51 protein-coding genes and 1 pseudogene (1 of these 52 cut by a window edge) are annotated in these 55279 nt (G+C 73.4%); 25 read left to right on the plus strand and 27 right to left on the minus strand.

Translation table 11 applies throughout. The annotated features are described in order from the left end of the window. Positions 1 to 313: 313 nt before the first annotated feature. Positions 314 to 790, minus strand: a complete 477-nt coding sequence (soxR, locus tag ACIQR3_RS32655) for a redox-sensitive transcriptional activator SoxR (protein WP_403544413.1) — start codon at positions 788 to 790, stop codon at positions 314 to 316. A 115-nt stretch (positions 791 to 905) separates the two neighbouring features. Here soxR and ACIQR3_RS32660 point away from each other — a divergent pair, with 115 nt between their 5' ends. Continuing rightward, complete coding sequence (locus tag ACIQR3_RS32660) at positions 906 to 1367, plus strand: MaoC family dehydratase (protein ID WP_403544415.1); 462 nt, start codon at positions 906 to 908, stop codon at positions 1365 to 1367. 12 nt (positions 1368 to 1379) lie between these two features. Here the strand turns inward: ACIQR3_RS32660 and ACIQR3_RS32665 are convergent, their stop codons facing one another. The 3 genes from ACIQR3_RS32665 to ACIQR3_RS32675 form a co-directional block, all read right to left on the minus strand. Further along, complete coding sequence (locus tag ACIQR3_RS32665) at positions 1380 to 2027, minus strand: TetR/AcrR family transcriptional regulator (RefSeq protein WP_403544417.1); 648 nt, start codon at positions 2025 to 2027, stop codon at positions 1380 to 1382. Between the two features lie 74 nt (positions 2028 to 2101). Beyond that, positions 2102 to 2389, minus strand: coding sequence for a YiaA/YiaB family inner membrane protein (locus ACIQR3_RS32670; protein WP_403544418.1), 288 nt, complete (start codon positions 2387 to 2389; stop codon positions 2102 to 2104). A 61-nt stretch (positions 2390 to 2450) separates the two neighbouring features. Then, positions 2451 to 3602, minus strand: a complete 1152-nt coding sequence (locus ACIQR3_RS32675) for an acyl-CoA dehydrogenase family protein (RefSeq protein ID WP_403544420.1) — start codon at positions 3600 to 3602, stop codon at positions 2451 to 2453. A gap of 74 nt (positions 3603 to 3676) precedes the next feature. Here ACIQR3_RS32675 and ACIQR3_RS32680 point away from each other — a divergent pair, with 74 nt between their 5' ends. The 3 genes from ACIQR3_RS32680 to ACIQR3_RS32690 all read left to right on the plus strand — a co-directional run bounded on the left by ACIQR3_RS32680 (position 3677) and on the right by ACIQR3_RS32690 (position 6125). Further along, complete coding sequence (locus tag ACIQR3_RS32680) at positions 3677 to 4318, plus strand: TetR/AcrR family transcriptional regulator (protein WP_403544422.1); 642 nt, start codon at positions 3677 to 3679, stop codon at positions 4316 to 4318. Positions 4319 to 4420: 102 nt separating this feature from the next. After that, positions 4421 to 5134, plus strand: coding sequence for an ArsR/SmtB family transcription factor (locus ACIQR3_RS32685; RefSeq protein ID WP_403544424.1), 714 nt, complete (start codon positions 4421 to 4423; stop codon positions 5132 to 5134). A 79-nt stretch (positions 5135 to 5213) separates the two neighbouring features. Continuing rightward, complete coding sequence (locus ACIQR3_RS32690) at positions 5214 to 6125, plus strand: DMT family transporter (protein ID WP_403544426.1); 912 nt, start codon at positions 5214 to 5216, stop codon at positions 6123 to 6125. Positions 6126 to 6224: 99 nt separating this feature from the next. Here the strand turns inward: ACIQR3_RS32690 and ACIQR3_RS32695 are convergent, their stop codons facing one another. From ACIQR3_RS32695 to ACIQR3_RS32725, 7 genes are all read right to left on the minus strand, one after another. Further along, complete coding sequence (locus ACIQR3_RS32695) at positions 6225 to 7310, minus strand: Zn-dependent alcohol dehydrogenase (RefSeq protein WP_403544428.1); 1086 nt, start codon at positions 7308 to 7310, stop codon at positions 6225 to 6227. 80 nt (positions 7311 to 7390) lie between these two features. Then, positions 7391 to 8779, minus strand: coding sequence for an aldehyde dehydrogenase family protein (locus ACIQR3_RS32700; RefSeq protein WP_403544429.1), 1389 nt, complete (start codon positions 8777 to 8779; stop codon positions 7391 to 7393). 129 nt (positions 8780 to 8908) lie between these two features. Further along, entirely contained in the window at positions 8909 to 9427 is a 519-nt protein-coding gene (locus ACIQR3_RS32705; RefSeq protein WP_403544430.1) for a DUF3574 domain-containing protein, read from the minus strand. A gap of 21 nt (positions 9428 to 9448) precedes the next feature. Next, positions 9449 to 10705 carry an MFS transporter gene (locus tag ACIQR3_RS32710; RefSeq protein WP_403544432.1) on the minus strand — a complete coding sequence of 419 codons (1257 nt, stop codon included), beginning with the start codon at positions 10703 to 10705 and terminating at the stop codon, positions 9449 to 9451. A 133-nt stretch (positions 10706 to 10838) separates the two neighbouring features. Then, the gene (locus tag ACIQR3_RS32715) at positions 10839 to 12230 is read right to left on the minus strand and encodes a CitMHS family transporter (protein WP_403544434.1); all 1392 of its coding nucleotides are present in this window, start codon (positions 12228 to 12230) and stop codon (positions 10839 to 10841) included. A 123-nt stretch (positions 12231 to 12353) separates the two neighbouring features. After that, the gene (locus ACIQR3_RS32720; protein WP_403544435.1) at positions 12354 to 14717 is read right to left on the minus strand and encodes a molybdopterin oxidoreductase family protein; all 2364 of its coding nucleotides are present in this window, start codon (positions 14715 to 14717) and stop codon (positions 12354 to 12356) included. A gap of 203 nt (positions 14718 to 14920) precedes the next feature. After that, complete coding sequence (locus tag ACIQR3_RS32725) at positions 14921 to 15538, minus strand: TetR/AcrR family transcriptional regulator (RefSeq protein WP_403544437.1); 618 nt, start codon at positions 15536 to 15538, stop codon at positions 14921 to 14923. 276 nt (positions 15539 to 15814) lie between these two features. Here ACIQR3_RS32725 and hmgA point away from each other — a divergent pair, with 276 nt between their 5' ends. From hmgA to ACIQR3_RS32740, 3 genes are read left to right on the plus strand one after another with little or no spacing between them, the layout of a single operon-like run. Next, positions 15815 to 17134, plus strand: a complete 1320-nt coding sequence (gene hmgA / locus ACIQR3_RS32730) for a homogentisate 1,2-dioxygenase (protein WP_403544439.1) — start codon at positions 15815 to 15817, stop codon at positions 17132 to 17134. 41 nt (positions 17135 to 17175) lie between these two features. Further along, positions 17176 to 17946 (plus strand): GntR family transcriptional regulator, encoded by a 771-nt coding sequence (locus tag ACIQR3_RS32735; RefSeq protein ID WP_403544548.1) that lies wholly within the window; start codon positions 17176 to 17178, stop codon positions 17944 to 17946. A gap of 22 nt (positions 17947 to 17968) precedes the next feature. After that, complete coding sequence (locus tag ACIQR3_RS32740; RefSeq protein ID WP_403544441.1) at positions 17969 to 19132, plus strand: type ISP restriction/modification enzyme; 1164 nt, start codon at positions 17969 to 17971, stop codon at positions 19130 to 19132. Between the two features lie 13 nt (positions 19133 to 19145). Here the strand turns inward: ACIQR3_RS32740 and ACIQR3_RS32745 are convergent, their stop codons facing one another. Continuing rightward, positions 19146 to 19850, minus strand: a complete 705-nt coding sequence (locus ACIQR3_RS32745; RefSeq protein WP_403544443.1) for a TetR/AcrR family transcriptional regulator — start codon at positions 19848 to 19850, stop codon at positions 19146 to 19148. Positions 19851 to 19911: 61 nt separating this feature from the next. Here ACIQR3_RS32745 and ACIQR3_RS32750 point away from each other — a divergent pair. Continuing rightward, positions 19912 to 20235 (plus strand): annotated as a pseudogene (locus ACIQR3_RS32750) (ABC transporter permease); the annotation flags it as partial. A 206-nt stretch (positions 20236 to 20441) separates the two neighbouring features. Here ACIQR3_RS32750 and ACIQR3_RS32755 read toward each other — a convergent pair. Continuing rightward, complete coding sequence (locus tag ACIQR3_RS32755; protein ID WP_403544445.1) at positions 20442 to 20711, minus strand: hypothetical protein; 270 nt, start codon at positions 20709 to 20711, stop codon at positions 20442 to 20444. Between the two features lie 492 nt (positions 20712 to 21203). Between ACIQR3_RS32755 and ACIQR3_RS32760 the strand changes: the two genes are divergently transcribed. Next, positions 21204 to 22829, plus strand: coding sequence for a serine/threonine-protein kinase (locus tag ACIQR3_RS32760; RefSeq protein WP_403544447.1), 1626 nt, complete (start codon positions 21204 to 21206; stop codon positions 22827 to 22829). A 12-nt stretch (positions 22830 to 22841) separates the two neighbouring features. Here the strand turns inward: ACIQR3_RS32760 and ACIQR3_RS32765 are convergent, their stop codons facing one another. After that, entirely contained in the window at positions 22842 to 23648 is an 807-nt protein-coding gene (locus ACIQR3_RS32765; RefSeq protein WP_403544449.1) for an SGNH/GDSL hydrolase family protein, read from the minus strand. A gap of 536 nt (positions 23649 to 24184) precedes the next feature. Here ACIQR3_RS32765 and ACIQR3_RS32770 point away from each other — a divergent pair. From ACIQR3_RS32770 to ACIQR3_RS32790, 5 genes are all read left to right on the plus strand, one after another. Beyond that, positions 24185 to 25003: a glycosyltransferase family 2 protein gene (locus tag ACIQR3_RS32770; protein ID WP_403544451.1), complete on the plus strand. Its 819-nt coding sequence runs from the start codon at positions 24185 to 24187 to the stop codon at positions 25001 to 25003. Then, positions 25000 to 26052, plus strand: a complete 1053-nt coding sequence (locus tag ACIQR3_RS32775) for a glycosyltransferase family 2 protein (protein ID WP_403544453.1) — start codon at positions 25000 to 25002, stop codon at positions 26050 to 26052. The genes ACIQR3_RS32770 and ACIQR3_RS32775 overlap by 4 nt, the downstream gene beginning before the upstream one ends. Further along, positions 26045 to 26851 carry a polysaccharide deacetylase family protein gene (locus ACIQR3_RS32780; RefSeq protein WP_403544454.1) on the plus strand — a complete coding sequence of 269 codons (807 nt, stop codon included), beginning with the start codon at positions 26045 to 26047 and terminating at the stop codon, positions 26849 to 26851. The genes ACIQR3_RS32775 and ACIQR3_RS32780 overlap by 8 nt, the downstream gene beginning before the upstream one ends. A gap of 67 nt (positions 26852 to 26918) precedes the next feature. Then, positions 26919 to 28013, plus strand: coding sequence for a DUF5925 domain-containing protein (locus tag ACIQR3_RS32785; RefSeq protein WP_403544456.1), 1095 nt, complete (start codon positions 26919 to 26921; stop codon positions 28011 to 28013). A gap of 37 nt (positions 28014 to 28050) precedes the next feature. Beyond that, positions 28051 to 28821 (plus strand): DUF72 domain-containing protein, encoded by a 771-nt coding sequence (locus ACIQR3_RS32790; RefSeq protein WP_403544550.1) that lies wholly within the window; start codon positions 28051 to 28053, stop codon positions 28819 to 28821. Between the two features lie 134 nt (positions 28822 to 28955). On the opposite strand, the gene ACIQR3_RS32795 is transcribed toward ACIQR3_RS32790, so the two are convergent. After that, entirely contained in the window at positions 28956 to 29324 is a 369-nt protein-coding gene (locus ACIQR3_RS32795; RefSeq protein WP_403544457.1) for a GntR family transcriptional regulator, read from the minus strand. Positions 29325 to 29395: 71 nt separating this feature from the next. Here ACIQR3_RS32795 and ACIQR3_RS32800 point away from each other — a divergent pair, with 71 nt between their 5' ends. Continuing rightward, a complete protein-coding gene (locus ACIQR3_RS32800) occupies positions 29396 to 30325 on the plus strand; it encodes a GNAT family N-acetyltransferase (RefSeq protein WP_403544458.1) in 930 nt (309 codons plus the stop codon). Continuing rightward, positions 30306 to 30818 carry a DUF402 domain-containing protein gene (locus ACIQR3_RS32805; RefSeq protein ID WP_403544460.1) on the plus strand — a complete coding sequence of 171 codons (513 nt, stop codon included), beginning with the start codon at positions 30306 to 30308 and terminating at the stop codon, positions 30816 to 30818. Before ACIQR3_RS32800 ends, ACIQR3_RS32805 begins: the two co-directional genes overlap by 20 nt. Here the strand turns inward: ACIQR3_RS32805 and ACIQR3_RS32810 are convergent. Then, complete coding sequence (locus tag ACIQR3_RS32810) at positions 30815 to 31429, minus strand: class I SAM-dependent methyltransferase (RefSeq protein WP_403544462.1); 615 nt, start codon at positions 31427 to 31429, stop codon at positions 30815 to 30817. The genes ACIQR3_RS32805 and ACIQR3_RS32810 overlap by 4 nt on opposite strands. Before the next feature lie 138 nt (positions 31430 to 31567). On the opposite strand from ACIQR3_RS32810, the gene ACIQR3_RS32815 reads away from it, so the two are divergent. Next, a complete protein-coding gene (locus ACIQR3_RS32815) occupies positions 31568 to 31711 on the plus strand; it encodes a hypothetical protein (protein WP_403544464.1) in 144 nt (47 codons plus the stop codon). 11 nt (positions 31712 to 31722) lie between these two features. On the opposite strand, the gene ACIQR3_RS32820 is transcribed toward ACIQR3_RS32815, so the two are convergent. Beyond that, entirely contained in the window at positions 31723 to 32184 is a 462-nt protein-coding gene (locus ACIQR3_RS32820; RefSeq protein ID WP_403544552.1) for a GNAT family N-acetyltransferase, read from the minus strand. Between the two features lie 181 nt (positions 32185 to 32365). Here ACIQR3_RS32820 and ACIQR3_RS32825 point away from each other — a divergent pair, with 181 nt between their 5' ends. Beyond that, the gene (locus ACIQR3_RS32825) at positions 32366 to 33391 is read left to right on the plus strand and encodes a lytic polysaccharide monooxygenase (protein WP_403544465.1); all 1026 of its coding nucleotides are present in this window, start codon (positions 32366 to 32368) and stop codon (positions 33389 to 33391) included. 13 nt (positions 33392 to 33404) lie between these two features. Here ACIQR3_RS32825 and ACIQR3_RS32830 read toward each other — a convergent pair whose 3' ends face one another. Together ACIQR3_RS32830 and ACIQR3_RS32835 are read right to left on the minus strand one after the other, a co-directional pair. Beyond that, positions 33405 to 34373: a DNA polymerase thumb domain-containing protein gene (locus tag ACIQR3_RS32830; protein ID WP_403544467.1), complete on the minus strand. Its 969-nt coding sequence runs from the start codon at positions 34371 to 34373 to the stop codon at positions 33405 to 33407. Beyond that, positions 34370 to 37879: a DNA polymerase III subunit alpha gene (locus ACIQR3_RS32835; RefSeq protein ID WP_403544469.1), complete on the minus strand. Its 3510-nt coding sequence runs from the start codon at positions 37877 to 37879 to the stop codon at positions 34370 to 34372. Before ACIQR3_RS32835 ends, ACIQR3_RS32830 begins: the two co-directional genes overlap by 4 nt. A 154-nt stretch (positions 37880 to 38033) precedes the next feature. Between ACIQR3_RS32835 and ACIQR3_RS32840 the strand changes: the two genes are divergently transcribed. Next, positions 38034 to 39095 (plus strand): DUF3533 domain-containing protein, encoded by a 1062-nt coding sequence (locus tag ACIQR3_RS32840; RefSeq protein WP_403544471.1) that lies wholly within the window; start codon positions 38034 to 38036, stop codon positions 39093 to 39095. Between the two features lie 67 nt (positions 39096 to 39162). On the opposite strand, the gene ACIQR3_RS32845 is transcribed toward ACIQR3_RS32840, so the two are convergent. The 4 genes from ACIQR3_RS32845 to ACIQR3_RS32860 form a co-directional block, all read right to left on the minus strand. Beyond that, positions 39163 to 40245 (minus strand): S1 family peptidase, encoded by a 1083-nt coding sequence (locus tag ACIQR3_RS32845; protein ID WP_403544473.1) that lies wholly within the window; start codon positions 40243 to 40245, stop codon positions 39163 to 39165. 235 nt (positions 40246 to 40480) lie between these two features. Beyond that, positions 40481 to 41332: a slipin family protein gene (locus ACIQR3_RS32850; RefSeq protein WP_403544553.1), complete on the minus strand. Its 852-nt coding sequence runs from the start codon at positions 41330 to 41332 to the stop codon at positions 40481 to 40483. Between the two features lie 158 nt (positions 41333 to 41490). Continuing rightward, entirely contained in the window at positions 41491 to 42396 is a 906-nt protein-coding gene (locus tag ACIQR3_RS32855; RefSeq protein WP_403544475.1) for a S1 family peptidase, read from the minus strand. Between the two features lie 205 nt (positions 42397 to 42601). Beyond that, entirely contained in the window at positions 42602 to 43408 is an 807-nt protein-coding gene (locus ACIQR3_RS32860; protein WP_403544477.1) for a DUF1684 domain-containing protein, read from the minus strand. 513 nt (positions 43409 to 43921) lie between these two features. Between ACIQR3_RS32860 and ACIQR3_RS32865 the strand changes: the two genes are divergently transcribed. After that, on the plus strand, positions 43922 to 44359 hold the full coding sequence (locus ACIQR3_RS32865; RefSeq protein WP_403544479.1) for a cell division protein SepF: 438 nt from the start codon (positions 43922 to 43924) through the stop codon (positions 44357 to 44359). 47 nt (positions 44360 to 44406) lie between these two features. Here ACIQR3_RS32865 and ACIQR3_RS32870 read toward each other — a convergent pair whose 3' ends face one another. Together ACIQR3_RS32870 and ACIQR3_RS32875 are read right to left on the minus strand one after the other, a co-directional pair. Further along, positions 44407 to 45579 carry an acyl-CoA dehydrogenase family protein gene (locus ACIQR3_RS32870; RefSeq protein WP_403544481.1) on the minus strand — a complete coding sequence of 391 codons (1173 nt, stop codon included), beginning with the start codon at positions 45577 to 45579 and terminating at the stop codon, positions 44407 to 44409. A gap of 143 nt (positions 45580 to 45722) precedes the next feature. Next, a complete protein-coding gene (locus tag ACIQR3_RS32875) occupies positions 45723 to 47330 on the minus strand; it encodes an MFS transporter (RefSeq protein ID WP_403544483.1) in 1608 nt (535 codons plus the stop codon). 305 nt (positions 47331 to 47635) lie between these two features. Between ACIQR3_RS32875 and ACIQR3_RS32880 the strand changes: the two genes are divergently transcribed. Both ACIQR3_RS32880 and ACIQR3_RS32885 read left to right on the plus strand, forming a co-directional pair. Continuing rightward, the gene (locus ACIQR3_RS32880; protein ID WP_403544554.1) at positions 47636 to 48826 is read left to right on the plus strand and encodes a hypothetical protein; all 1191 of its coding nucleotides are present in this window, start codon (positions 47636 to 47638) and stop codon (positions 48824 to 48826) included. Between the two features lie 241 nt (positions 48827 to 49067). Continuing rightward, positions 49068 to 50072, plus strand: a complete 1005-nt coding sequence (locus tag ACIQR3_RS32885; RefSeq protein WP_403544485.1) for a phosphatase PAP2 family protein — start codon at positions 49068 to 49070, stop codon at positions 50070 to 50072. Positions 50073 to 50135: 63 nt separating this feature from the next. Here the strand turns inward: ACIQR3_RS32885 and ACIQR3_RS32890 are convergent, their stop codons facing one another. Then, entirely contained in the window at positions 50136 to 50351 is a 216-nt protein-coding gene (locus tag ACIQR3_RS32890) for an I78 family peptidase inhibitor (protein WP_215169964.1), read from the minus strand. A gap of 492 nt (positions 50352 to 50843) precedes the next feature. On the opposite strand from ACIQR3_RS32890, the gene ctaD reads away from it, so the two are divergent. The 3 genes from ctaD to ACIQR3_RS32905 all read left to right on the plus strand — a co-directional run bounded on the left by ctaD (position 50844) and on the right by ACIQR3_RS32905 (position 54139). Then, positions 50844 to 52535 carry a cytochrome c oxidase subunit I gene (gene ctaD / locus ACIQR3_RS32895; RefSeq protein WP_403544487.1) on the plus strand — a complete coding sequence of 564 codons (1692 nt, stop codon included), beginning with the start codon at positions 50844 to 50846 and terminating at the stop codon, positions 52533 to 52535. Positions 52536 to 52873: 338 nt separating this feature from the next. Next, positions 52874 to 53665: a hypothetical protein gene (locus tag ACIQR3_RS32900; RefSeq protein WP_403544489.1), complete on the plus strand. Its 792-nt coding sequence runs from the start codon at positions 52874 to 52876 to the stop codon at positions 53663 to 53665. 210 nt (positions 53666 to 53875) lie between these two features. Then, entirely contained in the window at positions 53876 to 54139 is a 264-nt protein-coding gene (locus tag ACIQR3_RS32905) for a hypothetical protein (protein ID WP_215169958.1), read from the plus strand. A 79-nt stretch (positions 54140 to 54218) separates the two neighbouring features. Here ACIQR3_RS32905 and der read toward each other — a convergent pair whose 3' ends face one another. Then, positions 54219 to 55279, minus strand: partial view of a ribosome biogenesis GTPase Der gene (der, locus tag ACIQR3_RS32910; RefSeq protein WP_403544491.1) — the 3' portion only. It continues 418 nt past the right edge of the window; the window shows 1061 of its 1479 coding nt (coding positions 419-1479); its start codon lies beyond the right edge, outside the window; the stop codon is at positions 54219 to 54221.

Genomic DNA, 55279 nt, shown 5'->3' on the forward strand with positions numbered 1-55279 from the left:
TCCTCCACACCTACAACCACCACCGCTGCCACACCGCACTGGACGGACACCCGCCCATCAGCCGCGTCAACAACGCTGCGGGTCAATACACCTAGGGCCTGTCGTTCGGATCAGGACGCAGGACAGCGGCGGGACTTGTCCATGCCGGTGAGCGGGGTCTGGTGCGTGCAGCTGCAAGGCGGAGGAGGGAGTCGACGCGATGGGGGTCCCCCCGCGCGAGCGCAGCCGAGCATGGGGGAGTCGGCGAGTGACGACAACGCCGCAGATGCGCGCACCAGACCCCGCGTCTGCGGCGTGATCCGAACGACAGGCCTTAGGCCCCGCGCCGGCCGCCGCCCCGTTCCACCATCAGGCGGGACCCGGCCCGGCTCTCGCCGAAGACGTCGTCCGGGTTGGACAGCACGCAGGTGTCTAGGGACAGGCACCCGCAGCCGATGCAGTCGGTGAGGTGGTCCCGCAGCCGGTTGAGCTGCTTGATGCGCTCGTCCAGTTCGGAGCGCCAGGCCTCGGAGAGACGGGCCCAGTCGTCCCTCGTGGGCGTGCGCTCCTCGGGCAGTTCGGCGAGCGCCTCACGGATCGTGGCGAGCGGGATGCCGACCCGCTGGGCGGCCCGGATGAAGGCGACCCGGCGCAGGGCGTCCCGGCTGTAGCGGCGCTGGTTGCCCGCGGTGCGGCGGCTGCTGATCAGGCCCTTGGACTCGTAGAAGTGGAGGGCGGAGACGGCGGCGCCGCTGCGCGCGGCGACCTGGCCGACCGTGAGTTCGTGGATCTTCTCTGGAATCTGGGGCACCCCTCGAAGACTACCCATCCCGCACTCCGCCCGGTCCGTTGACAGGGGCCGCGCAGCCGACCATGCTAAGCAGTTGCTTAGCAGAGACGACACGGCACACGCGGGAGGCCGGGACATGGCAGAGCCGAGGATCTTCACCTCCGCCGACGAACTGAAGGCGGCGGTGGGCGAGCGACTGGGGTACACCGACTGGCTGGAGATCGACCAGAAGCGGATCGACCTGTTCGCGGAGGCGACCGGCGACCACCAGTGGATCCACGTCGATCCGGAGAGGGCCGCCGCCGGGCCGTTCGGCACCACGATCGCGCACGGCTATCTGACACTGTCGCTGCTGCCCCTGTTCGGACCGCAGCTCCTCGCCGTCGAGGGCGTGAAGATGGGGGTCAACTACGGCACCAACAAGGTCCGTTTCCCCTCCCCCGTACCGGTCGGCTCCCGGCTGCGCGCCACCGCGGCCATCACGAACGCCGAGGACGTCACCGGCGGCGTCCAGGTCACCGTCGCCTTCACCGTGGAGCGCGAGGGCGGGGACAAGCCGGTGTGCGCCGCGGAGTCGGTCTCGCGGTACTACTTCTGATACGTCACGCCGCTACTGGTCCCGACCGGCGGCCGGGGTCTTCGCGCCCACCATCCGCAGCACGAGGTCGGCGTAGAGCGCGCCGACCTCGTCGGGCGTCCGGGTGCCGTTGACGTTGAACCAGCGGGCCACGTCGATGCAGAGCGAGAGCACGGCCAGCGTGGTCCCCTTGAGGTCGAGCACCTCGAACTCGCCGGTGGCCACGCCGTCCTCGATGATGCCGCGCACCTCGGCGTCGCACTGGCGGCGCAGCGCGACGATCTCCGCGCGGGCGTCCGGACCGAGCGCGTCCAGTTCGTACTGGACCACCCGCGCGGTGGTGCGCCGGCCCGCGTGCCAGCGGACGAAGGAACTGACGGCGTCGGCGAGCCGCTCGGTGGCGCCGCCCTCGCCCCGGGCCGCCGTGCGCAGGATGTCCAGCGCCCGGGCGTGGCCGATCCGGCTGATGCGGTGGAGCAGTTCTTCCTTGGTCTTGTAGTGGATGTACAGCGCGGCCGGGCTCATGCCCGCCCGCCCCGCGATGTCCCGGGTGGTCGTGGCGTGGTAGCCGCGCTCGGCGAAGGCCTCCACGGCGGCGACCAGCAGCCGCCGGGCCGCGTCAGGGGTGACCTCGCTCCAGGGCTCGGTGTCGCCGCCCCTGGTCTCCTCCGCCGTACTCATCGCCTTCTCGCCCCTCTCGGTGACAGGAGGACCACCATACCGCCGAAGCTGAGCGGGCGCTTAGATCGGCCGGCTCACAGCTTCTGGAAGGGGTCGTGCGCGGCGAGCAGCTGCTCCACCCGTGCCTGGTCGACGCGGCTGACGATCTGCCCGGCCTCCTGCCGGTCGCGGATGATCTTCGCCAGGGTGAAGGACGAGGTGACGAGGTACAGGACGGCGATCCCGAGGAAGGCGCGCACCCAGGCGTCGGCGTCCAGGTTGAAGATGCCGATGGCGGTCGCGGCCATGGCGACCGCGAAGGACGCGACGGCCTGCCCGTAGAAGGCGGCCGTGCTCTGCTGCTTGACCGGTGTGTCACTCATGGGGACAAGCGTCGGCGGACGTGGCCGCGACCACATCCGCCCGCCTACTCAGACCTCGTACTCAGAACGCCGACACGCCCGTCAGCGCCCGCCCGATGACCAGTTTCTGGATCTGGCTGGTGCCCTCGTAGAGGGTCATCACGCGGGCGTCGCGCAGCAGCTTGCCGGCCGGGTACTCGTCGATGTAGCCGTAGCCGCCGAAGACCTGGAGGGCGTTGTTGGCGGCGCGGACGGCGGCCTCGGAGGCGAACAGCTTGGCCTTGGAGGACTCGACGGCGAAGGGCTGCCCGCGGTCGATCAGGTCGGCGACCCGCCAGGTCAGCAGGCGGGCAGCGTCCACGTCGACGGCGATGTCGCTGATCAGTTCCTGGACGAGCTGGTGGCCGGCGATGGGCTTGCCGAACTGCTCGCGCTCCCCGGCGTACTTCACGGCCGCGTCCAGCGCGGCCTGGGCTATGCCGACGCAGCCGGCCGCGACCGACATCCGGCCCTTGGCCAGCGCCGACATGGCGACCGAGAATCCCTTGCCCTCGGGGGCCAGCATCGCGGACGCGGGCACGCGGACGTCCTCCAGGACCAGTTCGGCGGTGGCCTGGCCGCGCAGGCCGAGCTTGCCGTGGAGGGTGCGGCGGGTCAGGCCAGGAGTGTCGGTGGGGACCAGGAAGGCGGAGACGCCCTTGTGGCCGGGGGCGTCCGTGGAGCGGGCGAAGAGCAGCACGACGTCGGCCCAGGTGCCGTTGGTGATGAACATCTTGGTGCCGTTGATCACGTAGTCGTCGCCGTCGCGGACGGCCCGCGTGGAGAGGTTGCCCGCGTCCGATCCCGTGCCGGGCTCGGTCAGGCCGAAGCAGCCGACGTACTCGCCGGAGGTCAGGCCCGGCAGCCAGCGGCGCTTCTGCTCCTCGTCGCCCCAGGCCGCGATGGTCTTGGCGACCAGGCCGAGGGAGACCGACACGATGCCGCGCACGGAGGAGTCCCCGCGGCCCAGCTCCTCCGTGACCAGGCAGTACGCGAGGTGGTCGCCGCCCGAGCCGCCGTACTCCTCGTCGATGGTCAGCCCGAGGAAGCCGACCTCGCCGAGCTTCTTGACCACGGCCCGGTCCACGTCCTCGGCGCGGTCCCAGGCGACGACGTGCGGGGTGATCTCGCGGTCGACGAAGTCCCGGGCCAGCTGCCGGACGGCACTCTGTTCCTCGCCGAGCTCCAGGTTCATGCCGCGCCACCTCACAGACGAACGAACATTAATTAGCACTGCTAGTTTCTTGTCGCAGCCCTACTATGTGCGCCATGGCCCGACCGCGCAAGCCCCTGCTCAGCACCGAACGGATCGTCACGGCGGCCCGTGCGCTGGTGGACGCGGAGGGCCTCGCGGCCGTCTCCACCCGCCGGCTCGCCGCCGAACTGGGCGTCAGCGGGCCCTCGCTCTACAACCACTTCCGCACCAAGGACGAGATCCTGGAGGCGGTCGCCGACTCGGTGAGCGGACAGGTCGACCTGTCGATGTTCGAGGACGGCCGGCCCTGGCGGACCGCCCTGCACGACTGGGCCGTCTCCTACCGGGCCGCGCTGCGCGACCACCCCAACATCGTCCCGGTCCTCGCCCACGGCCCCGGCCACCGCCCGGCCGCGCTGCGCCTGGCGGACGCCGTCTACGGCGCGATGGTCGAGGCCGGCTGGCCCCCGGCACAGGCCACCTCGATCGGCGCGCTGATGCGGTACTTCGTGATGGGCTCCGCGCTGGGTTCCTTCGCCGCCGGCTTCCCCGCCGAGCCCGGCGCCTACGACCCCGCCGACTACCCCCACCTCCAGCAGGCCCACCGGCTCGCCGACCAGCAGGAGAAGATCGACGAGCGGGCCTTCGAGACGGGGCTCGCGGCTCTGCTGGACGGACTGGCCCTCCAGTACGAGCAGGTCGCACAGGACGGCTGAGAGCGCACAGGACGGCCGAGAGCGCTCAGGACGACTGAGAGCGCACAGGACGGCCGAGAGGCTGCGGCGCCCGCCGAAGTGTCCGTGCCGCATGCTGGTGCCATGACCTTCAAGGACCCCGGTGCGGCCGGGCTGGCGCGGCTGGCCGGGCTGATCGCCGACGAGACGCGGGCCGCGTGTCTGCTGGCGCTGCTCGACGGGCGGGCGTGGACCGCCGGTGAGCTGGCCCGGCACGCCGGGGTCGCGCCGTCCACGGTCAGCGAGCACCTGGGCAAGCTGGTCGCGGGCGGTCTGCTGACCGAGGAGCGGCAGGGGCGGCACCGGTACGTACGGCTGGCCGACGACCGGGTGGCGCAGCTCGTGGAGGACCTGACCGCGCAGGTGGCGCCCGAGGCCGTGGCGCGGCGTCCGCGTTCACTGGCCGCGGCGGGCGCCGGGTCGGCGATGGCCCGGGGGCGCACCTGTTACGACCACCTCGCCGGGCGGCTCGGGATCGCGGTGACCGACGCGCTGACCGCCCGGGGGCTGCTGCGGCAGGACACCGGGTTCGCGCTCACGGACGCGGGTCTCGCCTGGTTCGACGCGACCGGCATCGGGCTCGCCCGCACCGGGCGCCGGCCGCTGGCCCGGGCCTGCCTCGACTGGACCGAACGCCGCCCCCATCTCGCCGGTGTCGCGGGCGCCGCGCTGTGCCGGCACGCCCTCGACGCGGGCTGGTGCGTGCGCATCGGCAGCGGGCGGGCGGTGAAGGTGACGGCGGCGGGGGCGCGGGCGCTGTCGGAACTGCTGGGCGTGCCGGCGGACGCCTTGCGCTGAGCGCCGATGCCCGTCTTGGGCGACCGCCGGTTTCCACCGCACCGCCCTCCTTCCCAGCGTCCTTCCCACCCTCTGGAGCATGATGTCCCCCTCCCGGTCGGCGGCCGGTGCCGCCGCGGTCACCGTCGTCCTGTGGGCCTCCGCCTTCGTCTCCATCCGCAGTGCCGGCGACGCCTACTCGCCGGGCGCGCTGGCGCTCGGCCGTCTGCTGTCCGGAGCCCTGGTGCTGGGGCTGATCTGCCTGGTACGGCGGGAGGGGCTCCCGCCCCGGCCGGCCTGGCGGGGCATCGCGCTGTCAGGCGTGCTGTGGTTCGGCTTCTACATGGTCGCCCTCAACTGGGGCGAACAGCAGGTGGACGCCGGTACGGCCGCCCTGGTCGTCAATGTCGGACCGATCCTCATCGCGCTGCTCGGCGCGCGGCTGCTCGGGGACGCCGTGCCGCCGAGGCTGCTGGCCGGGATGGCGGTGTCGTTCGCCGGGGCGGTGACCGTGGGGCTGTCGATGTCGGGCGAGGGCTCCGCCTCGGTGCTCGGGGTGGTGCTGTGCCTGCTGGCCGCCGTGGCGTACGCGGGCGGGGTCGTCGCCCAGAAGCCGGCTCTGGGCCGGGCGAGCGCGCTCCAGGTGACGACGTGGGGGTGCCTGGTCGGGGCGGTGGTCTGTCTGCCGTTCGCGGGGCAGTTGGCCCACGAGGCGGCCGACGCGCCCCTGTCCGCGACCCTCAACATGGTCTACCTGGGCGTCTTCCCGACCGCGCTGGCGTTCACCACGTGGGCGTACGCGCTGGCCCGCACGACCGCCGGCCGGATGGGCGCGACCACCTACGCGGTTCCCGCGCTGGTCGTCCTGCTGTCGTGGCTGGCGCTGGACGAGGTGCCGGGTCCGCTCACCCTGGTGGGCGGGGCGCTGTGTCTGGCGGGTGTGGGGGTGTCGCGGTCCCGGGCGCGGGCCCGGGCCGCCGCCGTCGGAGGCGATGGCTCGGCCGCGGCGTGAACTCCGACGACTCGCCCCGGAGCCGTTCCACCTCCCCCAGCCTCATACCGTAGAAGATGCCCACCACCAGCCGAGATCACCCAACGTAACGAAGCACTACTAGAAGACCACCAGCGCCCGTCCGCCCTTGCCCGCCAGCATGTTGTCGAAGGCGGCCGGGATGCCGTCCAGGGCGATGCGTTCGGTCACCAGGGCGCCGAGGTCCAGGCGGCCGGCGCGGACGTGTCCGGCGAGGACCGGGAGGTCGCGGGCCGGGTCGCTGTTGCCGTAGACGCAGCCGGTCAGGGTGCGGCCCCAGTGGAAGATCTCCAGAGCGTTGAAGGTGACCTGCTGGTCCTTGCCGCCGATGCCGACGACCGTGGTCCGTCCGCCGCGCCGGGTGGATTCCCAGGCGGTGCGGATGGTGACCGCGCGGCCCACGCACTCCACGGCCACGTCGACGCCCTGCTTGCCGGTGAGGGCGCGGATCTCGCGGGCGGTGGTGTCGGAGGCGAGGACGTAGTCGGTGGCACCGGCGGCGCGGGCCAGCTCCTCCTTCTCCGGGGACACGTCCACGGCGACGATCTTCGAGGCGCCCGCGATCCGGGCCGACTGGAGGGTGGCGAGGCCCACTCCCCCGACGCCGAAGACGGCGACCGTCTCGCCCTCCCGGACCTTCGCCGAGTGGTGGACGGCGCCGTAGCCGGTGAGGACGGCGCAGCCGAGCAGGGCGGCGTCGGTGAGCGGGACGCCGTCGGGGGCGGGCAGGACGCAGGACGCGTCGACGACCGTCTCCTCGGCGAACGCGGCGACGTTCAGCCCGGGGTGCAGTGCGGTGCCGTCGTCGGCGCGGTGGGCGTGCGTGTGCGCGGCGCCGGACAAGGCGTTCGCGCACAGCCAGACCTCGCCGAGCGAGCAGGCGTGGCAGGTGCCGCAGGACGGCGCCCAGTTGAGGACGACGGCGTCGCCGGGGGCGAGGCGCTCCACACCCTCACCGACACTGACGACCGTACCGGCGCCCTCGTGGCCGAGGACGGCGGGCAGCGGCACCCGCATGGTGCCGTTGGACAGGGACAGGTCGGAGTGGCAGACGCCGGCGGCGGTGAGCCGGATCCGGACCTGACCGGGGCCCGGGTCGGGCAGTTCTATCCCGGTGATCTCCAGCGGAGAACCGACGGCGGGTACTACGGCGGCACGGACAGCCATGACGGGCGGACTCCCCTGGGGCTCGGAACGAACTCGGAGAAACGGGTGCGATGCAGGCTCAGGACGGGCTCAGAGCGGGCTCAGAACTGGAGGGACTTGGTCTGGAGGTACTCGGCCAGGCCGTGCCGGCCAAGTTCGCGGCCCACACCGGACTGCTTGTAACCGCCGAACGGGGCCAGCGGGTTGAACCGGCCGCCGTTGATGTCGACCTGCCCGGTCTCCATCCTGCGGGCGAAGGCGACCGCTTCCGCCTCGTCCCCGGCCCAGACGGCGCCGGCCAGCCCGTAGACCGTGCCGTTGGCGATCCGCAGGGCGTCGTCCTCGTCCTCGTACTTCAAGAGGCACAGGACCGGGCCGAAGATCTCCTCCTGGGCGATGGTCATGTCCTCGGTGACGTCGGCGAAGACGGTGGGCCGGACGTAGTAGCCGCGCTCGCGCGGGTCGTCGGGGCCGCCCGCAACCAGCCGGGCGCCCTCGGCGACGCCCTTCTCGATGTAGCCGCGCACCCGCCGGCGCTGCCCGTCGTTGACGACCGGCCCGATGCGCTCGCCGTACTTGGCGGCGGCGGCCGAGGCCAGCTCGACGGCCTCGTCGTACTGGTCGCGGTGGACCAGCATCCGGGTCCAGGCGCTGCACGTCTGACCGGAGTTGGACATGACGTTGGCGACGCCGACGTTGACCGCCCTGGCCAGGTCGGCGGTGGGCAGGATGACGTTGGCGGACTTGCCGCCGAGTTCGAGGGCGACTCGCTTGACGGCGGCACCGGCCGTCGCGCCGATCCGGCGGCCGACGGCGGTGGAGCCGGTGAAGGAGACCAGGTCGACGCCGGGGTGCTCGGCGAGGGCCTGGCCGGCGACCGGGCCGAGCCCGGTGACCAGGTTGAACACGCCCGCCGGGACCCCGGCCTCGTGCACCGCCTCCGCGAAGAGCTGGGCGACCAGCGGGGTGTCCTCGGCGGGCTTGAGCACGACGGTGCAGCCCGCCGCGAGCGCCGGGGCGACCTTGGCGACGATCTGGTGCAGCGGGTAGTTCCAGGGGGTGATGGCACCCACGACGCCCACCGGCTCCTGGTAGACCGTGGAGTTGCCGACCTTCTCCTCGAAGGCGTACGTCGTCGCCAGCTCGGCGTAGGAGCCGGCCACGGCGATCGGGGTGCCCGCGTGCACGGCCTGGGAGAACTTCAGCGGGGAGCCCAGCTCCGCGGTGACCGTCTCGGCGATCTCGTCCTTGCGGGCCACCAGGACGTCCCTGAGCGCGGCCAGCCGGGCGCCGCGCTCGGCCGGCGGGGTGGCGGCCCAGCCCGGGAGGGCGGCGCGGGCGGCCCGCACGGCGCTGTCGACGTCCTGCGCGTCCCCGGCCGGGACCCGGCCGATCACCTGCTCGTCGGCCGGGTTCACGACGGCGATCGTGTCCCGGCTCGCGGCGGGTCGCCAGGCGCCGTCGATGTACATGCCGTCTTGTGCCTTCATCGCGTTCGCGTTCCTTCCGGCCGGGCGGTCTCCGTCGTCCGGACCCCAAACTAGCGCCGTTAGTTTTCTGGCACCAGGGTCCGCCCGAATGGCACGGCTCACCTTGCCCGCGAACGGGGGACCGACGGCTCAGAAGTCGGCGCTGCCCCGCAGATCGACGCGGCCCACGGACTCCTGGCCGAAGGCCTTCTCGTACGCCCGGCGGATCTCCTCGATCCTGCGGTCGCTCGGGCCCGCCTCGGCGACCGGGTACAGCAGGATCAGCTCGTACGACCGCTCTTTCCCGATGGTTCCGGTCGCGTCCCGCCACTGCCCGTGTCCGCTCTGCACGGTCAGCCCGTCGGGGAAGTCGGGGGTGACCTCGTCGTCGACGAAGTCCATGAACTGCCGCTCGGTGACGGCGGGTCCGCCGTCGGGCCGCTCGGTGCCGAAGAAGAGCTGGGTCTCCACGTACGGGGTTCCGCGGCCCGGTACCGAGGAGGCCGCGGCGGAGGTGTCCTCGCCGTCCAGGGCGGCGTAGGCCGCGGGCGCGGCGACGGCCAGCAGGAGCCCGGCCGTGGCGAGGGCCGTCCGGCCCCGGAGGGGGGACCCAGTACGAGTACGGGTACGAGTACGGGGGCGGGGGCGGGGGAAGTCCGTGAGGCGCATGGCCCCTTTTCCTACCGGGTCTCACTCCTCCTGGCCCGGCAGCCGCGCCGGGCTGGACGCACTCGCCTCGCCGGCCGGGCCGGCGGAGCGTGGCGGGGGCGCGGCGGCCGGGCGGGGGGCGCGCAGGGCCACGCCCGAGGAGAGCAGGAGCAGGGCGCCGAGCATGACGAAGGGGGCGGCCACGCCCGCGACCCCGGCGATCAGGCCGGCCGCGGCGGGGGCGGCGACCTGGCCGAGGCGGTTGCCGGTCAGGCGCAGGGCGAGGGCGGTGGAACGGGCCTCGGCGGGGGCCGCCTGGACGACGGTCGTCATGGACAGCGGCTGGCCGACGCCCAGGCAGAAGCCGAGGACGACAAGGAGCAGCCCCAGCGCCCAGACCGGCAGGGGCAGTGCGACGCCCGCGCAGAGCAGGGCGGCGAGCAGGCAGGTGACGGTGAGCAGCGCGGTGCGGCCCAGCAGCCGCAGCAGCGGCGTCAGCACCAGCCGGCAGGCGATGGTGGCCGCCGCGCGCAGACTGAGCAGGACGCCGATCACCGAGGGGGCGATGCCCCGGTGTTCGCCGACCACCGGCAGATAGGCGGTGAGGATGTCGGTCGCGGACAGCACGGACAGGCTGATGAGCATGCCCGCGGGCACGCCCCGCGCGCGCAGGATGCGGCCCACGGGGACGCGCGCGCCCGGTACCGCGGCGGACTTCACGGCCGTACGGTGCTCTATGCGCCACAGCGACGTCAGCGCGACCGCGCCGCCCGCGCCCGCCGCCACCAGAGCCACCGCGCTGCTGTGCGCCATGTCGGAACCGCCGATGACCGCGCCGGCCGCGATCGGGCCGACGAGCTGGCCCAGCGAGGCGCCGATGGTGAAGTGGCCGAAGTTGCGGTCCTGTTCGTGCGGCGCGGACTGGCGGGCCACCAGCGACTGCGCCCCGATCACGAAGCACAGGTGCCCCAGGCCCATGACGCCGCTCCACAGCGCCATCGCCCACAGGGAGCCGGCGGCGCCGCTGAGCGCGCAGCCGCCGGAGATCAGGACGACCCCGACGGGCAGCAGCGGGGCGCAACGGCCGTGGTCGGTGCGGCGGCCCAGCGGCACGGCGGCGAACAGCGGCAGCAGCGCGTAGACGCCCGCGATCACACCGACCGCCCGCTCGTCCGCGCCCAGCGCCAGCGCCCGGTACGAGACGGCGGGCCGGGCCATCGACACCGCTCCCTGCGCGAACGAGAAGGCGATGACGAGGCGGAGCAGCCAGCCTCGGTTCCCACCGGGCCTCGGCCTCATGAGCGAATCCTCCACTGTGCGGGTTCGGACGACCGGGTCGGACGACCCAGTTCCGACGGCCTGGTTCCGACGGCCTGGTTCCGACGGCCTGGTTCCGACGGCCTGGTTCGGACGACCGAATCAAACGACCGGATCAGACGATGCCGAACAGGATGCCCGCCGCGAGGACGGCCAGGCAGGTGAGAGCCGCCCACTTCACGACGAACCGGGTGTGGTCACCGAACTCCACCTTCGCCATGCCGACGAGCACGTACACCGCGGGGACGAGCGGGCTGGACATGTGCAGCGGCTGGCCGACGATCGAGGCGCGGGCGATCTCCAGGGTGGACACGCCGTGGGCCTGGCCGGCCTCGGCGAGGACCGGCAGGACACCGAAGTAGAAGCCGTCGTTGGACATGAAGTAGGTGAGCGGCAGGCTCAGCAGGCCGGTGACCAGGGCCATGTGGGGGCCCATGCCCTCGGGGATGGCGTTCACCAGCCAGTCGGCCATGTGGTCGACCATGCCGGTGCCGGTGAGGACGCCGGTGAAGACGGCGGCGGCGAAGACCATGCCGGAGACGTTGAGGACGTTGTCGGCGTGGGCGGCGATACGGGCCTTCTGGTCGGGCATGTGGGGGAAGTTGACGGTGAGCGCGAGCGCGGCGCCGAGCAGGAACAGCACCGGGATCGGCAGCAGCTCCATGATCATGGCGGTGAGCAGGGTGACGGTGAGCAGCGCGTTGAACCAGTACAGCTTGGGGCGCAGGGTGGGGCGGTGGGGGTCCAGGCCCTGGAAGTCGTCGGTGTCGGCCGTGCCGCCGGCCGCCGGGCGGGGTTCCGTACCGCCGCCGCCCGCACCCGCCCCGACCAGCACGGTCTCCTTCTCCTTCTCCTTCTCCGTCTCCTCCACCAGCACCTCGTCGAGGGTGAGGGTGCCGACCCGCTTGCGCTCGCGCAGGCCGAGGACGTAGGAGAGGACCAGGACGAACAGCAGGCCGACGGCGAGGGCCGGGATCATCGGGACGAAGATGTCGGTGGCGTCCACCTTGAGCGCGGTGGCGGCGCGGGCGGTGGGGCCGCCCCAGGGCAGCGTGTTCATCACGCCGTTGGCCATCGCGGCGACGCCGGTCATCACCACCAGGCTCATCTTCAGCCGCTTGTACAGCGGGTACATGGCCGAGACCGTGATCATGAAGGTGGTCGAGCCGTCGCCGTCCAGGGAGACGATCGCGGCGAGCAGGGCGGTGCCGACGACGATCCGCATCGGGTCGGCCTTGCAGAACCTCAGGATCGCCCGGACGATCGGGTCGAAGAGCCCGACGTCGATCATCACGCCGAAGTAGACGATCGCGAACATGAGCATCGCCGCCGTGGGGGCGAGGCTGGAGACGCCGTCGATGACGTAGTCACCGAGGTGGGCGCCCTTACCGACGATGACGCAGAACAGCGCGGGGATCAGCACGAGCGCCGCGATCGGCGACATCTTCTTCATCATGATCAGGACCAGGAAGGTCGCGATCATGGCGAAGCCGAGGATGGTCAGCATGAGTGAGTACCTAACGTTCGCCTTTGAACATCCCACCTGGGACCGGCGGTGCGATGACGTTAGGTGCCGTCGGACGGCGTTAACAAGATGTTGACACGCGAGCAATAAGCGCAAAACTCCAGGTCACGGCGTGGGGGTGAGGGTGACGGGGACGCCGTTGAGCACGGCGTTGCCGGACAGCGGGTCGAGCAGGCTGCCGTCGAGGAGCTGGTTGACGTTGACGCCGGGGTCGGTGGCGGCGTGGCTCAGGCGGGTGCCGGGGCGGTCGTGGCCCCAGCCGTGCGGCAGGCTCACCACGCCGGGCCGCACGCTGTCGGTGACCTCGGCGGGGACGGTCACCTCTCCCCCGGCGCCCTTGACCCGCACCGCCGCGCCGTCCCGTACGCCGAGCCGTGCGGCGTCCTCGGGGTGGAGGTGCAGGGTGCAGCGGTTGGAACCGCCGGTCAGGGCGGGGATGTTGTGCATCCAGCTGTTGTTGGACCGCAGGTGGCGGCGGCCGACCAGGACGAGTCCGGCGGGACGGTCGGCCAGGGCCCGCCGCAGCCGGGGCAGGTCGGCGGCGATCGGGCCGGGCAGCAGCTCGACCTTGCCGCTGCGGGTCTTCAGCGGCTGCGGCAGGCGTGGGCGCAGGGGGCCCAGGTCGATGCCGTGCGGGTGGGCGAGCAGCTTGTCCAGGGTCAGCCCGTCGGGCCGGGCGCCGAAGCCGTCGCCGTAGGGGCCCAGGCGCAGCATGAGGTCGAGGCGGCGCTCGGGGCCGTCGGCGCCGGTGAGCAGCGCGGTCAGCTCACCGGGGTCCCGGCCGTGGACCGGCGAGTGCGGTTCGCGGACCGCGCGCCGGAGGGTCTGGCCGATCACCGTGTCGTCCACGGCGGCCGGATCGGTGCCGCCCGGGCCGGTGGCGGTGGCGGTGGCGGTGCCGGTGCCGGTGACGGTGACGGCGAGGATCAGCCGGGCCATGATCTCGGTCTCGGCCATGCGGCCGGGCTCCAGGGGGACGGCGGGGCGGGTGTAGCGGACCTGATTGCGGACGGCGAGGGTGTTGAAGGCGAAGTCGTGGTGGGGGCTCTGCGCGGGCGGGGGCGGGGGCAGGACGACGTGGGCGTGTCGGGAGGTCTCGTTGAGGTAGGGGTCGACGCTGACCATGAAGTCGAGGGAGGCCAGGGCCTTGTCGAGGCGGTCGCCGTCGGGGGCGGAGAGGACGGGGTTGGCGGCTACGGCCACGAGGGCGCGGAGCGGGTGGGCTTCGGCGCCGGCGGGAGCGGCGGCGGTGCCCGCCCCGGCGACGGGGGTGCCGCTCCCGGCAGCGGCGGTGCCTGCCCCGGCAGCGGGGACGCCGCCCCCGGCGACGCCCGTGTCGATCTCCTCGGCGAGTGCCGCGAGCGGCAGTTCCCCCTTGGCCTCCGGGTGTCCGCTCACCCGGGAGCGCCAGCGGCCGAGCGCGAAGCCGCGGCCCGGTCCGGCGGGGCGCGGGGTCTTGTCGGTGGCGGCCTGCGGGAAGAGCGCGCCGCCGGGCCGGTCGAGGTTGCCGGTGAGGACGTTGAGGACGTCGACGAGCCAGCTGGCGAGGGTGCCGTGGGCGACGGTGCAGCTGCCGATGCGGGCGTAGACGGCGGCGGTGGGGGCGGCGGCGAGTTCGCGGGCGAGGGAACGGGTCGTCGCGGCGTCCACGTCGCAGGCCGGGGCGACGGACTCGGGGGTGAAGTCCCGTAGCGCTGCGCGGAGTTCGTCGACGCCCTCGACATGGGCGGCGAGGGCGCCGAGGTCCGTCAGCCCTTCCTCGAACAGCACGTGGGCGACGGCCGCCAGCAGCAGCGCGTCGGTGCCGGGGCGGATCGCGACGTGCCGGTCGGCGAGCTTGGCGGTGCGGGTGCGGCGCGGGTCGATGACGGTGAGGGTGCCGCCGCGGGCCCGCAGCGCCTTGAGGCGGCCCGGGAAGTCGGGGGCGGTGCACAGACTGCCGTTGGACTCCACGGGGTTGGCGCCGATGAGGAGGAGGTGGTCGGTGCGGTCGAGGTCGGGCACGGGGATGGCGTTCGCGTCGCCGAAGAGCAGGCCGCTGGAGACGTGCTTGGGCATCTGGTCGAGCGTGGAGGCGGTGAACACGGCACGGGTGCCGAGGGCGCCGATCAGGACGGGCGGGTAGAGGGCGCCGGCCACGGTGTGCACGTTGGGGTTGCCGAGGACGACGCCGACGGCCCCCGGCCCGTACCGCTCGACCAGGGGCCGGATGCCGTCGGCGACCGCCGCGAACGCCTCCTCCCAGCTCGCCTCGCGCAGCTCACCGCCGCGCCGCACCAGGGGCACCCGGAGACGGTCCGGGTCGGCGTCGAGAGCGCCGAAGGAGGCGCCCTTGGGACAGATGAACCCACGGCTGAAGACATCGTCGCGGTCACCGCGGGCGGCGGTGACGCGGGAGCCCTCGACGGTCAGGGTCAGGCCGCAGGTGGCCTCGCACAAGGGGCAGATACGCAGGGCGGTGCGGGTCACGGGTCCTCCCGGGAGGCGACGGCGGTGGCGCGCGGGCGGGGCATGAGCATGAGCACGGGCGCCGGCAGGGCATGGGACCGAGGCCGAGCATACCGACCGGTAGGCATGCCGGGGAGGGGTGGCGGGGAAACCTGGCCGACGGGCCGTCCGGCGCGTTCCCGCCCCGGGACGGGACGCTTGCGCCGTGGTGACCTCCGTCGGGATCAGTCGAGCACGCGCGCCAGATACGCCCGCAGCAGTTCCCGCGCCTCGTCGATGATCTTCCCGTCGCCGTCCGGCGCGACCCGGAAGGCGAGCTGGACCAGGGTGTCGGCGGTCTCCACGGCGACGAGGAAGACCCGGCGCAGATCGTCGTCGGGGCGGCGGTCGAGGGAGCCGGCGAGCAGCTCGGTGAGGCGGTCGGCGACGCGGTGGTTGGGCGCGGCCTGGCGGTCGCCGACCGGTATCTGGTTGCCGAAGTCGACCAGACAGAAGCCGGGCGCGGTCCGCTTCATCGCCAGGTACTCGTCGAGGACCGTGTCCAGCGCCGTGCGCCAGCCGCCGTCGCCGGCCCGCTCCAGGCGCTCGGTCACGCGCTGCGTGAAGCGCTCCAGGTTGCGCTGGGCCAGCGCGTCCGCCATCTGCCGCTTGTTGCCGAAGAAGCGGTACACCGAGCCGATGGGGACGCCGGCCCGCTGGGCGACGGCGCGGGTGGTCAGCTCCTCGTAGCCGACCTCGTCGAGGAGGTCGGCGCAGGCGTCGAGGATGCGGGTCAGCCGTTCGGCACTGCGCCGCTGGACGGGGGCACGGCGGAGCGAGGTCGCATGGGGCACGCCGTTCATGATGCCTGCTCGCCCCGGTCCGGTGAACCGGGGTCCGCCGTACCGCGCCGGCCGCTCCGGCCGCTTCGGGAAGCGGGGGCGAGCCCCGCGGGGACGAGGAGAACGCGCGCCCGGCCGGCCGGGCCCTCCCGGAGGACGGCACCCGACCAGCCGCGTCAGCATCCCCTCGCAGGACGGGTCCCGGACCACCCCGAGGACCTCTTGCGCACCGGCGGCCCCGAATCCTACGGTTCCCCAGAGGAATCGGCTCGCGACGGGATCTGCGAGGGAGCGATCATGAGCGCGGACGCACGGAAGACCGCCGCCGGCCCGGCCCACCTGACCGGCTTCGGCAACGAGCACAGCTCCGAGGCCGTGCCGGGCGCCCTGCCGGAGGGCCGCAACTCGCCGCAGCGGGCCCCGCTCGGCCTGTACGCGGAGCAGCTGAGCGGCACGGCGTTCACCGAGCCGAGGGCGCACAACCGGCGCTCGTGGCTGTACCGCATCCGCCCGTCGGCCGCGCACCCGGCGTTCACCCGGGCGGACAACGGCGCGCTGCGCACCGCGCCGTTCACCGAGTCCGTCCCCGATCCCAACCGGCTGCGCTGGGACCCGCTCCCCGCGCCGCCCGCCGGCACGGACTTCCTGGCGGGCCTGTGGACCCTCGGTGGCAACGGCGACGCGACGCAGCGCACCGGCATGGCCGTGCACCTCTACCACGCCACCGCCGGCATGGACCGGGTGTTCAGCGACGCCGACGGCGAACTGCTGATCGTCCCGGAGCGCGGCGGCCTGCTGCTGCGCACGGAGTTCGGGGTGCTGGCCGCCGAGCCGGGGCACATCGCGCTGGTCCCGCGCGGGGTGCGGTTCCGCGTGGAGCTGCTGGACGCCACCGCCCGCGGCTACGTCTGCGAGAACTACGGCGCCCCCTTCCGCCTCCCCGACCTCGGCCCGATCGGCGCCAACGGGCTGGCGAACCCGAGGGACTTCCACGCCCCGGTGGCGGCGTACGAGGATGTCGAGGGCCCGGCGGAGGTGGTCAGCAAGTACTGCGGCAACCTCTGGACGGCGGTCTACGACCACTCCCCGCTCGACGTCGTCGCCTGGCACGGCAACCTGGTCCCGTACGTCTACGACCTGCGCCGCTTCAACGCCCTCGGGTCGATCACCTACGACCACCCCGACCCGTCGGTCTTCACCGTGCTCACCTCCCCGTCCGACACCCCCGGCCTCGCGGGCGTCGACTTCGTCGCCTTCGTGCCGCGCTGGCTGGTGGGCGAGGACACCTTCCGGCCGCCGTACTTCCACCGCAACGTGATGAGCGAGTACATGGGGCTGATCGAGGGCGCCTACGACGCCAAGGCCGCCGGTGAGGGGGGCTTCGTGCCGGGCGGCGGCTCGCTGCACCCCATGATGTCGGCGCACGGCCCGGACCGGGAGACGTTCGACCGGGCGAGCGCGGCCGAGCTGCGCCCGCAGAAGCTCGACGACGGGCTGGCGTTCATGTTCGAGACGCGGTGGCCGGTGACGCTGACGCCCGCCGCGGCCGGGGCGCCCCATCTCCAACAGGGGTACGACGACGTATGGCGGGGGCTGGAGCGACACTTCCGTCCATGACGTCCACGTCCACGCCGTCCGGGTCCACGCCGACCGGGTCCATGCCGACCGGGTCCACGCCGTCCACGGCCTTCGCCCCGGACTCCCTCGTCCTCAACCGCAAGCTGCCGCTGTGGTACCAGGTGTCGCAGTCGCTGCGGGCCTCCATACTCGGCCGCGCCCCGCACGACCCGCTGCGCCTGCCCACCGAGGAACGGCTCGCCGGGCACTACGGCGTCAGCGTGCTCACCATGCGGCAGGCGCTGAAGGAGCTGGAGGAGGAGGGACTGATCACCCGGCACCGCCGGCGCGGCACCTTCATCGAGCCGCACGCGGTACGGACCGCCCCGGTGCGGCTGCTGGGCTCGGTGGACGCGATCGTGGCCCAGCAGTCGGGGATGCGCGGGGAGTTGCTGGCGCACGGAACCGGTCCGGTGCCCGCCGGGTTCGCCGACTGCTTCCCGGACCTGGCCGAGGTGGCGACGTACCACCGGCTGCGCCGCGACGCGGAGACCGGCGAGCCGACCAACCACGCGCGCAACTGGGTCCGTCCGGAACTCGCCGCCCGTGTCGACCCGGACGACCTCGCCCGGCTGCCGATGACGAAGGTGCTGCGGGACGTGGTGGGCGTGGCGATCGGCCGGATCACGGACACGGTGGAGGCGCGGCTCGCGGACCCCGAGACGGCCCGGCTCCTCGACGTCCCGCTGCTCAGCCCGATCCTGCACTACACGGGCGTCACCCGGGACCCGGCGGGGCGGGTCCTGGACGTGGCGGTCATCCACTACCGGGGCGACCGTTTCTCGTTTAGCGTCACCCTGGACGCCACCTGAGCCGGACGGCGGCCGTCGTACGATGCCCAGCGTGAGGCACGACGACGCTCCGCCGCTGGCGGACCTCATGCCGTGGTCCGTCGCACCGCCCCGGCTCGGCCGGGGCTGGCCGACGGCGCCCGACGCGGCGTCCCTGAAAGCCCGTTGGGACGCCCTGATGAAGGCCGACGGGCCGGACCGCGCGACCCTGTTCGAGCCGACGCGGGCCCGCTCGCCGCGTACCGCGGTCGCGCAGCTGCCGGGGGTCGCGGCGGGCACGGAGCGGCTGGAGCGGGCCTCGGGGCCGTGCCCGGAGCCGGTACGGGTGCTGCGCGCGCCGTTCGACGAACAGTGGCTGATCCCCGACCACCGGCTGATCGACGCGGCCCGCCCCGAGCTGTGGCGGGTGGCGGACGCGCACCAGGTCTTCGTCGTCGAGCCGCCCGGCACGCCCCACGCTCCGGGCGCGCTGCTGGCCACCTCGCTGCTCCCGCTGTTCGGTCCCGGCCGGGTCCGCCCGCTCTACCGCCGCCCCGGCGGCACGGAACCGAACCTGGCCCCGGGCCTGCTGGACCACCTCACGGCCCGGCTGGGCATCCGGCCCGCCCCGCTGGACGTGCTGGCCTGGGCGTTGACGGCGGTGCGCGCGGACGGGGCGGTTCCACTCACCTCGGACCCCGGCCTCTGGGAGCACGGTGTCCGGCTGGGCCGCCGCGCGCTGTGGCTGCTGCGGCGCGACGGCGAGCGCCCCAAGCTGCCCGGCGGTCGCCGCCCGTACGTCCGCGCCCCGCTGCCGCCGCGCCCGTCGGCCCCGCGCTACGACCGGGGCGAGGAGGCCCTGTACCTCGACGAGGGCCGGATCTCGCCGGTGCCGCCGGAGGCCTGGGACTTCGAGGCGGGCGGGGTACGGGTGCTGGAGCAGTGGTGCGCGGCGCGCACCGCCGAGGGCGAGCCGGGCACGCTGTCCGCGATCCGGCCGGCCGGCTGGCCGCAGACCTGGACGTCGGAGCTGCTGGAGCTGATCACCGTACTGGCCCTGCTGGCCGAAGTCCGCGCCGAGCGGGCCGGGTTCACGGTGACCGACCCGGTCACCGCGGGCGACCTGCGCGCGGCGGGTGTCCTCCCGGTCCCCCGCCCGGCCCGCGCGCCGGCCTCCGTGCTGGACGGCCGCGAGGAAGGCCCCGAGGGCCAGCTCGCCCTCCTGTGAGGCGCCGCGAGGGTCACCCGAATCCGTTCAGCACCCGCCGCAGCGCTTCCTCGAACACCGCCTCCAGGTCGATCGGCCCGGCGTCCTCGGTGAAGGCCGCCGCCAGCCGCGGGTAGGCGCCGCCGGCGATCTGGGAACCGAGGTAGGCGATCCGTACCCGCTGCTCCTCCTCGGGGGACCAGGGCAGGGAGCGGGCGCGCTCGGCGGTGGCCGGTTCGTTGCTGACGTAGGTCGTCACCACGCCGTTCACCAGCGCGATCAGCTGCATCTTGGTGCCGTAGGACTCCTCCAGCGGGTCCAGGCAGGCCAGGCAGTGCTCCAGGTAGCGCAGGGCGTTGGGGCTGAAGCCGTAGACCGGGGACATCAGGCGCGGCAGCCAGGGGTGGGCGTGCATCAGCGCCCGGGTGTCGCGCGCCACGCGGAACATGTCCGCCCGCCAGTCCCCCGTCGGCTCCCACCGCACGTGCTCCCCGCTGACGGCGTCCACCATCAGCTCGTGCAGGTCCTCCTTGCGGGGGACGTAGTTGTACAGCGACATGGTGCCGCAGCCCAGCTCGGCCGCGACGTGCCGCATGGAGACCGCGTCCAGCCCCCCGGCGTCCGCGAGCCGGACCGCGGCGGCCGCGATGTCGGCGCGGGTGTGGCCGGGCCTCGGTCCGCGGCCGGTGCGCTCGGGGCGCGCCCAGATCACTTCGGGTACGGCCACTCGGCCCGCCATCGGTCATCACCTCGGCCACCATCTTGGTTACGTACACCGTACGTAGTGCGGTACGTGCGTGTGGGCCGGGATCTTCCTGGGCCTGCTCACCCGGAACGAGGAGGCGGCCGGCCAGCTCGGCGGCGCGACCTTCCTGCTGCCGCTGCTGTCCAGCGCCTACATCCCGGCCGAGGGGCTGCCGGGCGGCCTGCGGACGGTCGCCGAGTGGAACCCGGTCAGCGCGGTGACGACGGCCCTGCGGGACCTGTTCGGCAACGCCCCCGTGCCCGGGGGCGCCGCCTGGCCGGTGGCGCACCCGGTCGCGGGGTCACTGGCGTGGTGCGCGGTGCTGCTGGCGGTCTTCGTGCCGCTCGCCGTACGCCGGTACGCGCGCGGCGCACGCTGAGCCCCTTGCCTCAGGCGGGAGGCAGGGGTCTTCGGGGCCGAGGTGGGCAACTGCTCGTGCCGGTGGACGGAGTCGGCCTCGGGGCGGCGCGGGGCGGGAACGGGAGGGCCCGCGCTCGGGAACACACCGGAGCGGCACCGTGTGCCGTGGGGATGGCGGACGACGGGTGTGCGACGCCGGGTGGTGTGACCGTTCGAGCGCGGGCTTCAGCTGCCGCCGAACAGCGAACGACGCAGTCGGCGCAGTGGCGCGAAGAGCGAGACCCGGCGGACCCGGGCACGCCTGGCGCTGTGCTCACGCGCGGGCTCCCGCGCGATCAGCTCCCGCATCAGCGAGGTCGCCTCGACCGTCTCACGCTGGGGCACGGCGGGACCGCCGAGCACCGCGAGATGGCGGTCCAGACGCGAACTGGTCGCGCTGCTCCCGCAGGTGATCGCAGGGACCCTGGCCCTGCTGCGCACTGTTATCTGTTCCATGTCACTCCCCACCCGTAACGAGTCCACCCGGCCCGGGCAGGCTAACCCTATCTCCCCCGCGGGGCTCTCGTGTATCGCGGTGGCAGGAGTCGCCTACCCCACAAGGGCGTTGCCGATTACTCTTCGAATCCGAGAGTTTCCAGGGCGAGTTGGACAATCGGGCGGCCGGTGTGCCGGGGGGAGCCCCCGCCGGGTCCTACGGTCACGCCCCGTGCTGACGCGGATCGGCCGAGGTCGCGGGCGCGGCGGGCGTGTCGCCGTCGGAGAGCCCCGGGGAGCGTGGTTGCGTGCCGGGGCGCACGAGCCCCGGCCGGTGCACGCGGTCGCCCGGCGGGACGTCCCGCCCGTCCGACGTCACGACCGCGCGCCCCTCGCCGGCCGGAAGGAGACGGGACGGCGGCGAAGAGCCGCCGACGGCACTTGACCGCGCCGCTTCTGGGCAGACATCACACGAGACGCGCGAGACCCGTACGAGACTCCTGGGGGGCGCCGGTGTTCGAGGAACCCGGCGGCGAGCGTGTGATCGCCGGCCGCTACCGTCTCCTGTCCCCGCTCGGCGAGGGCGGCATGGGGACCGTGTGGCGCGCCCGCGACGAGGTGCTGCGCCGCGAGGTCGCCGTCAAGGAGGTGCGCGCCCCGGCCGGTCTGCCGGCCGGTGACGTGGAGCGGATGTACACCCGGCTGGAGCGGGAGGCATGGGCCGCCGCGCGCGTCAGCCATCCCGACGTGGTCACCGTCTACGACGTGGCCACCGACGACGGCCGGCCCTGGATCGTGATGGAACTGGTCCGCGGCCTGTCCCTGGCCGATCTGCTGGAGGCCGAGGGACCGCTGACTCCCCGGCGGGCCGCGGGCGTCGGCGCCGAGGTGCTGGCCGCGCTGCGGGCCGCGCACGAGGCGGGGGTGCTGCACCGGGACGTGAAACCGGGCAACGTGCTGCTGGCGAACGACGGGCGGGTGGTGCTCACCGACTTCGGGATCGCCGTGGTCGAGGGCACCCCCGCGCTGACGATGACCGGGGAGGTCGTCGGCTCCCCGGAGTTCCTCGCCCCGGAGCGGGCGCTGGGCCGCACGCCGGGCCCGGAGTCCGACCTGTGGTCGCTGGGCGTGCTGCTGTACGCGGCGGTCGAGGGCTTCTCCCCGTTCCGGCGGGACACGCCGCTGAGCACCCTGCGCGCCATCGTGGACGAGGAGGTGCCGCCGCCGCGCCGGGCCGGGCCGCTGGCCCCCGTCGTCGAAGGGCTGCTGCGCAAGGACCCGGCCGAGCGGCTGCCCGCCGACCGGGCCGAGCGGGATCTGCGGACGGTCGCCGCGGGCGGCGTCCCGGGCACGGAGACGGTGCCGGTCGCCCCCACGTACACGCCGACCGTCGCGGCTTCCTCGGCGTTCGGACCGCCGCCGCCCGTCACCCGGGCCACACCGGCACCGGGCCCCGACGGCACGGCCACGACCGGCACCGCGCCCCGCCGCCGCGCGGCCGTCGCCCTGGCCGCCGGGCTCGCCGTGCTCGTACTGGCGCTGGCGGGACTGACGTACGTGCTGCTGGACCGGGACGACGACGGCGGCGGCGGGAAGGCGGGGACGTCCCAGGGGCCGGGCGGGGGGACACGGGCGAGTTCGCCGGAGGCGTCGGAGACCGGCGGGGCCGAACCGGCCCCGAGCACGGGAACCGGCGGCGAGGGGAACGGCGACGAAGGCGGTCCGGAGACCTCGCCGGCTCCGCCGCAGTCGGTCGAGGTCGGGGTGACGGGTTCGCGTACCGAGTACGCGGGGACCTGTCCGCCGCCCGAGGCGGAGGCGCCGGCGTTCACGGCGACGTTCCGGGTGGAGCGGCTGCCGGCGGAGGTCGTCTACCGCTGGGTGACGCCGGACGGCGCGCTGTCCGGGCACGGCTGGAAGACGCTGTCCTTCCCGGCGGGCGGCGACCGGGAGCGGCAGGACTCGGTGGTCGTGACGGCCTACGGCGGGAGCGGCACGGTCGAGAGCGAGATCGGCGTGGAGGTGCGGGAGCCGGTGGACGCCGCCTCGGACCCGGTGCCGTTCTCGGTGACGTGCGAGGGGGAGAGCCCGACGCACGGGACCTCCCCCTCGCCTTCCGCTTCCCCGTACCGTCCCTGACGGGACGGCGGGTCAGGCGGCGCTGTTCAGGGCCGGCAGGTAGCCGCCCGACTGGCCCGCGGCCGTCGGGTGGTAGGACTCGCCGATGTTGAGCCAGTTGACGCTGTGCAGCCAGGAACTGCCGGAGCAGATCTCGTGGCCGGTGAAGGTGGTGCGGACGTCGGCGAAGGTGTAGCCGTACGCGGCGGCGCGCTGGGAGATCACGGTGTTCAGGTGGTCGGAGGCGTCGTTGATCGCCTTCCGCTTGGTCTCGGACAGGCCGAGGCAGGTGGTGCCGAGCCGGTAGAAGCGGGGGTAACCGAGGACCACGACATGGGCGTTGGGGGCCTTGCCGCGGATCGCGGAGTAGACGGTGTTCAGGTTGCCGGGCAGCGTGGAGTCGACGTAGGCCCGCGCGGTGGCGATCCGCGAGAGGCAGCCGCTGTCGGACTGGAGCACACAGGTCGTCATGACGTCGGCGAAACCGGCGTCGTTGCCGCCGACGCTGATGGAGACCAGGCCGGTGGCGGAGCTGAGGGGACCGAGCTGTCCGGCGACGACATCACCCGTACGGGCGCCGGAGCAGGCGGTGAAGTCGAAGGACGAGGGTGAGTTGGCGTCGGCCCAGAGCTGGGGGTGGGCCAGGGTGCTGCGCTTGCAGTCGCCGCTCTCGGCGGTGTAGCTGCCGGCCCCCACGCCGGAGGAGTAGGAGTCGCCGAGGGCCACGTAGCCGGTGGCGGCGGCCGATTCGGCGGCCTGCGCGGTGGCCGCCCCGGTGAGGCCGGCACAGACGGCGAGGAGTACGGAACTCAGGTATCCGACAAGTCGGGAACGTCTCATGGAACCTCCCTTTAGCAGGTTCTCAGCAGGTTCTCTGCCACAACCGTGGTAACAGCTACGCGTGTTGACAGGAAGTGCTCATGCCAAAAATGACCCGAACGAGGTGCCGACAGGAGGCCGTCTTGACGATTTACGCCGGTCTGCGCGACATTGAGGCCGCTGCATGACAGGCAAACCAACAAAAACGTGAGGGCTCGTTCCAGGCCTTGCCATACGGGTTCAATCGTCAATACCGTCATACATCTCACCCGCATCGGTACCGTCAGCAAGCGGCCAGGGGAGGGCTCAAGACCGCGACGGTCCGGGCGGGGCGCGGTAGGGGGGTGCCGTGCTCGGTGACCGATCCACCAGCCGAGCCGGTCGTGCCGCGCGGTCGGCTGCCGTTTTCCGGGGCCGGCCAGTTTCGCCAGCTCACTGGCGTGCACGGAGCGTTGTGGACGCCGTGCCGTGGGTGGGACCAACCCCCCTTTCGAACCGGACACACAGCCGGACCGCCCCCGGGGCGGGCGGTCCGCCGGACGAGAGGGACCAGACTCATGAGCTCAGTTCTGCAGCCGCCGGCCACCGGCAACGACCCGACGGGCGCCACGAAGTACCGTCCGATCTCCTCGCATCTGGCCATCGCGCCGCCGGTGAGCGTGGTCATACCGGCGATGAACGAGGCGGAGAACCTGCCGTACGTCTTCAAGACACTGCCCGACTGGATACACGAGGTCGTCCTGGTGGACGGCAACTCCACGGACGACACCGTCGCCGTCGCCCGTGAACTGTGGCCGGACGTCAAGGTGGTGGAGCAGCGCGGCAAGGGCAAGGGGGACGCGCTGATCACCGGCTTCCAGGCGTGCACCGGCGACATCATCGTGATGGTCGACGCCGACGGCTCGGCCGACGGGCAGGAGATCGTCAGTTACGTCTCCGCCCTCGTCTCCGGCGCCGACTTCGCCAAGGGCTCCCGCTTCGCCAACGGCGGCGGCACCGACGACATGACCTTCATCCGCAAGATGGGCAACGCCGCGCTGTGCGCGGTCGTCAACCGCAAGTTCGGCGCCCGCTACACCGACCTGTGCTACGGCTACAACGCGTTCTGGCGGCACTGCCTGGACAAGATCGAGCTGGACTGCACCGGCTTCGAGGTCGAGACCCTGATGAACATCCGGGTCGTCAAGGCCGGCCTGAAGGTCCAGGAGATACCCAGCCACGAGTACCTGCGCATCCACGGCGTCAGCAACCTGCGGGCGGTGCGGGACGGGCTGCGGGTGCTGAGAGTCATCCTCCAGGAGCGCTCCAACCGGCGTGAGCTGCGCGGCAGCCGCGACCGGTCGCCGGTGCTCGGCACGGTCCGGGGGAAGGTGTGAGCGCTCCGGACATCTCCGTGGTGATCTGCGCCTACACCGAGGACCGCTGGGAGGACATCCTCGCGGCGGTCGCCTCGGTGCGGGCGCAGTCCCGCCCGGCCCTGGAGACGCTGCTGGTCGTCGACCACAACGAGGCGCTGCGGGACCGGCTGGGCCAGGAGTACAAGGAAGCCGGGGACGTGCGGGTGCTCGCCAACGCGGGCCCCCGCGGGCTGTCCGCGGGCCGCAACACCGGCATCGCCGCCGCGCGCGGCGGGGTGATCGCCTTCCTCGACGACGACGCCGTGGCCGAGCGCGACTGGCTGCTGCACTTCGCCGGGGCGTACGACGACCCGAGCGTCATGGCGGTCGGCGGGCGCACGGTGCCGGTCTGGGCGTCGGGGCGCCGGCCCGTCTGGTTCCCCGAGGAGTTCGACTGGGTGGTGGGCTGCACCTACCGCGGCCTGCCGCCCGGCCGGGTCCGGGTGCGCAACGTCCTCGGCGGCAACGCCTCCTTCCGGCGCGAGGCGTTCGACGCGGCCGGCGGTTTCGCCACCGGCATCGGACGGGACGGCGACAAACGCCCGCTGGGCTGCGAGGAGACGGAGCTGTGCATCCGGCTCACCCGGGCCCGGCCGGACGCCGTGCTGCTGATCGACGACCGGGCGGTCATCCACCACCGGGTGCCCGCCCCCCGCGAGCACTTCGCCTACTTCCGCACCCGCACCTACGCCGAGGGCCTGTCCAAGGCGCTGGTGGCGCGCAGCGTCGGCGCGGACAAGGGGCTGGAGTCGGAACGGCGGTACGCCTCCCGCGTGCTGCCCGCCGGAGTGGTGCGCGGGCTGCGGGACGCGGTGCTGGCCCGGCCGGGCGGCGCGGGCCGGGCGGGCGCCATCGTCGCCGGGGTGCTCACGGCGGCGGGCGGCTACGTGGTGGGCAGCATGCGGGCGCGGCGGGGCGCGGTGACGTTCTCGTCGGCGCCGATCGGCCCGTCGGCACCGGTCGGGGACGGCGTGCACGAGGACCGGGAGGGACACGCGTGGAGGACCGGGAGGGGCACGCATGAGTGACGATCCGCGCGTGCCGATCCTCATGTACCACGCCGTCGCCGCGGAACCGAACGACGCGACGCGCGCGCTGTCGGTGACCCCGGAGGCGTTCGCGGAGCAGATGGCGGTGGTGGCGGACCGCGGGCTCACTCCGCTCACCACCGCCGAGCTGGCCGCGGCCTGGCGCTCGGGCCGCCCGCTGCCCGCCCGGCCGGTGCTCGTCACCTTCGACGACGGCTACGAGGGCGTGCACCGCCACGCCCTGCCGGTGCTGGCCAAGCACGGCTTCCCGGCCACGCTGTTCGTCTCCACCGGCTGGCTGCGCGGCCCGTACGACACCGGGGGCGCCCTGGACACCATGCTCGACTGGGACCAGGTGCGCGAACTGGCGGGCGCCGGCGTGGAGATCGGCGGGCACAGCCACACCCACCCGCAGCTCGACCAGCTGCACGCCGGGGACCTGCGGCACGAGCTGATCCACTGCAAGGAGATCGTCACCGACCAGGTCGGCACGGCGCCGGTCTCCTTCGCCTACCCCTACGGCTACTCCGACCGCCGGGTGCGGGCGGCGGTGCGCGAGACGGGGTACGCGCAGGCGCTGGCGGTGGGCAACGGGCTGGCCCGGCGCGCCCAGGGGCCGTACGCCCTGCGCCGGGTGACGGTGCGCCGCAGCACCGGGGCGGAGGAGTTCGCGCGGCTGGTCGAGGGCCGGGCGATCGCCCGTACCTTCGCCCGGGACCGGGCGCTCACCAAGGGGTACGCGGTGGTCCGCCGGGCGCGGCAGGTGCGCGGGAGGTCCTTCGCCGGCGCGGACCGCTGAGCGCCGGGGCGGCGCGTCCGCCGGGAAACCGGATGCACGCGCCGCCCCCGTGCCGGATCATGGCGGCATGTCAGTCAACCCGCACGACGCGCTGCCGATCCGGCTCCACGTCGACGACAGCGACTCCCCGACCGACGTCGTCGACGCGCTGTTCCTCGGCCGCTTCGCGACGGGCGAGCAGCCTTTCTCGCACGCGGCCAACATCGACCGGGTGCGCTCCGGCGCGACGCTGCTGCCGCCCGGCGCCACGGTGCTGCGCGCCGCCCGCGACGGCGACCGCAGCGCGACGCTGGCCGAGGGCGACGGCTGGACGCTGCTGGTCTCCCGCTGGAACCGGGGCGCCGACGTCACGGTGACAGCGACCAGCGCCGACCTGGCCGAGAAGGTGCTCGGCGAGGCCACCGACGGCGCGGCCGACGAGCCGGAGCCGCAGCCGGAGAACGTGACGATGGGGTTCTGGTACGTCTCCCCGCGCCGCGGCCCGCACCGCACCACCCGGCAGATCTCCGCCGGTACGTGGGAGGAGGTGCGGCCCAACTACACGGCGCCGGTCGCGGACGCGATGGACCGCCTGATGAAGACCGGCCCCGAGGACATCGCGGGGCGCCTGCTCCTGCTGCACGGTCCGCCGGGCACCGGCAAGACCTCCGCGCTGCGCACCCTGGCGCGGTCCTGGCGGGACTGGTGCCAGGTGGACTGCGTCCTCGACCCCGAGCGGCTCTTCTCCGACGTCGGCTACCTGATGGACATCGCCATCGGCGAGGAGGACGCGGCGGGCAAGGACCGCTGGCGGCTGCTGCTCCTGGAGGACTGCGACGAACTGATCCGCGGCGAGGCCAAGCACACCGCCGGGCAGGCCCTGTCCCGGCTGCTCAACCTCACCGACGGCCTGCTCGGCCAGGGCCGCAACGTGCTGGTCGGCGTGACGACCAACGAGGACCTGGAGCGGCTGCACCCCGCCGTGGTCCGCCCCGGGCGCTGTCTGGCCCGCATCGAGGTCGGCCCGCTCACCCGGTCGGAGGCGGTGGGCTGGCTCGGCACGGAGGAGGGCGTCGGCCGCGAGGGCGCGACGCTGGCGGAGCTGTACGCGCTGCGCCGGGGCACGTCCCCGACCGCGCTGCCGGAGCCGCGGGAGGGCGCGGACGCGGGGCTGTACCTCTGATGAGGTCATGACCCCGTTCGTCCTCTCTAATGGGGTCATGACCCTGTTCGTCGGCACGTCCGGCTGGCAGTACCGGGACTGGCGGGACGTCCTCTACCCGTCCGGGCTGCCGGTGCGGCTGTGGCTGGAGGAGTACGCGGCGGGCTTCGCCACCGTCGAGGTGAACAACGCCTTCTACCGGCTGCCGGAGCGGGAGACCTTCGAGGCGTGGCGGGAGCGGGTCCCGGCGGACTTCGTCGTCGCGGTGAAGGCGAGCCGGTTCCTGACCCACGTCAAGCGGCTGCGGGAGCCGGAGGAGCCGGTGCACCGGCTGATGAGCCGCGCCGCCGGGCTCGGCGACCGCCTCGGTCCGGTCCTCCTCCAGCTGCCGCCCACCCTGCGCGCCGACCCCGCGCTGCTGGACGCCTGCCTCGCCCGTTTCCCGGCCGGCACCCGGGTGGCCGTGGAGCCCCGGCACGACTCCTGGTGGACGCCGGAGGTGGGCGAGGTGCTGTGCTCCCGGGGCGCCGCGCTGTGCTGGGCCGACGTGCTGTCCCGCCCGGTGACCCCGCTGTGGCGTACGGCCGGCTGGGGGTACGTCCGCTTCCACCAGGGGCGGGCGGCGGCCTGGCCGCGCTACGGCCGGCGTGCCCTCGCGGCCTGGGTCCGCCGGATCGCGGCGACCTGGCCTCCGGAGGCGGACGTGTACGCCTACTTCAACAACGACCCGCACGCGGCGGCCGTCCGGGACGCGGTGGCGTTCGCGCGGCTGGCGGGGGCGGCGGGGCTGCGGGTCACCCGCGTACCGGAGCGCCTGCCGGCGCCCTGAACCGGGTTCGTCCCCGCTCCGCCCCCGCGTGACACGGTCCCGGGGACGCGGGGCGGAGCGGGGGCGACCACCACGCACCCGCGGCCGGAAACGGCGCGGCGCTCACCCCCGAACACCGCCCGCAGGGCAGGCGCTCACCCCCCGAACGCCGCCCGCAGGGCATCCCGCACGGCAGCCACCGCGTCCTCCTCCGAAGCTCCCAGCCGCCGGGCCCGCGCAACGAACTCCTGCGCCGCCGCGGCCAGCTCCCGCTGCGCCGCCGCCCCCGCCGCGGCGACGAACGTCCCGTTGCGGCCCCGCGTCTCGATCACCCCGTCCGCCTCCAGCGCCCGGTACGCCTTGGCGACCGTGTTCGCGGCCAGCCCGAGGGTCTCGGCCAGACCGCGCACGGTGGGCAGCCGGTACCCGACCGGCAGCACACCCTCCCGGGCCTGCTCGGAGATCTGCGCGCGCACCTGCTCGTAGGGCGCGGCACCGTCGTCGATGTGGATCTTCAGGGTCACGGGCACGATTGTCCCGTACCCGGCGGAAAATGAGAGGCGGCCGACCGTGTCCCGCCGTAGCGTGCACGCACATGACCGTCTCCGTACGCGATCTGCGCCTCGACGTCCGGTCGGACGTCGAGGAGTTCGCCCTCGTCCGTCACCTGGCCCTGCCGTTCGTCCTCTGGACGCCGGACGCCGTCGTCCACCACCTCACCCACACCCATCCGGACACGCGGGCCCGCTCCCTGGTCGCGGAGGAGGACGGCGAGGTGATCGGCACGGCCCAGGTCGGCCTGGTCCACGAGAGCCCGGTGCCGGGGCAGGCGTACCTCAACATCTACGTACGTCCGGACCGGCCGCGGCGCGGCGCCGGCGGGCTGCTGGCACGGGCGGCCGAGGAGTACCTGACGGCCGAGGGGGCGACGCGGCTGCTCGCCTGGGTGCTGGACGCGCCGGGCAACCGGGCCTTCGCCGAACGGCGCGGCTACCGCGCCGGACGCTCGGCCCACTTCCTCCGCCTGGACCTGGCCGGCGGCGGCCTGCCCCCGCTCCAGTCCCCTCCCCCGGGCGTCGAACTGCGCCCCGCCGCCGACTACGCGGACGACCCCCGCCCCCTGTTCGAGCTGGACGCGGAGACGACGACGGACGAACCGGGCGACGTCGACACGGCGTTGGCCGACTACGAGGCCTGGCTCACGGAGACCTGGCGGCACCCGCTGCTGGACCTCGCCCTGACCACCGTCGCGGTCGTCGACGGCCGTCCCGCCGCCTTCACCGCGGCCTACACGGACGGCGGCGGCCGGTACGCCACGGCGATGACCGGCACGGCCCGTGCCCACCGCGGCCGGGGCCTGGCCAAGCTGGTCAAGAACGCCTCCCTGCACCGCGCCCGCGCGGCCGGGTGCACGGAGGCGTTCACGGGCAACGACACCGGCAACGGCCCGATGCTGGCCGTCAACAAGTGGTTCGGGTACGAGGTCTGCGCGACGGAGGTGCGGTATGTCCGTGAACTCGGCTGAGTACGCAGGGGAGACGGGCGGTGCGGTGGACGTGGTCCTGGTCAAGGGCGGCCGTACGAAGATCCGTTACCGGGCCGTGCTGCTGGGCGACGACGGCACCCGGATCACCGTCCGCGCCCCGTGGGCCGGCGCCGGCGTCCGGGACTTCGGCTTCGTACGGTTCGAGCCCGGGGACGTCTTCACCGAGCACTACTGGCGCGACCGCTGGTACTCGGTGAAGGAGGTCCGCGCGGGAACGGGCGCCCTGAAGGGCTGGTACTGCGACATCACCCGCCCGGCCGTGCGCACCGGCGCCGAGCTGGTCGTCGAGGACCTCGACCTGGACCTGTGGCGCTCCGCGGACGGCACGGACGTACGCCGGCTGGACGAGGACGAGTTCGCCGAGAGCGGCCTGACGGACCGGGACCCGCCCGCCGCTGCCGCCGCCGTCGCCGCACTGGCCGACCTGGAACGGCTCGCCCGTACGGGCGGTTTCGGGCCCGTGCTGTCTTAGAAGGCGACCACGACCGCGTACCGCTCGTCGGCCACCTCCTTCCCCCACAGCAGCGGATCGTCCGACAGCGGCTCCACGCGCACCTGCCCGGCGAGCGGCGCGAGGAGACCGGTGAGCCGGTCGGCGGATATGCCGACCGGCGCCACTCTCCCCCACACGCCCTCGACGAGGACCAGCCGCCCGCCCGGACGCAGCAGCCCCCGCCAGTGCCGCAGCACCCGGCCGGGGCCGGGCAGCGTCCACAGGACGTGCCGGGCCAGGACGACGTCGAAGCGCCGCTCCCCCACGGGCGGCGCCGAGGCGTCACCGGTCAGGAACCGGGCGTCACGCCCGGCCAGTTTGGCCCGGGCCCGCTCCAGCATCGCCGGGGACAGGTCGACGCCCGTGACCCGGTGTCCCCGCTCGGCCGCGAGGAGCGCGAGGCTGCCCGTGCCGCACCCCAGGTCGAGGACGTCGGCCGACCGCGCGGGCAGCCAGGAACGCATCCGGTCGGCCCAGGCGCGGCGCACCCTGGGGTCGCGCAGCCCGTGGTCCGGCTCGGCGTCGAAACGGGCGGCCTCGGCGTCCCAGTCGACACGTGGCGGAGTCGGTCCGTCACTCTCGTATGACATGCCCCAAGGGTGACACCCGCCACTGACAGTCGAATCGTGACAGTGGCCACTGACAGATCCGCACCGATGAGGAACTCTCGCGAAAAGGGTCTGCCCCCGTGAGATCGCGGAACCCGGTGGATCCGTGAGGAGGCAGCCATGCGCCGTGTGACCGTGCACAAGCCCCTGGACCCGAAGAAGAAGACGGACGCCCGCCGGATCCGGGAGGAGGCCGACGCGCGCCGTGCCGGCCGGCCCGAGATCCGCGAGGACATCGCCCGCACCTGGTGGCCGGACGCCTGAGCCGGGGCCGCTCAGGGGGTCCGCCGGGGCAGCCGCTTGCGGTAGTGGACGCGGTCGTAGGGCCCGTCCACCCGGCGCTCCACGACCTCGTAGCCGTACCGCGGATACAGCTTCTGGTTCTCCCACATCATCGCGTTGGTGTAGAGCCTGACCTCGGGCAGGCCCAGCGCACGCGCGCGTGCCTCCACGAACGTGAGCAGCCGCCGCCCGACGCCCCCGCCGCGGGCGTCGGGGTGGACGGCGACGCTCTCCAGGAACAGGTGGTCGGCGAACGCCTCGACCACCACCAGCCCCACCACCGGCTCACCCGTGACGAACACCTTCCCCGCGGCCACGTCCGCCGCGTGATCGGCCTCCATGGGAGCCGGCACCACGCCGATGCGCGGGAGGTACGGCCGGTAGGCGGCGTCGGTGACGGCCGCCACCGCGGGCACGTCACGGGCGTCGGCCGGTCTGATCGTCTCGTCGGTCATGATCACGCCGCCGACGGTAGCTACCTGAGCCCAGCCTGAGCACCCCCTTAACGCGACCATAAGGATCCCCGCCGTCGGCCTCCAGCAGGCGTTTCCACGGTTTTCCGGGGCTAGCGTGCTGGCACCCCCCACAGGTTCCGGACCGCCTTTCCCAGAAGAAACCGTTCCCGAGGAGTTCGCCATGCCCGCACCCCGCAGAGCCGCCGCCGTCGCCACCGTCGCCGCCGCAGGCGTCCTCCCCCTCGCCCTGACCGTGCTGACGGCCGCGCCCGCGTCCGCGCACGGCACGATGGGCGACCCGGTCAGCCGGGTCTCGCAGTGCTACGCCGAGGGGCCCGAGAACCCCGACTCGGCGGCGTGCAAGGCGGCGGTCGCGGCCGGCGGCACCCAGGCCCTCTACGACTGGAACGGCATCCGCATCGGCAACGCGGCCGGGCAGCACCAGCAGTTGATCCCGGACGGCAAGCTGTGCAGCGCGAACAACGACGAGTTCAAGGGGCTGGACCTGGCCCGCGCCGACTGGCCGGCCACCGGCGTGAGCAGCGGCTCGTACACCTTCAAGTACCGCGTGACGGCCCAGCACAAGGGCACCTTCACCGTCTACATCACCAAGGACGGCTACGACCCGGCCCAGCCGCTGGCCTGGGACGACCTCGACCTGTCCGCCCCGGTGGCGACGGTCACCGACCCGGTCGCCGCCGACGGCTTCTACACCTTCTCCGGCAGCCTCCCCGAGCGCACCGGCCAGCACCTGCTGTACGCCGTCTGGCAGCGCTCGGACAGCCCGGAGGCGTTCTACTCCTGCTCGGACGTCACCTTCGGCGGCACGACCGCCCCGCAGGGCGAGGACACCACGGACACCGAACCGGCCGCCGCCGAACCCGCCGCCGCCCCCACCGCCTCCGCCCCCTCCGACGAGCAGATCGAGGCCGGAGCCGACAAGTCGACGGTCGAGCACCACGGACACGGCGACCAGGATGCCACCACCACGACCGACCCGACCCCCACGGCCGAGGCGACGGAGGCCGCCGGGGAGGGCAGCCGGCTCACGGCCGCGGGCGGCGCCACGAACCTCGCCGAGACCGGCGGGGACAGCACCACCCCGTACCTCGCGGTCGGCGGAGCGGCCGCCCTGGCCCTCGGCGCGGCCACCCTCTTCGCCTCGGCCCGCCGCCGCACGGCCCACGGCAGCCGCTCCGGCCGCTGACCTGCCGGGGGAGCTACGCCGCCAGCGCCCCCGGCATCACCGCCCGGGGGCCGAACCTCGCTCGCGCGCGGTCCGCGGCCTCCTCGACGCGGCGGACCTTCTCGTCCACCGGGTCGAAGGTGAGCTGGTGGGACGCCTGTTCGGCGGGGGCGAGGCCCTCGGCGCGCAGGGTGATCGCGCGGACCCGGGCACGCTGGAGGCCGAGCGCCTCGTACATCTCGTAGGCGACCCGAGTGAGAGACGCCGAGTGGGCGGTCGGTTCGCGCAGGGTGCGGGTGCGGGTGGTGGCCGACCGGTCGGCGTAGCGGACCGTGAGGGTCAGGGTGCGGCAGATCTTGTCGACGGCGCGCAGCCGGGAGCCCAGTTCCCCGGCGGCCGAGAGCAGGGCGCGGCGGTGCCGGGCGGGGTCGAGTTCGTCGCGGGGGAAGGGGCGGTCGGCGGCGAGGGAGCGGGAGACGCCGTTGGGGACGACGCGGCTCCGGTCGATGCCGTTCGCCTTCTCGTGCAGTTCGCGGCCCGTCTTCGCGCCGACCAGGCGCTGGAGGGTGGACAAGGGCGCGGCGGCGACCCGGCCGAGGGTGTCGAGGCCGTACTCGCACAGGGTGCGGGCGGTGGCCCGGCCGACGCCGGGCAGCTCGGCGACCGGGCGTCCGGCGAGGAACTCCCCCGCCTCCTCCCCCGGCACCGCGCGGACCGCTCCCGGCCGGGCCTGACGCAGCGCCATGCGGGCCAGCATCGGGCCCGGCCCGAGGCCGATCGCGCAGTCCACGCCGTGCAGCGCGAGGGCGCGGACGCGGATCACCGAGGCCAGTTCCACGGCGTCGCGCCCGAAGTACCGTTCGGCGCCGCGCAGATCGGCCAGTGCCCCGTCCGGCGGCAGGGCCTCGACGACCGGCGTGAACTCCTCCAGCAGACCGAGCAGCCCCGGCAGGGCCGCCTCGTACATGGGCGGCAGCTGGAAACGTACGCAGAGGATGGTCATCCCGCACTCCCCGGACTCTGGTGCCACAACTTCCTTCCCACCGCGGGCCCTTCGCCCGCGGGGCGCAGATCGGCCCAGGGGTGCATCTCGTACCCCGTGGGCATGCGGACGGTCCGCCGCCGCTCCATCTCGTCCTGGGCGGCGGAGCCGGCCGGCGCGGGCCGGCCGTCCGAGCCGGCCAGGCGGCGCCGGGCCGGGCCGTCCCCGGGGGCATCCCCCTGGGTCCCCCCGGCCAGCCGGGCCGCGACCCCCTCCAGGCCCTCCTCCCGCCGCACCTCCAGCAGCTCGGCCAGGTTCCAGGCGGCGGCGCCCACCACGCCGTAGCTGCGCGGCCCGCGCCGCTGCACCACCCCGCGCACCAGCAGCAGCCAGGAGTGGAAGACGGTGTGCGCGCAGGCGTCGTGGGAGTCGTCGAAGAAGGCGAGGTCGACCAGGCCGGTGCCGTCGTCCAGGGTGGAGAAGATGACCCGGCGGCCGGAGCGGATCGGCGGCGTCTGGGTGGCCGCCTTGGCGCCCGCGACCAGCACCGTCTGCCCGTGCCGGGCCTCGCGCAGCCGCCGCGCCGAGACCACGCCCAGCTCGTCGAGGAAGCGGCGGTGGTCGTCCATCAGATTGCGCGAGGCGTCCATCGACAGCACGCCCAGCTCGGCACTGAGCTTCTCCGCCGAGGTGAGGTCGGGCAGCCCGGCCGACGCCGTCTTCCGGCCGCCGGACAGGGGGAGCTGATCCCCTCGTCCGGCGCGGGCCCCCCGGTGCAGTTCGGTCAGGTGCAGTTGCAGGTCGCGGCGGTTGGCGCCGAACGCGTCCAGCGCGCCGACCTGCGCGAGGCGCCCGGCGAGCGGGCGGCTGGGGCGGGCGCGTTCCCAGAAGTCGAGCAGGGAGGCGTACGGCTGCCCGGCGGCGATCCGCTCCGCCTCGGCCTCGCTGATGCCGTGCACGTCCAGCAGGGCCAGCCGCAGCCCCCACCTCCTCGAACCGGACACCAGTTCGATCCGGTGGGCGACCCCCGACTTGTTCACGTCCAGCGGCAGGATCGGCACCCCGCGCCGCCGCGCGTCCGCCAGCAGCAGCCGTTTGGGGTACATGCCGGGGTCGTGGGTGAGCAGCCCGGCGTAGAAGGCGGCCGGGTGGTGGGCCTTCAGCCACGCCGACTGGTACGTCGGCACCGCGAAGGCGACCGCGTGCGCCTTGCAGAAGCCGTACGAGCCGAACGCCTCGACGATCTCCCAGGTCCGCCCGATGGTCTCCGCGTCGTACCCGTTGGCCGCGGCGTGCTGCGCGAACCAGACCTTGATCCGTCCCTGCGACTGGGGGTCGGACAGCCCGCGCCGCACCCGGTCGGCCTCGCCGCGCCCGCAGCCGGTCATGACCGCGATGATGTCGATGACCTGCTCGTGGAAGACGACGACCCCGTACGTGCTCTCCAACGCCTCCGTCAGGTCCTCGTGCGGGTAGCGCACCGGGGCGCGCCCGTGCCGGGCCTCGATGAACGGCCGCACCATGTCGGCGGCGACCGGGCCGGGGCGGAAGAGGGAGATGTCCACGACCAGGTCGTGGAAGGTCGACGGCTGGAGGCGCCCCACCAGGTCCCGCTGGCCCGGCGACTCGATCTGGAAGCAGCCCAGCGTCTCGGTGGAGCGGATCAGCTCGTACGTCGCCGGATCGCCGTCCGGGACCGCGTCCAGGTCGACCCGCTCCCCCGACGCCCGCTCCACCTCGGCGACCGCGTGCGCCATCGCCGACTGCATCCGCACGCCCAGCACGTCCAGTTTGAGCAGTCCGAGGTCCTCCACGTCGTCCTTGTCGAACTGGGCCATCGGGAACCCCTCGCCGCTGGTCGGCATGACCGGCGTACGGGAGAGCAGGGAGGCGTCGGAGAGGAGGACGCCGCAGGGGTGCATGGCGACGCCGCGCGGGAGGGCGTCGAGGGCCTCGACCAGTTCCCAGAGCCGTCCGTACTTCTCCTGCTCGCCCGCCAGTTCCTTCAGCTCGGGCAGTTCGGCCAGGGCCGCGCGGGCGTCGCGGGCGCGGATGTGCGGGAAGGACTTGGCGACCCGGTCGATCTCGGCGGGGTCCATGGACAGGGCGGCGCCGACGTCGCGGACGGCGTGCCGGACGCGGTACGTCTCCGGCATCGCGACCGTCGCGACCCGCTCGGTGCCGAACCGGCCGATGATCGCCCGGTAGACCTCCAGGCGGCGCGCGGACTCCACGTCGATGTCGATGTCGGGCAGGACGACCCGCTCCTTGGACAGGAAGCGCTCCATCAGCAGCCCGTGCTCGACCGGGTCGGCGTGCGCGATACCGAGGAGGTGGTTGACGAGGGAGCCCGCGCCGGAGCCGCGCGCGGCAACCCGGATGCCCATGTCCCGTACGTCGTCGACCACTTGGGCGACGGTGAGGAAGTACGAGGCGAAGCCGTGGTGGGCGATGATGTCCAGCTCGTGGTGCATCCGCTCCCAGTATCCGCGCCGCCGCTCGTACCCCTTGCGGATCATCCCCGCCGCCGCCCGGGAGGCGAGCGTCCGCTGGGCGGTGCGGCGGCCCGCGCCGACCAGGTGCGGTTCGGGGAAGTGGACGGCGCCCATGCCGAGGTCGTCCTCGGGGTCGACCAGGCAGGCGGCGGCCGTCGCCCGGGTCTGCTCCAGCAGGCGGTGCGCGGCCTCGCGCCCAAAGCCCGCGGCCTCGACGATCCGCTCGGCGGCGTGCGCCATGGCGCTCGCGTCCTTGAGCCACGCCTGACCGGAGTCCAGTTCCCCGGCCGCGCCGACCGGGACCAGGCGGCGGGCCGCGTCCAGCACGTCGGCGACCGGGCCCTGGCCGGGGTCGGCGTACCGCACGGCGTTGGTCAGGACGGGGCGTACGCCCTGTTCGGCGGCGAAGCCGACGGTGCGGGCGGCCTGGCGCAGGGAGCCGGGACCGGTGCCGGTGCGGCCGTGCCAGACGGCCTCCAGGCGCAGGGCGTCGCCGTACACCTCCCGCCAGGGGGCGAGGAGCCTGGCGGCGCGGTCGGGGCGGCCGGCGGCGAGGGCGCGGCCGACGTCGGAGTCGGGGCCGAGCAGCACGGTCAGGCCGTCGGCGTGGTTGTCGGCCCAGGACAGGAGCGGGGTCCCGGGGCCGCGGTGCGCGGCGGAGACCAGCGCGCACAGGCCGGCCCAGCCGCGGGCACCGTCGCGGGCGAGGAAGGTGACGCGCGGAGCCGACTCGTCGACGAAGGCGCCGCCGCGCACAGGGGTACGGCGCCGGTCCCGGCGTACGGAGGTGTCGCCGCGCTCCGGCGCCGGGGCGGGCGGTGCCACCGCCAGGTCCGCGCCGAACAGGGGGCGGACGCCCGCCTTCGCGCACGCCTTGGCGAAGCGGACCGTGCCCGCGAGGGTGTCGCGGTCGGTGAGGGCGAGGGCGTCCATGCCCCGTTCGGCGGCGCGCTCGGCCAGCCGCTCCGGGTGGGAGGCGCCGTAGCGCAGGGAGAACCCGGAGACGGTGCGCAGATGCGTGAAACCCGGCACACGCACCTCCCGCACTGGTGACCTTCCGACCCTCTGTCGAACGTCTGTTCCAACAACCTCACCCCCACCATACCTCCATCTTCGAATGTGTGTACGACATCCGTTCGGCCCCGTCCCACCTGCGCAAACACCCTCCGGACGGGACCGTGGGGGCATGGCGCACACCTCAGGCGGCACCGGCGACCGGAACGGATCGTTCCTGGATGAGGTGAAGGACGCGGTCACCCCGCGGGCCACGCTGCTCGTGCTCGGCGTGCTCGCGCTCCAGCTGCTGTTCATCGCCTCCTATGTCGGCGCGCTGCACGATCCGAGGGCGAAGGACGTGCCCTTCGGGGTGGTCGCGCCCGAGGACGCGGCCGGGCGGACGGCGGCCCGCCTCGCACGGCTGCCCGGCACGCCGCTGGACCCGCGCCCGGTGACCGACGCGGCGGACGCCCGGAAGAAGATCATGGACCGGGAGATCGACGGCGCCCTGATCGTGGACCCGCGCGGCACCCGGGACACGCTGCTGGTCGCCTCCGGCGGCGGCACCGCGCTCGCCACCACCCTGGAGCGCCTCGTCACCGAGGCGGAACGGGCCGAGCGGCGGACCGTGGAGACCGTCGACGTGGCCCCGGCCTCGGCGCGGGACTTCGACGGGCTGTCGTCCTTCTACCTGGTCGTCGGCTGGTGCGTCGGGGGCTATCTGTGCGCCTCGATCCTCGCCATCAGCACCGGCGCCCGGCCGGCCAACCCGCGCCGCGCGGCGATCCGGCTGATCGTGATGGCGCTGGTCGCGATCGCCGGCGGGCTGGGCGGGGCGGTGATCATCGGGCCGGTCCTGGGGGCGCTGCCCGGCAGCGTGGTCGACCTGTGGGGGCTGGGCGCCCTGGTCACCTTCGCGGTCGGCGCCGCCACGCTCGCGCTCCAGGGGCTCTTCGGGGTCGTCGGCATCGGGCTGGCGATCCTGCTGGTGGTGATCGCGGGCAACCCGAGCGCGGGCGGCGCCTTCCCGCTGCCGATGCTGCCGCCGTTCTGGAAGGCGATCGGCCCGGCGCTGCCGCCGGGCGCCGGCACCTGGGCGGCCCGCTCGGTCGCCTACTTCAGGAGCAACGACCTGACCCTCCCGCTGCTGGTGCTGTGGGCCTGGGCGGTGGCGGGGACGGTGATCACGATGCTGGCGGCGGTGCCGCGCCGGCGACGGCCGGGGGCGGAACTGCCGACGCGGGCCGGCTGAACCCGGCCCGGAAACGGAAAGGTCCCGCCCCTCGCGCGCGGGGCGGGACCTCACAAGAGCCCGCGGGTCAGCCGATCTCGGTGCCCGTGGCCGACAGCGCCTCCGTCACCGGCTGGAAGAAGGTCTCCCCGCCGGAGGTGCAGTCGCCGCTGCCGCCGGAGGTGAGGCCGATCGCGCTGGAGCCGGAGAAGAGGGAGCCGCCGCTGTCGCCGGGTTCGGCGCAGACGTCGGTCTGGACGAGGCCGTCGACGATGTCGCCGTTGCCGTAGTTCACGGTGGCGTCCAGGCCGGTGACCGTGCCGTCGTGCACCTGGGTGGTGGAGCCGCTGCGGGTCACCCGCATGCCGACGGTGGCCTCGGCGGCGTCCGAGATGGACTGCGCCGAGCCGTCGTAGAGGTTGACCTCGCTCGGGTGGTCCACGTCGGCGGTGTACTTGACCAGGCCGTAGTCGTCGCCGGGGAAGCTGGAGACCTCGTTCTCCCCGATGACGGTGCCGGACGAGTCCGACCACGAGGTGATGGACTCGGTGCAGTGGCCGGCGGTCAGGAAGTACGGCTCGCCGCCCTTGGTGACGTTGAAGCCGAGCGAGCAGCGCCCGCCGCCGCCCGTGATGGCGTCGCCGCCCGCGACGAAGGGCTTGTACTCCCCCTTCGTCCGCTTCAGCTCGGCCGTGGCGCCGAGCCCGTCGACCACCTCGGTGAGCTTGGCCCACTCGGCCTTCGAGACCGTGCGGTCGGCGGTGACGACGACCTTGTTGGTGGTCGGGTCGGTCACCCAGGAGGTGCCCGGGACACGGGCGTCCCGCTCGAGGGTGGTGCGCGCGCTCTTCAGGTCGGCGAGCGAGTTCTCGACGATTCTCGCCGTGGCGCCGGCCTCCTCGACGGTCCGCGCGGCGGCGTCGTCGAGGACGTTGACCACCAGGCTCTCGGTCCGGGCGTCGTAGTAGGTGCCCGCGGCGTCGGCGCCGAGGTCGCCGAGCAGGGTGGAGGCGAGCTTTCCGGCCGCGGTGGCCGACAGGGTCTCGGGGGTGGCGGACGCCGGGGTCTCACTGGCGTTCGCGCTCTGGAACGTGACTCCCGTGGCGACCAGCGCGACGATGCCCGCGCCTGCCACGGCTGCCCGCCGCCTGGGTATGCGTCGGTGCTTCAACTCATGTCCTCCTGTGGGGGGTCGGCCCGTGGGGTTGTGGGGACCTCGCGGACCGGAAGGCCGGTTGACGAGCGCTTACTCTTCCGAACGGCACAGGTCGCACACAAGGTCGACTTCGAGACGTGCGCACGACAACTCCAGCGCGGACACGCGGCCTCCACCCTTTGCTCCCGGTCCAGGGAAAATTCGCAGAGCAAACACTCCGGGCGAGGAACCCGTCAGCGGAGCGTGAGGTCTAGTCCTGTCTGGATTCCACCTCTTGTGCTCCGCCGTCCTGGTGTGCATCTACGCGCGATGGCCCGCTCCGCGCGGCCTCCGGCGGGACCGGCTGCTGCGCCCGCTCCAGGAACCGCAGCAGTTCCACCGGGAAGGGCAGGACGAGCGTGGAGTTCTTCTCGGCGGCGACCGCCACCACCGTCTGCAACAGGCGCAGCTGCAACGCGGCCGGTGTCTCCGACATCTCCTTGGCCGCCTCGGACAGCTTCTTCGACGCCTGGAGCTCGGCGTCGGCGTTGATGACCCGGGCCCGCCGCTCCCGGTCGGCCTCGGCCTGCCGGGCCATCGAGCGCTTCATGGTCTCGGGCAGGGAGACGTCCTTGATCTCGACGCGGTCGATCTGCACGCCCCACCCGATGGCCGGGCTGTCGATCATCAGCTCCAGGCCCTGGTTGAGCTTCTCCCGGTTGGACAGCAGGTCGTCCAGGTCGCTCTTGCCGATGATGGAGCGCAGCGAGGTCTGCGCCATCTGCGAGACCGCGAAGCGGTAGTCCTCCACCTGCACCAGGGCGTCGGCCGCGTCCACGACCTTGAAGTAGACGACCGCGTCGACCCGCACGGTCACGTTGTCCCGGGTGATGCCCTCCTGGGCGGGGACCGGCATCGTCACGATCTGGAGATTGACCTTGTGCAGCCGGTCCACGAACGGCACGACCAGGGTGAGGCCGGGGCCGCGCACCTGCGGCCGGAGCCGGCCGAGCCGGAACACCACACCCCGCTCGTACTGCTTGACGACCCGCACCGCGGCCATCGCGTAGACCGCCGCCGCGGACGCGGCCGCCGCTCCCGCCGCCATCAGCTCCTCGACCATCACGGCCCCCAGGGTCCGAAGTGGGCGCATCGAGTGCTCTTTGTGCGCTCTTCGACGGTAACGCCGGTTCCGTGCAAAAGGGAGCCCCCGCACGGCAACTGCCGTGCGGGGGCTCCCGGTACTGCCGGCCGCGCCCGCCGGAACGGGATCGGTGAGGATCAGTAGACGCTGACGCCGTAGGCGCTCAGGGCCTCCGTGACGGGCTGGAAGAAGGTCGTGCCGCCCGAGGTGCAGTCGCCGCTGCCGCCCGAGGTCAGACCGTACGCGGTGCCGTTGCTGCCGTAGAGCGAGCCGCCGGAGTCGCCGGGCTCGGCGCAGACCGTGGTCTGGATCAGCCCGTAGACGATGTCGCCGCTGCCGTAGTTCACGGTGGCGTTGAGGGCGGTGACCCGGCCGCTGTGGGTACCGGTGGTGGAACCGTCACGGATGACGGTGGTGCCCACGCTCGGGGTCCCGGCGCTGGTGATGTCCACGCCGTTGGCGGTGCCGGGGCGGGAGACGGACCCGGTGTACCGCACGATGCCGTAGTCGTTGGTCGGGAAGCTGGAGCCCGCGGTGGTGCCGATGGCGGTGGTGCGCGCGGAGTTGGAGTACCAGGTGCCCGCGCCGTCGGTGCAGTGCCCGGCGGTCAGGAAGTACTGGGTGCCGCTGCTGCTCTGGACGTTGAAGCCGAGGGAGCAGCGCCAGCTGTCCGCGTAGATGGCGTCGCCGCCCTGGATCAGCTTGTTGAACGTGCCGTTGGTGCGCTTGATCGTGAGCGCGCCGGCCTTGTCGCCGGCCTGCTCCTTGATCTTCGCGATCTCGGCCTGGGACACCGTCTCGTCGATGGTGACCAGGACCTTGCCGCTCTTGCTGTCGACGGCCCAGGCGGTGCCGGGGACGTCGGCCTTCAGCACCGAGTTGCTGGCGCTCTTGAGCTCGGCGGAGCTGAAGGTGGTGGGGGTGTCGGCCGCGGTCGCGCTGGGGACCGCGATCGCGGCGGCGGCCACGAGGCCGGTGGAGACGGCGATCAGCCGGGTGCGTCTCGTGATACCGCTGCGGGGGGTGGTGCGCTTGATCCTCACTTTTCGTTCCTCCACGGGGGAAGTAGGGGGCCCGTTCGTGGGGTCGCAGGGCCCGTGAGGCGCAGCCAGGGGACCCCGGATGTCCGGATTCCGGAAACGGCGTGCCCCTGACAAGCGCTGAGTGGGAGTATTCGGCCGAACGAACGGTCGGCGCAAGGGTGCCTTTCGGCCGTCACCACTAGTACGACCGGTACGGCCGCCTCACTCAGCGCACCCGGCGCAGCTGCCGCTCCCCCGCCTCGACGCCGACGCCGAGGGTGTTCCCCGGCGGCGGGAAGGGACAGACGAAGTGGTCGGCGAAGGCGCACGGCGGCAGCTGCGCGCGGTTGAGGTCGACCGTGGTCCGCCCGTCGGCGTCCGGCGCCGGCGGGTACAGGAACCGGAAGCGGTAACTGCCCCGGCCGCTGGTGGCGTCCGCGAACACCGCCCACAGCGAGCCGTCCGCCTCGACGGCCACCTGGAGCGCCAGCTCCCGCCCGGCCAGGGTGAAGGCCACCTCCCCGCCGAGCCCGAGGCCGCGCTCGCGCCCGTCGGCGTTGGGCACCCGCACGCTGCGGTGCCCGCCGGCGTACGGGGTGAAGCGGCCGGGCACCGACCAGCGCGGGTCGTACGGCGTGACCTCGATGCCCCGGAACGCCCGCCGCGCCCCGGCCCCCGGGTCGAAGTCCCGTACCCCCCACACCCCCTCCCGGACCAGCACGACCAGCCGCCGCTCGCCGAGCGCCACCCGGGCCGCGTCCACCGGCCCCGCGTCGGCCGTGAGCCGCGCCTCACCGTCCAGGGGCCGGCCGTCCACGGTCAGCCCGTCGGCCGCCCCGGCGGTCAGCAGCACCCCGCCGGCGTCCGCGGTCCAGCGCCCCGGGACGCCGGGAAGCCGTCCGTCGGGGTGGTCGGGCAGCCAGTGGGTGCCGGTCAGCGCGAGCGGACCGTAGGGCGCGGAGACCGCCGCCACGCGGTCCTCGTGCCACCGCCGCCACCGCAGCTCCGCGTCCGCCGGGTCCGTCGTCGTCATGGATCAACCCTTTCACACCGGTACGGCGCGCGTCCGTGCCGCGTCGGCCTGAGCCCTCGTCAACACCGATATGAGCAGCCCGTCCCACTTGGGCATGATCCCGTACGGACGCTCCGTATTCCCCGCGCGAAGCGGCACACGATCCGCACAAGTGTGCCGTCCACCGGCCGACGGGATTCCCTCCCGGCCGGTGCCGGCAAGGGGTTCGGCGGCGCCCGGACACCGCCCCCGGCCGCCCCTTCCGCGACGCTGAACTGCGGCATCGGGCCGACCGCCGGGGTTCACCCGTACGCCCCGCCGCTCACCCGTCCGCCAGGAACAGTCATATTTCACTCATAGTCAGGGGCCGTTTGGGAAACGACCCTTGGGACACATGGACTCTCGACGGATTCGCTGTGCACCAGTACCGTCACAAACCCCCCGCGCGGCGTCTATCCACTTGGCGCGACGTCCGCATCATGGACGACGATAGGGATGCGGACAGCACGAAAGACCGCTTGAGAGGAGGCGTCCATGGGATCGGTACGCAAGGCGAGTGCGTGGCTCGGCCTCGTCGACGACAACGAAGACGAGCGCTACTACGACGACGACTACTCCGAGGGCAACGAATCCGGGGACGCCTGGGTCACGGACCCCCGGGTCAAGGTGGCCTCGGACACGGCCGAGGAGAGGGGCCGCCGCATCGGCACGGTCACCCCGGACAGCTTCCGGGACGCCCGCGCCATCGGCGAGCTGTTCCGGGACGGGGTCCCGGTCATCATGAACCTCACGGCCATGGAGGCCGGCGACGCCAAGCGCGTGGTCGACTTCGCGGCCGGGCTGATCTTCGGCCTGCGCGGCTCCATCGAGCGGGTGTCCAGCCGGGTGTTCCTGCTGAGCCCGTCCGACACCCAGGTCATCAACGGCGAACCGGCCGCGCACCGCACGGACGGGTTCTTCAACCAGAGCTGAGGCAGGGCCGCCCCCGCCGGCCCTGCCCCCCGCGCTCCACCCGGCCCTTACCGGAACGCGTCGAGTCCGGTGAGCGCCTTGCCCAGCACGAGCTGGTGCATCTCGACGGTGCCCTCGTAGGTGAGCACCGATTCCAGGTTCGTCGCGTGCCGCATCACGGGGTACTCCAGGGAGATCCCGTTGGCGCCGAGCACCGTCCGCGCCGTACGGCAGATCTCGATCGCCTCCCGTACGTTGTTCAGCTTGCCGAAGCTGACCTGCTCGGGACGGAGGCTCCCCGCGTCCAGGCGCCGCCCGAGGTGATGGGCGAGCAGGATCCCCTTGTGCAGCTCGACCGCCATGTCGGCGAGCTTGGCCTGGGTGAGCTGGAAGCCGCCGATGGGCCGCCCGAACTGCTCCCGCGTCTTCGCGTACGCCACCGCCGTCTCGAAGCAGGTGCGCGCCGCGCCCATGGCACCCCACACGATCCCGTACCGGGCGTGCGTGAGGCAGCTGAGCGGCCCGCGCAGCCCCGTGCCCTCCGGCAGCACCGCGTCGGCGGGCAGCCGTACGTCGTCGAGGACGAGTTCGCTGGTGACGGAGGCCCGCAGGGACCACTTGTGCTTGATCTCGGGCGCGGAGAAACCGGGGGTGCCGGCGGGGACGAGGAACCCGCGGATGCCGTCGTCGGTGCGCGCCCACACCACGGCCACACCCGCCACCGACCCGTTGGTGATCCACATCTTGCGGCCGTTCAGCACCCAGTCGGTGCCGTCGCGCTCGGCGTACGTGCGCATCGCGGCGGGGTCGGAGCCGTGGTCGGGCTCGGTGAGCCCGAAGCAGCCGATGACCTCGCCGGCGGCCATCCGGGGCAGCCAGGTCTGCTTCTGCTCCTCGCTGCCGAAGCGGTGGATCGCGTACATGGCGAGGGAGCCCTGCACGGAGACCAGGGAGCGGATGCCGGAGTCCGCGGCCTCCAGCTCCAGACAGGCCAGCCCGTACTGCACGGCGCTCGCGCCCGCGCAGCCGTACCCGGTGAGCGACATCCCGAGCGCCCCGATGCCGCCGAGTTCGCGGGCCAGCTCCCGGATGCCGGGCAGCTCGCCCTGCTCGTACCAGTCGGCGACATACGGCAGGACGCGGTCGGCGGCCCAGGACCGCACGGTGTCCCGCACCGCGAGGTCCTCCGGGGAGAGCAGGTCGTCGATGCCGAGAGGATCTGCGGGGTCGAACGCGGGCATGGTCTTCCCTCCAGGACATTTAACTAGCACTGCTAGTCACGGCTCCCGGCCGACGTTACGGTGCGTTCGCGGCGCACGTCCAGAGCCGCCGCACCCGCCGACGGTAAGCGAACGAGTGGTGCGCGGGCGGGAGAGGAAGACCCTCACACCGAGACACGCGACTCCACCGCGTCCCGGGGTGCGGGCACCCCCGCCCCCTCACACCGCATCCCCCGGGGCAACCGCAACGCCATCCCCGCCCCCGCCAGCAACAACCCCGCACTCACCACCAGCGTCACGTGCAGCCCGTGCACGAACGCCCCCTCCGCCGCCGACCGCAGCGCCACCCCGCCCGGCCCCCCGAGCCGCGCGGCGACCTCGTACGCCTCCCCCAGCGAATGCCCCGCCGCCGCCGACGCCGACGCCGGGACCCCCTCGACACGCGCCAGCCCGGGCGCGTACGCCGCGTTCATCACCGTACCGAGCAGCGCGATCCCGATCCCGGCGCCCAGCTGGTAGGAGGTCTCGCCGATCGCCGCCGCCCCGCCCGCCTGCTCCGCCGGCGCCTCGCTCAGCATCGACTCGTACGCCCCGAAGAGCGTGGTCTCCAGGCCGAACCCGAGCAGCACGAACCCGCCGAGCATCAGCGCCCACGCGTCGGCCCGGCCCAGCGCCGTCAGCAGCAGCACCGCCCCCGCGGTCAGGCAGAACCCGAAGCACACCATCCGGCGCGGCCCCAGCCGCCGCAGCATCCGCGCCCCCGCCAGCCCGGCCGCCATCGCCGCCAGGGTCAGCGGCAGCAGCCGCAGCCCCGTCTGCAGCGGCGACAGCCCGAGCACCAGCTGCAGGTACTGCGCCGCGATCAGCTCAAGCCCCACCAGCGCGAGCATCGCCAGCACGATGCACCCCACCGACGTACTGAACGCCGGCCGCCGGAACATCCGCAGGTCCACCAGCGGACGCGCCCGCCCCCGCTGCCGCCGTACGAACAGCACGAGCAGCGCGGCGCCCGCCGCCAGCGGCACCACCGTGGCCGCGCTCAGCGCCGGCTCACCGCCGCCGAGCCGTTTGACGCCCAGCACCACCCCGAACAGCCCGGCCGCCGCCAGCAGCGCGCCGACCACGTCCCAGGGCCCCTGTCCCACGCCTTCGGACGCGGGCTTGGACTCGGGCAGCAGCAGCCGCCCCACCGGCAGGCTGACCAGCATCAGCGGAATGTTCACCAGGAAGACCGAGCCCCACCAGAAGTGCTCCAGGAGGAAGCCGCCGAGCAGCGGTCCGACCGCCGCGCCCACGGCCGCGACCGCGCTCCACACGCCGATGGCCAGGGCCCGCTCCCGCCGGTCGGGGAAGACCTCCCGCAGCAGCGACAGCGTCGCGGGCATGATCATCGCGCCGCCGACGCCGAGCAGCGCGCGGGCCGCGATCAGCACCTGGGCGCTGTCGGCGCAGGCCGCGAGCGCCGAGGCGACGCCGAACAGCGCGTACCCCAGCAGCAGGATCCGCCTGCGGCCCACCCGGTCGCCCAGCGTGCCGAACAGGATCAGCAGCGAGGCGCAGACCAGGGGGTAGACGTCGACGATCCAGAGCAGTTCGACCGCGCCGGGCCTGAGGTCCTCGGTGACGGCGGGGACCGCCACGTGCAGCACGGTGGCGTCCAGCGCCACGAGCAGCAGGCTGACGCAGAGGACGACCAGGACCACCCAGCGGTTGGCACCGGCCCCGGCCGCCCGACGGCGCGGCGACGCGACGGCCGCGGTCGTCCCGGACATGTACGTACCTCCCAGCAGTTCCCTCGCGTGCGGCGGGCTCGCGGGGCGGGGAACTCCCGCGACTCGGCCGGAGGAAGCGGTGGTCTCCGGCCCGCGCGACGACGGCGAGTGGCTCGTCAGAGTACGCGAGTCCACGCGCGCCTCACGTGGCACAGCTCTCACCGGTCCCGGTCACAGGTGTGGCGTGCGCCACTGCCCCCACCGGCACCGCCGGTACCGACCGCCCGTACCGCCCGTACCGTCCCTACCGCCCCTACCGCCCGGCAGGCGGTCCCCGCCCCGCGCCGATAATCGAGCCCGTGACCGTGACCGATCTCAAGACGCGCGCGGCGCCGGGCCGCCCGGGTGCCCTGCGCCGGGCCGCCCCGGCACTCCTCGGCTTCGCGGCCGTCCGCGCCCTGGGCCTCGTCGCCCTGGCCCTGTGGAGCGCCGCGCGCGACAAGAGCGCGTACTCGCTGCTGACCGCCCGCTGGGACTCCCTGTGGTACTCCAGGGTGGCTGCGGGCGGCTACGGCCACGAGGTGCGGCTGCCGAACGGTGACGTCCACTCCGACCTGGCCTTCTTCCCGCTGCTCCCCTGGCTGGAGCGGCTCGGCGCGGCGGTGTCGCCGCTGTCGCACGCGGACGCCGGTTTCATGGTGAGCCTGCTCGCCTCCCTCGCGGCGGCCTGGGGGATCTTCGCGGTCGGTGACCAGGTGTACGGCCGCCGCGCCGGGATCTGCCTGGTGCTGCTGTGGGCGGTGCTGCCGGTCGGGATCGTGCAGTCGATGGCGTACAGCGAGTCGCTGTTCACGGCGCTGGCCGCCTGGTCGCTGTACGCGGTGGGCACCGGCCGGTGGGTGACGGCGGGGGCACTGGCACTGGCGGCCGGGCTGACGCGTCCGGTGGGGCTCGCGGTCGCGGCGGCGGTGTGGGCGGCCGGCGTTGCGGCATTCGTGCGAACCCGTGGCCCGGCCGCCGCGCACGGCGCTCCCGCGTCCGCACGCGCCCCCGGGGAGGGCGCGCGGTGTGCGTTCGGGATGCTGCTCGCACCCCTGGGCGCCGCCGGGTACGTCCTGTGGGTCGGCCACCGCACCGGCGGCGGCCCGTTCGGCTACCTGGACGTCCAGGCGGGCTGGCGCAACGGCTTCGACGGCGGCTGGGCCTTCGCCCGCTTCACCGCCGAGAAGTTCACGTCGTTCCCGTCGGCCCTGGCGGGCGCGGGGCTGGTCCTCGGCGTCGCCCTGGTGGTGTGGCTGTACGTCACCGGCGTACGGCGGCGCCTGCCGCTGCCGCTGCTGGTGTACACGGGGACCGTCACCGCACTGGCCCTGTGCGCCTCGGGCTATTTCGGCTCCAAGCCGCGGCTGCTGCTGCCCGCCTTCCCGCTGCTGCTGCCGCTCGCCGCGGCCCTCGCCCGGACGCGCACCGCCAGGTCGGCCGCGGTGGTGGCCGGGATCGCCGTGGCGTCGGCGCTGTACGGGGCGTTCTGGCTCAACGGCTCCGGCCCGCCGTGACCCACCGCGAACACCCTCGGTGAGCACCGGAAGAATTCCACACCAGCATTCGGTGAACGAATTCATAAGCACGATAAAACCGCCGCCTGGAATGATCAAAAGAAATGAAGGCCACGATCGGCATGGTCCGCCGAATCCAGGGAATTAGGACCGGTTCCTGAGAGGAATCCCACATCACATCGTCATCACAAAGCCGTTGATTCGTCGGAGATGCGAGCTCACTCGCTGTAACGTCGATTGGGTGCGTACCGAACGGAACCTCACCCGTCTGGACCGGGTGTTCGCGAGACTGGACCGGGAGCCGGAACGGCCGGTCCATCTCGACGTGCCGAAGATGAGCCGGCACAGAATCGCGTTGCTCGCCGGATCGCTCGCGTTCTACGTCGCGATCGTGTGGGCCGTGGTGATCACCTCCTGGCTGGTCCGGCTCGACTGGCAGGTCATGTTCTTCCGGCCGTACCAGCAGTGGTCGGAGATCCACGCGTTCGTCGACTACTACGTGGTGCTGGGCCAGCGCGGCCCCACCGCCGTGATGGTCGCCGCCTGGCTCGGCTGGCGCTCCTGGCGGCAGCACACGCTGCGTCCGCTGCTCGCGCTGGGCGTCTCGCTGCTGCTGCTGAACGTGACGGTGGGCGCCGCCAAGTACGGCATGGGGCGGCTCGGACCGCACTACGCGACCACGGTCGGCGCCAACGAGATGTGGGCCGGCGGCGATATATTTCCGAGCGGTCACACCGCCAACGCCGTGGTGACCTGGGGCATCCTGGCCTATCTGGCCTCCACGCCCCGGGCCCGCCGCTGGCTGTCCGCCCTGTCCGCGGTCACCTCGCTGGGCGTCGGGATGTCCACCGTGTACCTCGGTACGCACTGGCTGAGCGATGTGATCCTCGGCTGGGTCGCGGGGCTGCTGATCCTGCTGGCGCTGCCCTGGTTCGAACCGCTGATCGCCCGTGCCGAGTCCCTGATCCTCGGCCTGCGCGACCGCTGGGCGGCCCGGCCCGGGCGGACGGCGCCCGCGGCCCCTCCCGCGGCGCCCACCCCGGCCGCCGCCGACCAGGACGCCCCGGCCCGCGAGCCGGTCGCCACGGCCCGTTCCTCCCGGACGCCGGTCTACCTGGCCCCGGGCCCGCACAGCACCCGTGCGGAGCGCTCCCCGGTCACCCCGGCCGGCAGCCGTCGCCCGCCGCACTCCGACCGCCATCCGCGGGGCACGGCCTCGCCCGCCCGCCCCGTCTCGGGCGGCTGACCGTCCCGGTACGCACACGCAGGCCCCGGTCCTCCTGTGGGAGACCGGGGCCTGCGCCGTTCCTCAGCCCTTCCAGGCCCGCGTGACGCGGCCCTCGCGCACCTCGAAGTTGAGCCGGCCCGCGCGGTACTCCATGGTGATGATCGCGCCGGGCGGCAGGGACCGCACGGACGTCCATCCCCGCTCCCGCGCCCGCTCTTCGGCCGCGTCCTGGCCGAGGCCGAGGTATGCGTCCGGACTGTCCTGGGGTTCGCCCGAAGGTGACGGAATCGGTGCCATGGGGCCACGCTATGCCCTGGTTCCCGGCCGGGGAAGCCCGGATCGGTAACCGGTCCGCGACCCGTCTCCCGTCACACTTCTGTCACAGATCACGCTCTGCGTTTTGGCCGAACTCCGTCACCCGGACGAGCGGTTCCATACGGCCGCCCAGGGCCTGTGCGGAGCTTGTGCGGGGAATTCCCGCGAGTCCGCCCGCGCACCGCCCCGGCTCTTCGAATAACCGCGCGAAAAGGGCCGGACGAAATCCCCTGGGCGCCCTCTCGCATTCCGGCCACGGGCGGCGTTCTCGGCACGCACATGAATCACCGGGCAACCCGGTCCGGACACGGACCGCCACGGGCGGGCACGAGCGGGCACGGTCCGGTGCGGGCACGGAGCGCAGCACCGTCGTACGCCCCCTGTCGGCCGGCGGGCGGCGCGAGCATCATGGCGTGGGCGCGGAGGAGGGACCGGCGGGGCCGTGAGGCGACGACGACGGAGGGACGGCGGTCGATGGGTACGCAGACCTTGGGGGCCACGGCGGAGCCGGTGCGCGCCCGGCGGCGTGGCCGGGTGGTGGTGGACTGGCTGGCCACCACCGACCACAAGAAGATCGGCCACCTCTACCTGATCACGTCGTTCGCGTTCTTCCTGATCGCTGGTGTCATGGCCCTGCTGATGCGGGCCGAGCTGGCCCGGCCGGGGCTCCAGCTCGTCGACAACCAGCAGTTCAACCAGCTCTTCACGATGCACGGCACGATCATGCTGCTGCTGTTCGCGACCCCGAGCTTCGCGGGCTTCGCCAACGAGCTGATGCCGCTCCAGATCGGCGCCCCCGACGTCGCCTTCCCGCGGCTGAACATGCTCTCGTACTGGCTCTTCCTCTTCGGCGGCCTGATCGTGCTCGGTTCGCTGCTGGTGAGCGGCGGCCCGGCCGCCTTCGGCTGGTTCGCCTACGCGCCGCTCAACAGCCAGGCGCACTCCCCCGGCATCGGCGCCGACCTGTGGATCATGGGGCTGGCGCTGTCGGGGTTCGGGACGATCCTCGGTGCGGTCAACTTCCTCACCACCATCATCGGGATGCGCGCCCCGGGCATGACCATGTTCCGGATGCCGATCTTCGTCTGGAACACCCTGTTCACGTCGATCCTGATCCTGCTGGCGTTCCCGGTGCTCGCGGCGGCGCTGCTGGTCCTGGAGGCGGACCGGCGGTTCGGCAGCCAGGTGTTCGCCGCGGACAACGGCGGCGCGCTGCTGTGGCAGCACCTGTTCTGGTTCTTCGGCCATCCCGAGGTGTACATCATCGCGCTGCCGTTCTTCGGGATCATCAGCGAGATCATCCCGGTCTTCGCCCGCAAGCCGCTGTTCGGCTATCTGACGCTGGTGGCCGCGACGATGGCAATCACCGGTCTGTCGGTGGTGGTGTGGGCGCACCACATGTTCGTCACGGGCGCGGTGCTGCTGCCGTTCTTCTCCTTCCTGAGCTTCCTGATCGCGGTGCCGACGGGGGTGAAGTTCTTCAACTGGACCGGCACCATGCTCAAGGGCTCGCTCTCCTTCGAGACGCCGATGCTGTGGGCGACGGGCTTCCTGGTGTCGTTCCTGTTCGGCGGGCTGACCGGAGTGATCCTGGCCTCGCCGCCGCTGGACTTCCACGTCAGCGACACCTACTTCGTCGTCGCCCACTTCCACTACGTCGTCTTCGGCACCGTCGTCTTCGCGACCTTCGCCGGCTTCTCCTTCTGGTGGCCCAAGTTCACCGGGAAGATGCTCGACGAGCGGCTCGGCAAGATCCATTTCTGGACGCTGTTCACCGGCTTCCACCTCACCTTCCTGGTGCAGCACTGGCTGGGCGCCGAGGGCATGCCCCGCCGGTACGCCGACTACCTCGCCGCCGACGGCTTCACCGCGCTGAACACGCTCTCCACCATCGGCGCGTTCCTGCTCGGCGTCTCCACGCTGCCGTTCCTCTACAACGTCTGGAAGACCGCCAAGTACGGCCGGAAGGTCGACGTCGACGACCCCTGGGGCTTCGGCCGCTCCTTGGAGTGGGCGACCTCCTGCCCGCCGCCCCGGCACAACTTCACCGCGCTGCCCCGCATCCGCTCCGAGTCGCCGGCCTTCGACCTGCACCATCCGGCGTACGCGGGGCAGGCCCCGCAGCCCGAGCCGAAGCGGCACCAGGCCGGCTCCGAGCCGTCCTGAACCCCGCCACGCACATCAGTTCGAACACCCCCTCGGGCACCGACATTTTCCGGCACCCGCTTCATTCCCCGATTTCCTGATTTATCGACCAGTCACCGAGGCGACTCGCGACCCCTCTCGCCGCGTCAACTCCCCTGCCCAGCAGAAGAGTTGATGAGGTGTGCCGGATTCCGTCCGGCATATGACAGTGCGCGTCGGACGGTCGATTCCCTGCGCCGCCGGGCGTGACTCCCGCGACAGATCGCCCGTTGTCTTCTGCATGAGCCGGGGACCCACCCGGACCACGGGCCGGGGGTACCCCCGGCTTTGCCACGCATCGCATCCCGAGGGAGCCACCCGTGCCGCGCATGCTCGACGTCAGCGACGAGGTACGCGCCGAGATCGGCGACGAAGAAGCCGACCGCCTGCTCGCCGGAGAGACCGCCCCGGGCAGTTACGACTGCACGTCCTGCCGCACCCCGGGCGACTGCGAGCAGGAGCGCACCAGCACCGTGCTGTTCATCGGGGAGGAGACCGCCGTCCTGGCCTTCGCCCACGCCGGCTGTCTGCCCTCGCAGGTCGTCAAGGTGACCGAGGAGCAGCTCCAGGGGGCCGTGAAGTCCATCAGCGGCGGCGGCCCGCTCGGCGGTGCCCCGGAGCCGGAGAAAGCCGTGCCCGAGCAGGCGGTGCTCGGCGTGACCAGCGGACTGGTCCTGATCGCCGGGGAACTGCACCCGGCCCTGGTCGTGGAGCCGACCGCGCCCGTGGTGCGGCCCGGCACGAACGGTCCCGGCGACGAGTTCCTGCCGCTGCTGATCGAGCAGGGGTTCATGCCGGTCACCGAGCTGGCCACCGTACCGCCCGTGCTGCACGGCTGGTCCGTGCTGCTCGCCGTGGGCCAGCTGCACGCGGTGCTCCAGCCGGGGGCGGACGACGGGCGGCCGGTGGCCTGGTGGCAGGCGCACCAGCCGCTCCAGGTGACCGAGGGCTGGCGCACCGCCGCCAACAAGCACCAGCAGGTCCTGATGTTCGCCGCGCCGGTCGGCTCGATCGGGCGCCAGCCGCGCGAGGACCTGCTGCGGGACGCGTTGGACAAGGCCGCGGCGGGCGGACGGCTGGTCGCGGCGGCGTTGCCGCTGGCCGGCACCTGAGCGCACCCCCGCACCCCCGCCCCCCCCCTCGCACCCTCCGCACCGGCCCCTCACGTCCCCACGCCCTCACGTCCCCACGTCCTCGCGCCCACCCGCCCTCGCCCCCAGCACGCCCGGCCGTCACACCACCGCCCCGCCCGCCACGGCCCCGCGCCCCGAAGACGCACTGCTCAGCCGCATCTCTTCGGCCGCGGGGTCGTTTGCACGAATGTGCACACATACGACGCCTTCCACCGCCAAGGCGGCCCCTCGGCCACGCCGATCTACGACGCGCTCTACGCCGAGTACGTCAGGTCCTTCCGCGCGCTGCCGGGTGACCGCAGCGGCGAGGAGCATCTGGGGTTCGTCTCCTTCCGGTACATCCAGCGGGGCAGGGGCTCGTACAGCGCCTACAGCGCGGGGGCCCACAGCGCCCGGTTCGGTATGCACCACGTCCCGGCCGCCTTGCCGCCGGCCCCGCGCAGAGGCGTCTGACGGCGGGCAGTGTGAAGGGGGCTGACCCGGTGACCGGGTCAGCCCCCTTCACACTGCCGTCGCGGTCATCCCACCGCGCCTACTTCTTCTTCGCGCCGCGCTTCTCGCGCACCCGCACCGAGATATGGATCGGCGTCCCCTCGAAGCTGAACTCCTCGCGCAGCCGGCGCTCGATGAACCGGCGGTAGCCCGCCTCGATGAACCCGGACGCGAACAGCACGAACCGCGGCGGCTTGGTGCCCGCCTGCGTGCCGAACAGGATGCGCGGCTGCTTGCCGCCCCGCACCGGGTGCGGGTGGGCGGCGACCAGCTCGCCCAGGAAGGCGTTCAGCCGGCCGGTCGGCACCCGGGTCTCCCAGCCCGCCAGGGCCGTTTCGATCGCGGGGACCAGCTTCTCCATGTGCCGTCCGGTGCGCGCCGAGACGTTGACCCGCGGGGCCCAGGCGACCTGGCCCAGCTCGGTCTCGATCTCCCGCTCCAGGTAGTAGCGGCGCTCCTCGTCGAGGGTGTCCCACTTGTTGAAGGCGAGGACGACCGCGCGGCCCGCCTCCACGGCCATGGTGACGATCCGCTGGTCCTGCACCGAGATGTTCTCGGACGCGTCCAGCAGGATGACGGCGACCTCCGCCTTCTCCACGGCGGCGGCGGTGCGCAGCGAGGCGTAGTAGTCGGCGCCCTGCTGGAGGTGGACCCGCTTGCGGATACCGGCGGTGTCGACGAACTTCCAGGTCACGCCGCCCAGTTCGATCAGCTCGTCGACCGGGTCGCGGGTGGTGCCGGCCAGCTCGTTGACGACGACGCGCTCCTCGCCCGCCACCTTGTTCAGCAGCGAGGACTTGCCGACGTTCGGGCGGCCGATCAGGGCGATGCGGCGCGGGCCGCCGACCGCCGTGCCGAAGGTCTGCTCCGGGGCCTCGGGCAGCGCCTCCAGGACCTTGTCCAGCATGTCGCCGGTGCCCCGGCCGTGCAGCGCGGAGACCGGGTGCGGCTCGCCGAGGCCCAGCGACCACAGGTAGGACGCGTCGGCCTCGCCGCTCGGGCCGTCGACCTTGTTGGCGCACAGCACGACCGGCTTGCCGGCCTTGCGCAGCAGCCGTACGACCGCCTCGTCGGTGTCGGTGGCGCCGACCTTGGCGTCCA

Source organism: Streptomyces sp. NPDC090994, assembly GCF_044768905.1.
Classification (GTDB): Bacteria; Actinomycetota; Actinomycetes; order Streptomycetales; family Streptomycetaceae; genus Streptomyces.

Excerpts from the sequence above, each read along its gene's own strand:
- ACIQR3_RS32660 (WP_403544415.1), top strand. The coding sequence starts at position 906 with ATGGCAGAGCCGAGGATCTTCACCTCCGCCGACGAACTGAAGGCGGCG.
- ACIQR3_RS32665 (WP_403544417.1), bottom strand. The coding sequence starts at position 2,027 with ATGAGTACGGCGGAGGAGACCAGGGGCGGCGACACCGAGCCCTGGAGC.
- ACIQR3_RS32670 (WP_403544418.1), bottom strand. The coding sequence starts at position 2,389 with ATGAGTGACACACCGGTCAAGCAGCAGAGCACGGCCGCCTTCTACGGG.
- ACIQR3_RS32675 (WP_403544420.1), bottom strand. The coding sequence starts at position 3,602 with ATGAACCTGGAGCTCGGCGAGGAACAGAGTGCCGTCCGGCAGCTGGCC.
- ACIQR3_RS32680 (WP_403544422.1), top strand. The coding sequence starts at position 3,677 with ATGGCCCGACCGCGCAAGCCCCTGCTCAGCACCGAACGGATCGTCACG.
- ACIQR3_RS32685 (WP_403544424.1), top strand. The coding sequence starts at position 4,421 with ATGACCTTCAAGGACCCCGGTGCGGCCGGGCTGGCGCGGCTGGCCGGG.
- ACIQR3_RS32690 (WP_403544426.1), top strand. The coding sequence starts at position 5,214 with ATGATGTCCCCCTCCCGGTCGGCGGCCGGTGCCGCCGCGGTCACCGTC.
- ACIQR3_RS32695 (WP_403544428.1), bottom strand. The coding sequence starts at position 7,310 with ATGGCTGTCCGTGCCGCCGTAGTACCCGCCGTCGGTTCTCCGCTGGAG.
- ACIQR3_RS32700 (WP_403544429.1), bottom strand. The coding sequence starts at position 8,779 with ATGAAGGCACAAGACGGCATGTACATCGACGGCGCCTGGCGACCCGCC.
- ACIQR3_RS32705 (WP_403544430.1), bottom strand. The coding sequence starts at position 9,427 with ATGCGCCTCACGGACTTCCCCCGCCCCCGCCCCCGTACTCGTACCCGT.
- ACIQR3_RS32710 (WP_403544432.1), bottom strand. The coding sequence starts at position 10,705 with ATGAGGCCGAGGCCCGGTGGGAACCGAGGCTGGCTGCTCCGCCTCGTC.
- ACIQR3_RS32715 (WP_403544434.1), bottom strand. The coding sequence starts at position 12,230 with ATGCTGACCATCCTCGGCTTCGCCATGATCGCGACCTTCCTGGTCCTG.
- ACIQR3_RS32725 (WP_403544437.1), bottom strand. The coding sequence starts at position 15,538 with ATGAACGGCGTGCCCCATGCGACCTCGCTCCGCCGTGCCCCCGTCCAG.
- hmgA (WP_403544439.1), top strand. The coding sequence starts at position 15,815 with ATGAGCGCGGACGCACGGAAGACCGCCGCCGGCCCGGCCCACCTGACC.
- ACIQR3_RS32735 (WP_403544548.1), top strand. The coding sequence starts at position 17,176 with ATGCCGACCGGGTCCACGCCGTCCACGGCCTTCGCCCCGGACTCCCTC.
- ACIQR3_RS32740 (WP_403544441.1), top strand. The coding sequence starts at position 17,969 with ATGCCCAGCGTGAGGCACGACGACGCTCCGCCGCTGGCGGACCTCATG.
- ACIQR3_RS32745 (WP_403544443.1), bottom strand. The coding sequence starts at position 19,850 with ATGGCGGGCCGAGTGGCCGTACCCGAAGTGATCTGGGCGCGCCCCGAG.
- ACIQR3_RS32755 (WP_403544445.1), bottom strand. The coding sequence starts at position 20,711 with ATGGAACAGATAACAGTGCGCAGCAGGGCCAGGGTCCCTGCGATCACC.
- ACIQR3_RS32765 (WP_403544449.1), bottom strand. The coding sequence starts at position 23,648 with ATGAGACGTTCCCGACTTGTCGGATACCTGAGTTCCGTACTCCTCGCC.
- ACIQR3_RS32770 (WP_403544451.1), top strand. The coding sequence starts at position 24,185 with ATGAGCTCAGTTCTGCAGCCGCCGGCCACCGGCAACGACCCGACGGGC.
- ACIQR3_RS32780 (WP_403544454.1), top strand. The coding sequence starts at position 26,045 with ATGAGTGACGATCCGCGCGTGCCGATCCTCATGTACCACGCCGTCGCC.
- ACIQR3_RS32785 (WP_403544456.1), top strand. The coding sequence starts at position 26,919 with ATGTCAGTCAACCCGCACGACGCGCTGCCGATCCGGCTCCACGTCGAC.
- ACIQR3_RS32790 (WP_403544550.1), top strand. The coding sequence starts at position 28,051 with ATGACCCTGTTCGTCGGCACGTCCGGCTGGCAGTACCGGGACTGGCGG.
- ACIQR3_RS32800 (WP_403544458.1), top strand. The coding sequence starts at position 29,396 with ATGACCGTCTCCGTACGCGATCTGCGCCTCGACGTCCGGTCGGACGTC.
- ACIQR3_RS32805 (WP_403544460.1), top strand. The coding sequence starts at position 30,306 with ATGTCCGTGAACTCGGCTGAGTACGCAGGGGAGACGGGCGGTGCGGTG.
- ACIQR3_RS32810 (WP_403544462.1), bottom strand. The coding sequence starts at position 31,429 with ATGTCATACGAGAGTGACGGACCGACTCCGCCACGTGTCGACTGGGAC.
- ACIQR3_RS32815 (WP_403544464.1), top strand. The coding sequence starts at position 31,568 with ATGCGCCGTGTGACCGTGCACAAGCCCCTGGACCCGAAGAAGAAGACG.
- ACIQR3_RS32820 (WP_403544552.1), bottom strand. The coding sequence starts at position 32,184 with ATGACCGACGAGACGATCAGACCGGCCGACGCCCGTGACGTGCCCGCG.
- ACIQR3_RS32825 (WP_403544465.1), top strand. The coding sequence starts at position 32,366 with ATGCCCGCACCCCGCAGAGCCGCCGCCGTCGCCACCGTCGCCGCCGCA.
- ACIQR3_RS32830 (WP_403544467.1), bottom strand. The coding sequence starts at position 34,373 with ATGACCATCCTCTGCGTACGTTTCCAGCTGCCGCCCATGTACGAGGCG.
- ACIQR3_RS32840 (WP_403544471.1), top strand. The coding sequence starts at position 38,034 with ATGGCGCACACCTCAGGCGGCACCGGCGACCGGAACGGATCGTTCCTG.
- ACIQR3_RS32850 (WP_403544553.1), bottom strand. The coding sequence starts at position 41,332 with ATGGTCGAGGAGCTGATGGCGGCGGGAGCGGCGGCCGCGTCCGCGGCG.
- ACIQR3_RS32860 (WP_403544477.1), bottom strand. The coding sequence starts at position 43,408 with ATGACGACGACGGACCCGGCGGACGCGGAGCTGCGGTGGCGGCGGTGG.
- ACIQR3_RS32865 (WP_403544479.1), top strand. The coding sequence starts at position 43,922 with ATGGGATCGGTACGCAAGGCGAGTGCGTGGCTCGGCCTCGTCGACGAC.
- ACIQR3_RS32870 (WP_403544481.1), bottom strand. The coding sequence starts at position 45,579 with ATGCCCGCGTTCGACCCCGCAGATCCTCTCGGCATCGACGACCTGCTC.
- ACIQR3_RS32875 (WP_403544483.1), bottom strand. The coding sequence starts at position 47,330 with ATGTCCGGGACGACCGCGGCCGTCGCGTCGCCGCGCCGTCGGGCGGCC.
- ACIQR3_RS32890 (WP_215169964.1), bottom strand. The coding sequence starts at position 50,351 with ATGGCACCGATTCCGTCACCTTCGGGCGAACCCCAGGACAGTCCGGAC.
- ctaD (WP_403544487.1), top strand. The coding sequence starts at position 50,844 with ATGGGTACGCAGACCTTGGGGGCCACGGCGGAGCCGGTGCGCGCCCGG.